The organism is Ruminococcus flavefaciens, from assembly GCF_900119075.1.
Taxonomy (GTDB): Bacteria; Bacillota; Clostridia; order Oscillospirales; family Ruminococcaceae; genus Ruminococcus; species Ruminococcus flavefaciens_Q.
The window spans coordinates 309,309-366,979 of record NZ_FPIP01000004.1; the positions used below are offsets into that span (position 1 = coordinate 309,309).

The 57,671-nt window shown below is 46.3% G+C and carries 41 protein-coding genes and 1 riboswitch (1 of these 42 only partly in view); of the genes, 32 read left to right on the forward strand and 9 right to left on the reverse strand.

Translation table 11 applies throughout. The features are described from left to right. Window positions 1-2,289 (forward strand): glycoside hydrolase family 3 protein (locus BT105_RS08320; protein WP_207646762.1); only part of this gene is annotated, 2,289 nt, incomplete at its 5' end. 159 nt (window positions 2,290-2,448) lie between these two features. On the opposite strand, the gene BT105_RS08325 is transcribed toward BT105_RS08320, so the two are convergent. From BT105_RS08325 to BT105_RS08345, 5 genes are read right to left on the reverse strand one after another with little or no spacing between them, the layout of a single operon-like run. Then, window positions 2,449-4,371 carry a serine hydrolase domain-containing protein gene (locus BT105_RS08325; RefSeq protein ID WP_072300287.1) on the reverse strand — a complete coding sequence of 641 codons (1,923 nt, stop codon included), beginning with the start codon at window positions 4,369-4,371 and terminating at the stop codon, window positions 2,449-2,451. Between the two features lie 14 nt (window positions 4,372-4,385). Then, a complete protein-coding gene (locus BT105_RS08330) occupies window positions 4,386-5,165 on the reverse strand; it encodes a hypothetical protein (RefSeq protein WP_072300288.1) in 780 nt (259 codons plus the stop codon). Between the two features lie 11 nt (window positions 5,166-5,176). Further along, window positions 5,177-5,890, reverse strand: coding sequence for a hypothetical protein (locus BT105_RS08335; RefSeq protein ID WP_072300289.1), 714 nt, complete (start codon window positions 5,888-5,890; stop codon window positions 5,177-5,179). After that, window positions 5,859-6,743, reverse strand: a complete 885-nt coding sequence (locus BT105_RS08340; RefSeq protein WP_072300290.1) for an ABC transporter ATP-binding protein — start codon at window positions 6,741-6,743, stop codon at window positions 5,859-5,861. The genes BT105_RS08335 and BT105_RS08340 overlap by 32 nt, the downstream gene beginning before the upstream one ends. Window positions 6,744-6,746: 3 nt before the next feature. Continuing rightward, on the reverse strand, window positions 6,747-7,118 hold the full coding sequence (locus BT105_RS08345; protein ID WP_072300291.1) for a GntR family transcriptional regulator: 372 nt from the start codon (window positions 7,116-7,118) through the stop codon (window positions 6,747-6,749). Between the two features lie 382 nt (window positions 7,119-7,500). Here BT105_RS08345 and BT105_RS08350 point away from each other — a divergent pair, with 382 nt between their 5' ends. Then, window positions 7,501-10,470, forward strand: a complete 2,970-nt coding sequence (locus tag BT105_RS08350; RefSeq protein ID WP_072300292.1) for a glycoside hydrolase family 9 protein — start codon at window positions 7,501-7,503, stop codon at window positions 10,468-10,470. A 92-nt stretch (window positions 10,471-10,562) separates the two neighbouring features. On the opposite strand, the gene BT105_RS08355 is transcribed toward BT105_RS08350, so the two are convergent. Beyond that, entirely contained in the window at window positions 10,563-14,198 is a 3,636-nt protein-coding gene (locus BT105_RS08355; RefSeq protein WP_072300293.1) for a family 43 glycosylhydrolase, read from the reverse strand. A 343-nt stretch (window positions 14,199-14,541) separates the two neighbouring features. Here BT105_RS08355 and BT105_RS08360 point away from each other — a divergent pair, with 343 nt between their 5' ends. The 23 genes from BT105_RS08360 to BT105_RS08485 all read left to right on the forward strand — a co-directional run bounded on the left by BT105_RS08360 (window position 14,542) and on the right by BT105_RS08485 (window position 40,598). Continuing rightward, on the forward strand, window positions 14,542-15,288 hold the full coding sequence (locus tag BT105_RS08360; RefSeq protein WP_072300294.1) for an alpha/beta hydrolase: 747 nt from the start codon (window positions 14,542-14,544) through the stop codon (window positions 15,286-15,288). Window positions 15,289-15,625: 337 nt separating this feature from the next. Continuing rightward, on the forward strand, window positions 15,626-17,488 hold the full coding sequence (locus BT105_RS08365; protein ID WP_072300295.1) for a carbohydrate binding domain-containing protein: 1,863 nt from the start codon (window positions 15,626-15,628) through the stop codon (window positions 17,486-17,488). Window positions 17,489-17,787: 299 nt separating this feature from the next. After that, window positions 17,788-20,889, forward strand: coding sequence for a family 43 glycosylhydrolase (locus BT105_RS14690; protein WP_242940104.1), 3,102 nt, complete (start codon window positions 17,788-17,790; stop codon window positions 20,887-20,889). A 174-nt stretch (window positions 20,890-21,063) separates the two neighbouring features. Further along, the gene (cbiD, locus tag BT105_RS08390; protein WP_072300296.1) at window positions 21,064-22,191 is read left to right on the forward strand and encodes a cobalt-precorrin-5B (C(1))-methyltransferase CbiD; all 1,128 of its coding nucleotides are present in this window, start codon (window positions 21,064-21,066) and stop codon (window positions 22,189-22,191) included. Between the two features lies 1 nt (window position 22,192). Then, window positions 22,193-22,948, forward strand: a complete 756-nt coding sequence (cobM, locus tag BT105_RS08395) for a precorrin-4 C(11)-methyltransferase (protein WP_072300297.1) — start codon at window positions 22,193-22,195, stop codon at window positions 22,946-22,948. Further along, complete coding sequence (locus BT105_RS08400; protein WP_242940105.1) at window positions 22,945-23,979, forward strand: cobalt-precorrin 5A hydrolase; 1,035 nt, start codon at window positions 22,945-22,947, stop codon at window positions 23,977-23,979. Before cobM ends, BT105_RS08400 begins: the two co-directional genes overlap by 4 nt. Further along, window positions 23,979-24,701 carry a precorrin-3B C(17)-methyltransferase gene (gene cobJ / locus BT105_RS08405; RefSeq protein ID WP_072300299.1) on the forward strand — a complete coding sequence of 241 codons (723 nt, stop codon included), beginning with the start codon at window positions 23,979-23,981 and terminating at the stop codon, window positions 24,699-24,701. The genes BT105_RS08400 and cobJ overlap by 1 nt, the downstream gene beginning before the upstream one ends. Beyond that, on the forward strand, window positions 24,694-25,437 hold the full coding sequence (gene cobK, locus BT105_RS08410) for a precorrin-6A reductase (RefSeq protein WP_072300300.1): 744 nt from the start codon (window positions 24,694-24,696) through the stop codon (window positions 25,435-25,437). The genes cobJ and cobK overlap by 8 nt, the downstream gene beginning before the upstream one ends. Further along, entirely contained in the window at window positions 25,434-26,624 is a 1,191-nt protein-coding gene (locus BT105_RS08415; protein WP_072300301.1) for a bifunctional cobalt-precorrin-7 (C(5))-methyltransferase/cobalt-precorrin-6B (C(15))-methyltransferase, read from the forward strand. The genes cobK and BT105_RS08415 overlap by 4 nt, the downstream gene beginning before the upstream one ends. Next, window positions 26,621-27,973, forward strand: a complete 1,353-nt coding sequence (locus BT105_RS08420; protein ID WP_072300302.1) for a cobyrinic acid a,c-diamide synthase CobB — start codon at window positions 26,621-26,623, stop codon at window positions 27,971-27,973. The genes BT105_RS08415 and BT105_RS08420 overlap by 4 nt, the downstream gene beginning before the upstream one ends. Continuing rightward, window positions 27,942-28,991, forward strand: a complete 1,050-nt coding sequence (gene cobT / locus BT105_RS08425; RefSeq protein ID WP_072300303.1) for a nicotinate-nucleotide--dimethylbenzimidazole phosphoribosyltransferase — start codon at window positions 27,942-27,944, stop codon at window positions 28,989-28,991. Before BT105_RS08420 ends, cobT begins: the two co-directional genes overlap by 32 nt. After that, complete coding sequence (locus BT105_RS08430) at window positions 28,988-29,509, forward strand: bifunctional adenosylcobinamide kinase/adenosylcobinamide-phosphate guanylyltransferase (protein ID WP_072300304.1); 522 nt, start codon at window positions 28,988-28,990, stop codon at window positions 29,507-29,509. The genes cobT and BT105_RS08430 overlap by 4 nt, the downstream gene beginning before the upstream one ends. Further along, window positions 29,503-30,267: an adenosylcobinamide-GDP ribazoletransferase gene (gene cobS, locus BT105_RS08435; protein ID WP_072300305.1), complete on the forward strand. Its 765-nt coding sequence runs from the start codon at window positions 29,503-29,505 to the stop codon at window positions 30,265-30,267. Before BT105_RS08430 ends, cobS begins: the two co-directional genes overlap by 7 nt. After that, window positions 30,264-30,824 carry a histidine phosphatase family protein gene (locus BT105_RS08440; RefSeq protein WP_072300306.1) on the forward strand — a complete coding sequence of 187 codons (561 nt, stop codon included), beginning with the start codon at window positions 30,264-30,266 and terminating at the stop codon, window positions 30,822-30,824. Before cobS ends, BT105_RS08440 begins: the two co-directional genes overlap by 4 nt. Next, a complete protein-coding gene (cbiB, locus tag BT105_RS08445) occupies window positions 30,821-31,786 on the forward strand; it encodes an adenosylcobinamide-phosphate synthase CbiB (protein ID WP_072300307.1) in 966 nt (321 codons plus the stop codon). The genes BT105_RS08440 and cbiB overlap by 4 nt, the downstream gene beginning before the upstream one ends. Then, window positions 31,783-32,817, forward strand: coding sequence for a pyridoxal phosphate-dependent aminotransferase (locus tag BT105_RS08450; RefSeq protein WP_072300308.1), 1,035 nt, complete (start codon window positions 31,783-31,785; stop codon window positions 32,815-32,817). Before cbiB ends, BT105_RS08450 begins: the two co-directional genes overlap by 4 nt. Continuing rightward, window positions 32,810-34,279 carry a cobyric acid synthase gene (locus BT105_RS08455; RefSeq protein WP_072300309.1) on the forward strand — a complete coding sequence of 490 codons (1,470 nt, stop codon included), beginning with the start codon at window positions 32,810-32,812 and terminating at the stop codon, window positions 34,277-34,279. The genes BT105_RS08450 and BT105_RS08455 overlap by 8 nt, the downstream gene beginning before the upstream one ends. Then, window positions 34,276-34,917, forward strand: a complete 642-nt coding sequence (locus BT105_RS08460; RefSeq protein WP_072300310.1) for a precorrin-8X methylmutase — start codon at window positions 34,276-34,278, stop codon at window positions 34,915-34,917. The genes BT105_RS08455 and BT105_RS08460 overlap by 4 nt, the downstream gene beginning before the upstream one ends. 79 nt (window positions 34,918-34,996) lie before the next feature. After that, window positions 34,997-35,190, forward strand: a riboswitch (cobalamin riboswitch). Window positions 35,191-35,322: 132 nt separating this feature from the next. Continuing rightward, window positions 35,323-36,363 (forward strand): sirohydrochlorin cobaltochelatase, encoded by a 1,041-nt coding sequence (locus BT105_RS08465; RefSeq protein WP_072300311.1) that lies wholly within the window; start codon window positions 35,323-35,325, stop codon window positions 36,361-36,363. A 55-nt stretch (window positions 36,364-36,418) separates the two neighbouring features. Further along, window positions 36,419-37,339: a hypothetical protein gene (locus BT105_RS08470; RefSeq protein ID WP_072300312.1), complete on the forward strand. Its 921-nt coding sequence runs from the start codon at window positions 36,419-36,421 to the stop codon at window positions 37,337-37,339. Further along, on the forward strand, window positions 37,336-38,460 hold the full coding sequence (locus BT105_RS08475) for an ABC transporter substrate-binding protein (RefSeq protein WP_072300313.1): 1,125 nt from the start codon (window positions 37,336-37,338) through the stop codon (window positions 38,458-38,460). Before BT105_RS08470 ends, BT105_RS08475 begins: the two co-directional genes overlap by 4 nt. A gap of 9 nt (window positions 38,461-38,469) precedes the next feature. Next, window positions 38,470-39,492: a FecCD family ABC transporter permease gene (locus BT105_RS08480; protein WP_072300314.1), complete on the forward strand. Its 1,023-nt coding sequence runs from the start codon at window positions 38,470-38,472 to the stop codon at window positions 39,490-39,492. After that, window positions 39,489-40,598, forward strand: a complete 1,110-nt coding sequence (locus BT105_RS08485; RefSeq protein WP_072300315.1) for an ABC transporter ATP-binding protein — start codon at window positions 39,489-39,491, stop codon at window positions 40,596-40,598. Before BT105_RS08480 ends, BT105_RS08485 begins: the two co-directional genes overlap by 4 nt. Before the next feature lie 415 nt (window positions 40,599-41,013). Here BT105_RS08485 and BT105_RS08490 read toward each other — a convergent pair whose 3' ends face one another. The 3 genes from BT105_RS08490 to BT105_RS08500 form a co-directional block, all read right to left on the reverse strand. Further along, window positions 41,014-42,291: an MFS transporter gene (locus BT105_RS08490; protein WP_072300316.1), complete on the reverse strand. Its 1,278-nt coding sequence runs from the start codon at window positions 42,289-42,291 to the stop codon at window positions 41,014-41,016. A gap of 249 nt (window positions 42,292-42,540) precedes the next feature. Continuing rightward, a complete protein-coding gene (locus tag BT105_RS08495; protein ID WP_072300317.1) occupies window positions 42,541-44,457 on the reverse strand; it encodes a dockerin type I domain-containing protein in 1,917 nt (638 codons plus the stop codon). Between the two features lie 2 nt (window positions 44,458-44,459). Further along, window positions 44,460-46,361, reverse strand: a complete 1,902-nt coding sequence (locus tag BT105_RS08500; RefSeq protein ID WP_072300318.1) for a class I adenylate-forming enzyme family protein — start codon at window positions 46,359-46,361, stop codon at window positions 44,460-44,462. 673 nt (window positions 46,362-47,034) lie between these two features. Here BT105_RS08500 and BT105_RS08505 point away from each other — a divergent pair. From BT105_RS08505 to BT105_RS08535, 7 genes are all read left to right on the forward strand, one after another. Further along, window positions 47,035-47,796, forward strand: a complete 762-nt coding sequence (locus tag BT105_RS08505; protein ID WP_072300319.1) for an ABC transporter ATP-binding protein — start codon at window positions 47,035-47,037, stop codon at window positions 47,794-47,796. A gap of 5 nt (window positions 47,797-47,801) precedes the next feature. Beyond that, entirely contained in the window at window positions 47,802-50,318 is a 2,517-nt protein-coding gene (locus BT105_RS08510) for an ABC transporter permease (protein ID WP_072300320.1), read from the forward strand. A gap of 11 nt (window positions 50,319-50,329) precedes the next feature. Next, window positions 50,330-52,255, forward strand: a complete 1,926-nt coding sequence (locus tag BT105_RS08515; RefSeq protein ID WP_072300321.1) for a serine hydrolase domain-containing protein — start codon at window positions 50,330-50,332, stop codon at window positions 52,253-52,255. A 15-nt stretch (window positions 52,256-52,270) separates the two neighbouring features. Then, a complete protein-coding gene (locus BT105_RS08520; RefSeq protein WP_072300322.1) occupies window positions 52,271-53,008 on the forward strand; it encodes a response regulator transcription factor in 738 nt (245 codons plus the stop codon). 7 nt (window positions 53,009-53,015) lie between these two features. Further along, window positions 53,016-54,290 carry a sensor histidine kinase gene (locus BT105_RS08525; RefSeq protein ID WP_072300323.1) on the forward strand — a complete coding sequence of 425 codons (1,275 nt, stop codon included), beginning with the start codon at window positions 53,016-53,018 and terminating at the stop codon, window positions 54,288-54,290. A gap of 127 nt (window positions 54,291-54,417) precedes the next feature. Further along, complete coding sequence (locus BT105_RS08530) at window positions 54,418-56,955, forward strand: dockerin type I repeat-containing protein (protein ID WP_072300324.1); 2,538 nt, start codon at window positions 54,418-54,420, stop codon at window positions 56,953-56,955. A gap of 482 nt (window positions 56,956-57,437) precedes the next feature. Continuing rightward, window positions 57,438-57,671: the 5' portion of a GntR family transcriptional regulator gene (locus BT105_RS08535; protein WP_072300325.1), read on the forward strand. It continues 135 nt past the right edge of the window; the window shows 234 of its 369 coding nt (coding positions 1-234); its start codon is at window positions 57,438-57,440; its stop codon lies off the right edge, out of view.

The window sequence follows — 57,671 nt, forward strand, 5'->3', positions numbered from 1 at the left end:
GTAGGTGAGCTTACTCTCGAACAGAAAGCAAACCAAATGGTTCAGCCTGCGGTCTACAACATCACTACTGATGACATGAAAGCCAACGACTACGGCAGTATCCTGTCCACTGTCGGCTGTATAGATTCCGATGCATGGTGCGAGACCGTTGACGGCTTCCAGAATGCCGCTATTGAATCAGAGGCAGGTATTCCATATATCTATGGTCAGGACGATGTTCACGGCGTCAATTATTGCAGAGATGCAGTATACTTCCCCCATAATATCGGACAAGGAGCAGCAAATGATGAAGAGCTTGCATATCAGGTAGGTCTTATCACAGCCGACGAAGCAAAGCTCTGTCATATGATGTGGAACTTCTCACCATGCGTGGCACAGTCCGTTGATCCGCGCTGGGGACGTACCTATGAGTCCTACGGCTCCGACCTTGACACCATTACAAAACTCAGCACAGCCTATACTAAGGGACTTCAGGACGGCGGACTTGTTGCCTGCGCAAAACACTTCTTTGCTGACGGTAACGTAGTATACGGCACAGGCGAGGAGGGCACTCCCCTCAAGCGTATAGACCGCGGCGACGCACAGCTCACCAACGCAGAGATAGAAGAACTTCTAAAGGTATATCAGGCTCAGATAGACGCAGGCGTACAGACCATAATGATAAGCCACTCGTCACTCAACGGCGTGAAAATGCACGAAAACAAAGAATACATCATGAAGCTCAAAGATGAAATGGGATTTGAAGGCTTCATCGTCAGCGACTGGGGCTCCATTGAGCACACCTCGGGAGCCACATATAAGGAACAGGTCATCAACGGCGTAAACGCAGGAATTGATATGCTCATGGAGACCGATAAATATGACGAGGCAAAGCAGATAATCGTTGACGCTGTGAGCAGCGGCGAGATAACCGAGGAGCGTGTAAACGACGCTGTTACAAGAATAATCAAGGTCAAGAAAGAGGCAGGCATATTCGATGATCCGCTCTGCGAGAACCTGCAAACAAAGCAGAAGGAAACTGGCTCTCTTGAATACCGAAAGATAGCCGAAAAGCTTGTTGAGGAGAGCCTTGTGCTACTCAAAAACGACAATAAAGTACTTCCTATCAAGGAGGGCACAAAGGTCTATATCACTGGTCCTGCGGCAAACAATGGTCAGGTACAGTGCGGCGGTTGGACTATGGACTGGAACGGTGCAAGCACAAAGGACGTCCCGGGTGTAACTACTATCAGGGAAGCATTTGAAAGATACGCTGAGAGTTACGGAATAGAGGTCATAACTGATAAGGAAGAAGCGGAGAAAGCCGATGTTGTGCTGCTTTGCTTAGGCGAGCAGGCATATGCCGAGTGGAACGGCGATACCGAGGATATGAGCCTTTTCGGTACTCTTGGACTTGACGGCAATTCAAAGGCACGACAGGAAGCCAAGGAACTTGGCAAGCCCACTGTTGCTTGTATCGTTGCAGGCAGACAGGTCCTCATAAATCCCAGAATATACGATCAGTGGGACAGCGTTGTAATGTGCTATCTCCCTGGCTCTGAGGGCAAGGGCATTTCCGATGTGCTCTGCGGCTGTGCCGATTTCAAGGGCAAACTGCCCGCACCGTGGTATGGCTCATTAGACCAGATAGGTACTGACAAGTGCTGGCTGGAAAGAGGCTACGGACTAAGCTACGGCGACGGCTTCAAGGCACAGCCCGAGCCTGAGACTATACTTGATCCGCCGACTGTAGCTGTACTTGATCCTGCATTGGAAGGTACTAATTATAAAGCAGGATTGTTTAAGGACGGCGTATACGTCAATGAATATGCAAATATCAAACTCAATGTTCCCGGAGAACTAAATTATTTCCCTAATGATACTGATCCCGAGGAAAAAGAAGCTTACATTGCAGAGCTTACTGATGAAGAAGAGATCAGGCGCGAAAGGTCGCAAATACTTGAAACAAGTTTTGGCAATGCTAAAGAATCCGTAATGGTATTCTTTGTAAACACAAAGATAGGATTCCCTGATTCTGCTGACGCTACCGCAGAAGACGTTATGGATTATTGCAAGGAATGGATAGATGGCCAGATAACTAATGATGGCGATAATGCTGACTGGAAAGAACGTAAAAAGGTAAAGCTTGGCAGCGAAGAATTTTTGAGAGATGTAGTTTATTATTGGGACGGCAAGGCATTCGATTGTTTCTATATGAGAAAGCTTGATGATGACCTTGTTTGCTGGATATATGTGACAACAAGTGAACAAGGTAGAACTCCCGAATATTATGAGGCTTTGTTTAAATAAATCAGCAGAGTTTTAAATAAAGTAAAAGCCTCCCTCGGGAGGCTTTTACTTTATCAATTGTATTAAAAGATACTGAATAAGATCATTTTCTTTTGAAACTGTTACTTTATAATAAGGATCTGATGCGATAAATGTTAACACAGCTATGATTTTTAAAAATCAGCAGCACCAGAAGTTGTACATCTCAAAGAATATCATTGCGGATACGGTTATAAGGTTGCCTGCAAAGCAGGACAGACTGCGTATTCTTCCGTAGGGGAGCTTCTTTTTTGACATGAATGAGTAAGCAGCGGCAAGAAGCGCAAGTCCGCATAATGCCAGACAAATAATCTGTATAACTCCGATGACCGTGCCCTCGGTCTTGGTGAGACCGTTGTTGTCTCCGTTTACGCGAATTGCAACAATGGATATCATTGCAGCAAGTGATATTATCTTTGCAAACTGTCCTGCGGTGATGATGTGTGCAAAGGAAAGGGGAGCGGCTTTATGTGCCTTATTGAGCTTTCGCTTTGCAAGGAGTATGAACAGCGAGGCAACTCCGCAGAGCATGAAGCCTGCAAGTAGACAGAGCTTAGGAATATAATTCTTTATTTCGAGATATTCCGAGCAGCTGTTTACAATGCCATGTCTGCCGTCAGAATGTTCAACTATGCTGTAAATAGTATCATCGTAATATTCTTCGGAATGATATTCAATAAATACACCGTCAGCAACCTTCGCAGCGTTTATATTATCAATTGAGAATGCGTCCATGTAAAGTATAAATCTTCCCATTCCTGCCGCATGGGTACGTGTGTCCGAATAGTATCCGCTGTATGGTGTCAGATCAAATTTTTCATAGTTTTCACCGATATATTTTTTTGTCTTCAAGCTGCCGAAAACATATGAGCATAAATAGTTCGGGAAATCATCACCACAGTTTGAAAGACCTACGATTCCGAACTTTGATACGGGATCGAATTCCATATTAGCAACACAGCCAAATGTAGCTCCTGTATGTCCGAAGGTGCGGACGTTGTTGTATTCATGGACGTCAAAGCCAAAGCTGAAGCTGGGTATATCAGTGTTTCCGTAGAATGAGGAGCCTGACAGGAGCTTCTCCTGAGTTTCGGCATTTTTGAACAATGGGTGGGCGTCGTTGACCAAAGCCTGTGCGTAGGTAGCAAGGTCGCCGAGAGTACCCGTTATTGCGCCGCAGGGATAAAGCTGATCGTTGAACATACAGGTGCCCTTGGACTTGTATTCTTCTCTCACCCCGTCCTCTATTGTTCCGTCTTCATTTTCTTTATAGCTTTGATGCAGGGATAATTCATAGCACATCGTTTTCATGCGCTGCTCTCTTACCCACGGATTATCGGTAAAGTCGGGACCTGCTGAGGTGTGCTCCATGCCGAGGGGCTCAAAGATATTCTTGTGGACATAGTCAACATAGTCCATACCGCTTACCCGCTGAACGATAAGTCCTGCAAGAGAAGCTGCCCAATTTGAGTAGGAAGCCACTTCACCGGGACGGTAGGTCTGAGCAGGCTCCACATTTTTGAGAGCTTCTTCAAGTGACGGCATTTCAGCCATATCCTCTGATGTGGAGTCGTAAAACTTCTCACACCAGCCGCCCTTGTGGTTCATGATGTCCATAAGTGTAATGGGATCATCGTATTTAAGGTGGCTGAAGAAATCATCGGGGAGGTATGTGCGGATATCTGCTTCAAGGTCGATCTTTCCCTGTTCCCAGAGCTGCATGATGCTTACCCATGTAAAGGTCTTGGAAATGCTGCCCCATTCAAACACGCTGTTCTCGTCAGCGAGAGTGTGCTCCTCAATATTGGTGCAGCCGTAGTAGCGTGTGTACAGTATTTCGTCACCGTGGAAAACAAGCTCCACACGAGCGCTGTCAGTCTTGCTGTTTTTGATATTGGTGGGATGTGCGTCTATTTTTTCCTGACCGCTTATAAGTTTACTGACGGTTATTCCCGACGGACATTTTAGTTCGTCATCTTCTGCAAAAGCACTGAATGGCTGAGTATAGACTGTAAGCACAGCCGCAGCAATGAGAGCGGCAGTTCTGCGAAGTATTCTTTTCATGTATATCCACCTCCTCAAAGCTCACGGGCTTCATAGTCCACTACCGAGCATATAAGCTGATAGAGGGTGAAGCCGAAGCCGATAAAAATCAGTATAATGCTGAGCACCAGACCGTTCATGGGAGCTGCCAGTGCCATGAGCATATTTACAAGCACGATAAGTGCAGGCTTCAGTATATCTATATTGAATATCAGAATAATGGCAGCTGTTACAGCATAGACCAGTGCAATTCCGCCTAAGAATTTAAGAAAGCTCCTCAGTATGGAGTTGTTCTTGCTTGAAATTCCCTTTTTGAAATATTTCCTGTGCTGACCTGCCATGACCATGAGCGTAACAGCGAAAATAAACCAGAATATTGAGTTCTCCATAGCCTTCATCTGTATACCTGTACCGAAACCGCTTGATACTTCGTATAAGTTACTTATGTCCTTAGAAATCATAGAGGTGTGGAAATCACTGAATTTTTCCATTATAAGGTACAGGATAAAAATAATTATTGAAAAGACGGTATATATTCCCGTAGTCAGTGCAAAACGGGAAATTACTATGCTTTTTCGGTCAGCGGGGATAACAGTGAATATTTTTCCTGCATTATGAGTCTTTTCTGCCATTGTAATAAAAGGTACGAGCATAACTCCCAGCACAATTATGCTGAATACCATGAATAAGGCTTCTGTGATAATTCCAATGACTACAAATGCAGCAGTCAGCAGGAAAATAAGGAAGAATATACCCTTGTTCCTGCCCTTTGCCGATATGAGATCGACTCGGATGAGATCAATTATCTTTTTCATATTTTCCCTCCTTAAAGCTCTTTGTCTGAAGCCTTTTTGACTGTAACCGCGCAGAACAGGTATGCTGCGGCTAAGGTGACTGCATTGAGTATAGCGATGGACAGCCATTTGCCTGCCGAAGTCTGCGGCAGCAGTATATTCTTTAATGCTTCAAGCTTCTCATTGTATATCATAACAGATATGAATGTGGCTACTGCAGCAAATACAGCCACTATTATTATAAACTCACGTATGGCGGTCTCCATATTTTTGACCTCCGAGCGCATCTGCACAAAGCAGAGAACTATAGTTATGAAGGCGAATATCGCAGCTGCAAGCAGATAAAGTTTTTCATATCTGCTGTACGGGATTCCAGAGAATCTTCCTGCTATATACGAAAGCTTTTCGGGGAGTATCTTGTAAAGCGAGGAGATCCTGCATATGAACAAACACAGAAAAGAGAGCAGTTCGCCTATGAACATAGTAACGAACATTTCAGTAAAAAGCGCCTTTATTACAGAGCTTCTGCGGACAGGCAGCATACCGTAGAGCCTTTTGCAGCTTGAATTGTTGATTCCCTGTATTGGCGCTATGATCATTACAAAGTTCAATCCACAAAGGATACCAAAGGTGAGACCGAACAGTGAGGCTATAATGCTTACTACGACAAATATGGCTACATAAGGCACAGTGAGACTGCTGACTGAGATAAGGTCAAACCTTATCATTTTCATCATGTCGTTCATGTCTGTCCTCCTTTGCAACATAGACCAGTATCTCGTCGATATTAGCCTTTTCGGTCTCAAGCTCGTCTGATACCTCGTCGAGAAATTCTGTGCTGAGAAGTGCGTCGAAGCCGTTTCTGTAGCCGTGGAAGCCTATGCATTTTTCACGCAGTGCAGAGGAGATGTCCTCCTCAGAGCCTCTGAGAATAACGTATTTTTCGTTGAGTTCATCTTTAGTTCCCGTGAACCAAACTCTGCCGTTGTGGAGTATTGTAACGTAGTCGGCGATACGCTCCACATCAGATGTGATATGTGTGGAGAAGAGGACGCTTCTGTTTTCGTTCTCGATGTACTCGGCAAGAATATCGAGAAGCTCGTCACGGGCAACGGGATCAAGACCGCTTGTGGGCTCGTCGAGTATCATAAAGTCAGCCTTGTGAGACAGTGCAATGGCTATCATAAGCTTCATTTTCATGCCCTTTGAGAATTCGCCAACACGCTTGTTGTCAGGAAGTCCGAAGGACTTGAGACGGCCAGCGAACTCCTTGCTGTCCCAGTCCTTGTAGAAGGGCTTCAGCTGTTTTTCTATCTGTTTTGCAGTGAGGTGGTCTGCAAGGTAAAGGCTGTCAAAAACTACGCCCAGCTTTTCCTTTATGGCGATAGTGTCAGTAACGCTGTCAAGACCGAAAACGCTTATCTTGCCGCTGTCTATGTTAGCCATATTGAGTATGGAACGGATAGTAGTAGTCTTGCCCGAGCCGTTTTCACCTACAAATCCCATGATATAACCCTTTGGCAGTGTAAAGCTGACATCCTTAAGTGCAAAGCTGTCGTAAGCCTTGTTGAGCCCTTTTATCTCCAGAATGTTCTCCATAAATCATTCCTCCATGAATTTTTTTAGCGTGGCGACGATCTCGTCATCGGAAAGTCCCGCATTTCTGCCGTTCAGGACGGCTTTCTCGAAGCCTTCCTCCATTTCGCAGAGCATACGCTCGCGGAGGAGCTCGTTGTTGCTTGGCGCAACGAAATATCCCTTGCCTGTAACAGAGATAATAAAGCCCTCCTCAGCAAGGTCATTGTATACTCTTGTGGTTGTGATAACGCTTATTTTCAGATCTCTTGCAAGCTGGCGGATAGACGGCAGCTGCTCGTCTTCCGCGATCTTGCCCTCAAGTATCTGAGCCTTTATCTGCTGCTCTATCTGTTCATAGATAGGCAGTTCAGATTTATTTTTTATAACTATCTTCATAGTGCACTCCTGTGTTATACTGTATATATCATCGTATATACAGTATAACACATATTGATCTGTTTGTCAATACACCCGAATAAAAAAATTTATGTACGTACCGCAAATAACTGTATATAGCCTGTTTATGAAAAGAAAGCACATTCAGAAACTGTTTTATAAGGTTTTTTCACCAAGCCTGTTTAACGTGGAGGGCGTTTAAGTATTGCATTAACAGATGTTGACTGCGGTTTCTTTATATGTTATAATTCTGATAAAGGAATAGAAGAATGTATTATTTTTCAACTCGATTTAGAGGGACGATAAGTATGTTTGCCTTTTATCCTTTATAACTGACACTTATAAATACATATGTTATATTAAAAAAAAGGGAGGGTTTCATATGTATAAAAAAACAAGCAAGCTTATTGCAGGCGTTATGGCATTAGCTATGGCGGCTGTACCGACAATCTCTGCGGCTCCTGCCGAGCAGAGCAGAACGGTCATGGTCATCGGAGAAAGCACATTCGAGAAAAAATCTCTGCCGTGGCACATCAGTTCTGCGCTTCCTGCAAAGCAGTCGTTTGAGCTTGAGGACGGTACGTTCCACATCAGTATACGCTGTCCTGAGGGAGCTGACCGCGAAAAGTGGGATCTGCAGTTCAGACACAGAAATCTCAATTTCAGAGCAGGTCATGAGTACAAGGTAAGCTTCAAGGCAAAGAGCAAAAGGGAAGGCTTTGAACTTTGCTCGCAGATATGTGATGTCAGAAACGACCAGAACTATTTCGTGCTGGACGGTATGACAAATGATATGCACATGGGACCTGATATGGGAGGGCAGTGGCCTGCATCAGCAGTAAAGCTTTCGACCGAATGGCAGACATTCGAGGGAGTATTCAAGCCCACAGAGGATATTGAGTCTGCGGAGTGGTCTTTCCACTATGCAAAAGGAGTTAAGTATCAGGGCAATGCTCGTGAGGGAGACGAGATATGGTTTGATGATATGGTCATAGAATGCCTTACCTGCGAGGAGTCGGGTGATTCTATGTGCGGCTGGCATAGCACGGGGGATTTTGGCTATGTGATACCGAGAAGCGATGTTCGTCTCAATCAGGCAGGCTATTATCCCGATTCAAAGAAAGTGGCTACATATGTGACTGCGGACGACAGAGAAGCAATGGACTTCAGAGTCCTCGACGAAAATGGCAAAGAAGTCTTAAAGGGCAGAACTGTTCCTGTCGGTCCTGATCCCGAAGCAGGCGGCGGATTTTTCCACAAGCTTGACTTTTCTGAAGTTAAAAAGCCGGGCAGGTACACGATAGAGGTCGATGACGAGAAAAACGTATATACAAATCCTTACAGCGGAGAGACTTATAAACGTTATATCAGCCACGAATTTACGGTAGGGGACAGTATCTACGGTGATATATACAGAGATGCAATGAATTACTTCTATTTGCAGCGCTCTGATACTGATCTTGAGGCGGAAAAGATAGTTTCCTCGCCTTCCGATGAGAACAGGGCTAAGCTCGCACATAAAGCCTACCATGCAAAGGACGAAGCATATTTCAGGGAATACTGGCACTCGTCCAATGAAAAGAACATGAAAAAGGACTTTTCGGGCGGCTGGTACACTGATGATAATTGCGGAAAAAATATTATTGCAGGAGCAAATACGGTATGGCTTTTGCAGAATATGTATGAGCTTTCGGAGAAAAACGGAGATAAAAGCTTGAACGACGCTCTTGACGAAGCGAGATATGAGCTTGAATTCATGCTTGATATGGTGGTTGATCCGGAAAAAGACAGTATGTGGGGCGAGGATTATGCCGACATGGTATATCACGGCGTAAGATATTACAACAGCTATGATCCTGTCATTCATAATCTTGATATGAAACATGATTATCTTGTCAGATTAGTTAATCCTCCGACATATGCTGCTACTTTTGACTTTATAGCCTGTGCGGCACAGGCAGCTCGCCTCTGGGAAGGCTCTGATCCCGATTTTGCCGCGAAGTGCCTGAAACAGGCAAAGGCTTCGTGGGAAGCAGTCAAGAAGCATGAAGATGAGTGGAAAAACGTTTCCATACATGATGAACATTTTGCTCCTAACAAGGGTTCTACTGCATATGATATCAACGATATGGACTTCGGCGACATCAATATAAATGATGAGGCTTATTGGGCTGCCTGCGAGCTTTTTGCGACTACAGGCGATATGGAGTATTATGACTGTCTTACTTCCTGCAATCCTGAGCTGAAGCTTACTCAATGCGAACCTGATTATTATAAAATCATTCATTGGCCGCAGCCTGATGACAGATTCAGGGCATTCGGTGAGACTGATACCCTTGACTTCGGTACAATATCGTTGTATCTCAGCGATAAGATATCAGATGATGACAGAAAGCTGATAACTGTAAATATCGGCAAGGCTGCTGATAATTTAGTAGATGCAGCCACAAGAAATATTGAAAATAAAAAATACGCCAACGCTATGGATATCCCATACAGACAGGTTGAATGCGGATTCGGAATAGATCCTTACTCAGCATATGCCGACAGCTGGAAGACCTATGAATACGGTTCCAACTCTTCCATAGTCAATAACGCGGTCATTCTGGCATATGCCTGTGACGCAACAGGCGATAAGACTTACAGGGATCATGCAGGCTATGCTCTTGACTATATTTTCGGAAGAAACGGTCTTGGCATATCCTACGTAACGGGTTATGGTTCGTATCATACTAATAATCCCAGCAGCAATTACTGGCTGAACGAAGTAGACAAGAGCTTCCCGTCTGCTCCGAACGGTGTAATGGTAGGAGGTCCCACGGGGTTAGCTGGAAGTCCTGACGGTATAGGCGACAGTTTTGTTAAGGGTATCGGTCTCAAGATAGGCGAGACGCCAGACCAGCAGCTCTATGCGGACTCTGTTCAGGCGTGGACCTGCAATTCTGTCACACCTCAGTGGCAGGCTGCTTTTGCATGGGTGCTTTCATACTTTGAGAGCAATATGGGAAATGATGAAGCGCCTGTAACGACTTCCTCCACAACTTCAACAACAACTACTACAGCTGTTACAACCATAACATCTACGGCTTCAACGACTTCTGAGCTCAAAGTGAAAACGGCAGGCGATTCAAACTGTGATGACAAAATAGATATGTCAGATATAGTTCTTATAATGCAGGCTCTTGCAAATCCGAACAAGTTCGGTGTGACGGGTTCAGACAAGCATCACATTACAAAGCAGGGAGCTATAAACGCTGATGTTATCGGTAATAACGGAATGACCAATGAAGATGCGGTAACTATCCAGAAATATCTTCTCAAGCTTATTCCTTCATTGTCCATTGAGCAATAATATAATAGAGGCAGTTGTCTTCTGAAACGCCAAGGCAAGTCTGAAAAGACAATAAAATACGCCTGCGGTAATTAATGCCGCAGGCGTGATTTTTATTTATTGAGCTTCCAGCTGTCAATTGAAGCTGAGTTATTGAATATGAAACAGAGATCCTGCTCTCCGCTGAGATCCTGAACGGGAACAGTTATTTCCTGCATAGAGTTTCCTGCGGGTATCTCTGCGTATGAAACAGCATTACCTGACGGGCTGCCCTTGCATACCTTAACGATACAGCCGTTCTTGGAAGAAGCCTTTATTGTAAGACTTGCCGCACCGCTTCCGCAGTCTGCCTTTGATACGCGGTACCAGCTGCCTTTTTCTGCATTGACAGTCGAATTGCCGCTGCCGCTGATAGTGATACCGCCCTGATGTGAGAATGTAGCAGCACGGGAGGTAGTATACGGATCAAAGGCCTTGATCTGTGATACGCCTGTTTTTGTACCCTTGACCTGCTGCATCGTGCCGTCGGAATTCATGGTGATCTTGTCGATGTGGGTGCTTCTGTAGCCCATATCCTTAAGATTCATTACATCCTGGAGGTACTGTGCATGATAGAAGAGGTACCACTGTCCCTTGAACTCCATGATGGTGTGGTGGTTGTTGCCTGTTGTGCCGAAGAAGTTGCCGATGTTCTTGAACACCTCGCCTTTATGGGTGAATGGTCCGAGAGGGTTGTCGCTGACCATGTAGTCGATAGCGGCAGTCGTAAGACCGTAGGAGTTGCCGCCTGTGCTCCAGTTGGTGCAGTAGCTGTAGTAATATTTGCCGTTGTACTTGTGGATACCGCTGTCCTCAAACATGTAAGGTGCATCAATGACAGCTGGTGTGCCGACGATAGAGGTCATGTTATCGCTGAGAGCGACACAGCGGGCAGATTTCGGATGATCCTTCGGCAGATTGTCTGTACCGCCGCCGAAGTAGAGATAGCCCTTGCCGTCATCGTCAACGAGTACCGCAGGATCGAATACCCACGGAACATTTGTGACGCCGTTGGTCTTGCGGTCGATCATTGCACGGCCGTTAGGATCTGACCATGGACCGGTAGGACTGTCTGAAGTAAGTACACCGATGCCATTTGCGTTGTTTGCAAAGTAGAGGAAGAACTTCTCCTTGCCGTTGATCTTCTTGTGGCAGGCTGTCGGAGCCCATGAGTTGCCTGCCCATTTTGCAATACCGTTCTGACCTGCAACATTGATAAGACCGTGGTCTGTCCAGTTTACGAGGTCATCTGAGGAGATGCAGCGCAGGCAATTGATAGTGCTGTAGGTCTCCTTTGTTACCTGACCGTTGTTATAGAGCAGGTGGTCATCTGTCATGTAGATATAAACTCTGCCGTCATACTCCATAACTCCCGGATCAGCGCCGAAATACTGGGATATCAGCGGATTGTGCTCGTTATCCTTTTTGTATGACTTTGCAGGATTTACGCTGCCGAATTTCTGTGCCATTGCAGAAAAATCGATCTGCTGGACAGGTTTTGCAGTTGTAGTTGTGGTAGTAGTTGTTGTTGCCTGAGTTGTTGGCTGTGTAACTGGCTCAGCTTTGAGGTTGTTTGACCAGCTTTCGGGGAGCTTTGTTACTGTGCCTAAAAGGAACTTCTGGATAGAAAGCGCGTCGTTTGAAGTAATGCCGCCGCCTGCCTCGTAAACGTCTGCATTGTAAAGCCCTGGCGCCTTTAGAGCAAATTTGTTGGGGTTAGCGAGGGACTGCATGATAAGAACTACGTCACCCATATCTACTGTGTTGTCGCCGTTTGCGTCGCCCCACAAGGAAACCTTGGCTTCGTATGCAGCCTTAGGATCCTGCTCAACAGGTGGCGCAGTTGTAACGGGTACTGTTGTAGTAGTTGTAACCACAGGACCGTCAACCTTTACACCAGCTTTAGCAACGACAACTTCGTCAATGCTGAAATCACTTGTTCCTTCCTCTGTTTCAACATAGAGGATATATCCCGAGCCCTCAGGGAGCTTATAGTTGGTATTTGAAAGCTGTACGTATTCGCCGTTTGAAACGCCGTCTGCGATGTGAGCATAAGCTGTTGTGCCCGTCGAATCCTTGTATTCAAGTGAGAGCATCATATTGCCTGAGCCCTTTGCAACAGCACTGAAGCTGTACTCCTGTCCAGCCTTGAAAGTAAGGGAGTCGAGAGTTTTTGCTGCGCCGTGCCATGCGCTGCCTCTGTCGGAAACTGTCAGAGCCTTATTTCCCTTGTAAGCTGTGCCGCCAGTGTTTACAGAAGCTCCGCCTCTGCTCTCCCAGCTGCCGTTATCGTTCTCGAATGTATCGTGGTAATAGTAACCGTTTGCGTCTGGCTCTATCGGCTCTGGAGGAACAGGATCCTTTCCGCCCTCGAAGCCCTTGCCGTCGCTGACGAGGCTTACTACGAATGTGGAAACGCTGTTTGCGGGAAGCTGAGCACTGAATGATGAGCCGCTGAAATCAGGGTTGGAAGTCTTTGTGATGTTCTCGTTTGCAGAAGTTCTGTAACGGGTCACATCTGTGATAGTTCTGCCGCTGAAGCTGAACTGCTGAACAGGAGCATTGCTGCCCTTATTGATAGCAACTACTGTTGCCTGTGTGTCGCTGTGCTTGTAAGCAGAAACGAGTATATTTGAATCGGGCTGTTCCGTAGCATCGATACGGACGTCACCGGGGCGTACCCACTTGGAGAACTGAGCCATAGCGTAACCGCGCTTTGAGATCTTGCCGGTGTCCCACATCGGGCTGTACTGACGGCGTATGTACCACCATACATAGGCGTTCATGTTGCCGACAACCATAGCGTTGTGGATATTTTCTGCAACCTTAACGCCCTCAGGCCAACGGTCTGCGGAGTTGTTGTCGCTGTTCGGAACGTAAACCTCTGTCATCCAAATCTCCTTGCCGCAGTTTTCAAGGGCAGGGAAGTCCATCTGGCTGCGCTGTGTTCCATAGAAGTGAGTGCCGAACATATCGCAGTTCTGCATAGCCTTGGAGTTATTCAGAATTGCGTTGTAGAAGCTCTTGTTATAGCTGAAACTCTCAGGAGACATCAGCTTTGTGGTTGTGCCTGCTGTTACGGATTTACCGTAGTTTGCGATAAAGTTTGCCGCACGGTCTGGTGTCCATGCTGTCCACTCGCCTGACCAGTCAGGCTCATTCTGTACTGATATGGAGTTGAGCTGAACGCCCTGGCTGTTACAGTACTTGATGAAGTCGTTGAGGTGCTGTGCGTACTGTCCCTCAGCGCCGTTTTTGAGAACGTACTTACCGCCTGAAGGACCGCCCGAGCCATTCTGTCTCATTGATGCAGGCGGGTTCCAAGGTGTAGCAAATACAGTTGCGCCAAGCTTCTGAGCTCTCTGAGCTGTTGGGATAGCGTTCTTCCAAGCATTCTTGTCGTCACTGACAAAAATACGAAGAATAGTAAGACCAAGCTCGTTATCGCCGTTTCCGAAAGCTGTCTGGACCTGAGCTGCCGTCATGTCTCCGGGAGCTCCGTTCTGAGCGTTATAGCTCTGCCACTCAGGGTGATTCATACCGCCGAAGCCGCGGATAGTCTGATATTCCTTGTTTGTGTTGATGTTGCACGCGCTGGCAGCGTCAGCTACCATAGGCGCTGGCGACGGGAAAGAGGACGCTGTGCCTATCAGCATTGCTCCCGCCATGACTGCCGAAACAGCAGTCTTGAGTTTTCTTTGAATACTCATTAAGTAATTCCTCCAAATCTGTTTATTCATTCCATAAATAATATCCCCGTAATTTATGGAACTGTAAATATTGTAATATTTTTTGTACGTAATGTCAACTAAAAAAAGTGATACATAGGTGGAAAAAACGATATATTTAATTCAATCAATCGGCAATAAATGACTTGATTTTTGCCTTTCGGTTTTGTATAATAATGGCATAAAATAGCATCTCAGGGAGGGATAATATGAGAAAAACACTGACAGAATTTCTGTCAGCATTTACAGCGGATATATGACTTTTATGGTGCGTCAGTCTTTAGTTTAAACTGAACTTCACAAAATTTGAAGGAGGACAGAAGAAATGAAGGAATTCTATATAAACTGCGACGGTACAAGGCTCCATGCCAAGCTTGATCGTCCTGATGATACGGTAAAAGGACCGCTTTGCATACTGATTCACGGTTTTACGGGACATATGGAAGAGGAGCATATCATTGCGGCTCAGAAAGCAATGAATGAAGCGGGAGTTTCGGTGCTTCGCGCTGAAATGTACGGACACGGAAAAAGCGATGGCAGGTTTATTGACCATACGCTCTATAAGTGGGTGACGAATGCTCTTGCTGTGATCGCATATGCAAGAGGGCTGGACTTTGTGACTGAGCTTTATGTATGCGGTCACTCTCAGGGAGGACTGCTTACCATGCTCATGGGAGGTATGTGTGCTGATGTTCTTAAGGGAATACTGCCTTTATCACCTGCATGGATGATCCCTGAAAATGCAAGGGCAGGCATTGTTCTGGGCAATTCATTCGATCCCGAGCATATCCCCGAAAAGTTAGCCAGTGAGAGCTGGGAGATATCAGGTGACTATATTCGTGTTGCACAGACTATCCATGTTGAAGATGCGATATCAAGATTCAAAGGAAAGGTGCTCATAGTTCATGGTGACGAGGATCCTGTAGTTCCGTATTCCTATGCAGAAAAAGCCGCAGAGCTGTATAAAGATGCAAAGGTCATTCCTATACACGGTGCAGATCACTGTTTTGTCGGTCATCTTGAAGAACTGGCTGATTCAATAAAGGTTTTTTTCAACACTGTCTCTGAATAAATAACAAAACGCAGCAAATGATGAATAATACAAAAAGAGCCCTCTGCCGAAAGTTCAGGCTATCAGCAGAGGGGACTTTTTTTGACATTTTGTAATATAAAGACATAATATCACAGTATTATGGTAAAATGAAGCACACTAAAAATTGAACAATACATACTATTTGTGGTATTACATTTTACAATATGATGTGTATAATGCTGTAAAATATGCATTTTGTCCACCTTATATGCACGTTTTGAGTTGATAATCAATATAAGATATGATATCATATTATTATAGGCTGAACAGCCTGAAAGATATAAACAGGGGAATATTATAATTAGGAGGAATACTTATGAAAAAAACAAACAAATTCAAACGCGCGTTGACGGGTTTGATGACCTGCTCAATGCTTTGGACCTCATTGGCAAATCTGCCTGTGAAGCAGACTGCCGATGCAGCAGGCGCAAATGTTACACTGTGGGGCGACACCAACTGCGATCAGCAGGTCGACTTTTCAGATGTAGTGCTTATCATGCAGTGCCTTGCAAATCCTGACAAGTATGGCGTCGGCAAGGACGGCGGCATTACAGAGCAGGGCATGGCTAACGGCGACGTAAGCAACAGCGGTGACGGTATCACAAACATGGACGCTCTTGCTATACAGAAGTATCTGCTGGGACTTATCAAGAAACTTCCAGAGAGCGTTGCTGAAGGAAATACGGATACCGAAACAACTACTGCAACAACTCCGACGACCACGACTACAACCACCACTGAATCTACAACGACTACTACTGAAACAACAACTACCACATCTACAACTTCCACCACCACAACAACCACAACAACCACAACAACTACTGCGACCACAACGACAACTACTACTGCTCCTTCAATTGATACCAAAAAGGAGTCATTTGAATCAGGCGAAAACGGCTGGGAAGGAAGAGGCGGCGCTTCTGTAGCTTCTGAGAGCGACCACTTCTACTCAGGCAGCAAGTCCGTCAAGGTTTCAGGCAGATCGGCTGCATGGAACGGTATCAACTACGTACTTGGAAGTGAGTTCAAGCCCGGCGGTACATACAGCTTCTCGGCAGCAGTAATGCAGCCTACGGACTCGGCTCAGGAGATGAAACTCCAGCTCCAGTACAAGGACTCTTCCGATGAGGCAGTTTATGTCAACATAGCTAAGGCTGATGCTGAGGGCAAAAAGTGGACAAAGCTTGAGAATACATCATTTACTATACCTGAGGACGCAAATGAGCCTGTATTCTATATCGAGTCAACTGAAGGAACATTCAATTTCTATGTTGATGACGTTCAGTTCGCAGCAGAGGGCGTAAAATCTGAAGTTACAACAGGCGGCGGAAAAGTCGGCGAAATAAAGGTAAGCAACTTCAAATACAATGCAAATCCTCAGTATAAGGCTGCACCTGACAGATACTTCAAGCAGCCTGCAAAACACGGTACTGTTGTCAAGGAAAACTACAACGGTATCAACGGCAACAAGAATATGTACGTATATCTTCCTTACGGCTATGACAAGTCCAAGAAGTACAACGTATTCTACCTCATGCACGGCGGCGGAGAGAGCGAGGAGACCTGCTTCAACGACAATAACATCAATATCGACATCATGCTTGATAACATGATCGCAAACGGCGATATAGAGCCGATGATCGTTGTAACTCCAACATTCAACAAGGCTCCAAGTGCTGACGGCGTTTGGGAGGAAATGCGCAAGTCTATAATTCCTTACGTTGAAAACAAGTACTCCACATATGCAAACGGAAATACATCTATTGAAGGCCTTAAAGCATCAAGATACCACCGTGCATACGGCGGATTCTCAATGGGCGGCGGCTCAACATGGGCAAACTTCAATAATAACCTCGATATTATTGCATACTTCATGCCTCTGTCAGGTCACTGCTGGGACGGCGCAGGCAAGGTCCTCAATTCAGCAAGAAAATCAGGCTTCAAGAAGAATGAGTACTTTGTATTTGCTGCAACAGGTACCAAAGACATCGCATACGGCAATATGGTGCCGATGATAAACGAGCTGAAGAAGAATACAGATGTGTTCACATACACAGCCGATTTCTCAAAGGGTAACCTTTACTTCCTCGAAGCAAATGGCAATGTACACTGGTGGCCGCAGGTACGTCATTACATCTATGACGCTCTGCCTTACTTCTTCCATGAGAATCAGTAATTAAAATTCTTAAAAATATTCCGAAAACTCCCTGAGCTATTCAGGGAGTTTTCTTTTATATGTTTCGTATTGACGTAATATTATTTATATATTTTAGTGTCTAAATGATTAACAAGTGAAAAAGTTTATAAATTCCTGCATTTTGTCCACTTAATATGCGAAAATGTGGATTGAAATTGTCAGATAATTGTGCTATTATAATACTAAATATAAATAAATTGTAAACTGACTGCTGAAAGAGGTCGCAGTCAGACTCAAAAGGTTAAAACGGGATATTAAAATTAAGAAGGAGAATTATTATGAAAAAGTATTTTTCGGCTATCGCCATGGCAGCAATATCAGCTGTCTCATTATGCGCGGCAGTTCCTGCTGTTACGCATGCAGAAAACCCAATAGTACAGACATCATTCACACCTGATCCTGCTCCGGTAGTATTCGGTGACGAACTCTATGTATTCACAGGCTGTGACCGTGAAGGCAACAACGACTTCTACTACATGACAGGCTGGCAGTGCTTCTCAACGAAGGACATGAAGAACTGGACAGACCACGGCAGGATCCTCGAGGATACCAGCTTCAGCTGGTGCAACAAGAACGATGCATGGGCTTCACAGTGTATCGAGCGCAACGGCAAGTACTACTTCTACTTTACCACCACAAACAAGGGCGGCGGCGGAAGAGCTATCGGTGTTGCAGTTGCAGATTCGCCTGAGGGCCCGTACCACGATCCCAACGGCAAGGCGCTTTGCGGTCCGAACTGGGATTACATCGATCCTACTGTTTTCATTGACGACGACGGTCAGGCGTGGCTCATGTTTGGAAATCCGAAATGCTACTATGTCAAGCTGAAAGAAGATATGGTAACTCTGGACGGACAGATCAAGAACTTTGATATGAATAAAAATGCGTTCGGTTCAGGCAAAAACGGATCAGCCTATGGTGAAGGTCCGTGGATAACAAAGCATGGCGATAAGTACTATCTTGTATATGCGGGATTCCATGGCTCTGACGGCGGCGAAAGCATCTGTTACTCATATGGTCCGACTGTAACAGGTCCGTGGACTTTTGGCGGAAAGATCACAGATCAGAGTAATTGTTTTACCACGCATGGCGGTACTATTGATTACAAGGATCACTCATATCTTTTCTATCATATGAACGGACTTAAAGGCGGCGGTACTTTTAACCGCAGTGCTGCTGTAGAAGAGTTTACATATAATCCTGACGGAACCATTCCTGTGGTAAAATCAACTAAAAACGGTCCCGAACAGATAGAGCCTCTCAACCCGTTTGAGCGCGTCGAGGCGGAGACTATCTGTTGGAGCGAGGGCATCAAGACCGAGAAGGACGAAAACAATTCTGTATGCATAGGAAGCATCAAAAAGGGAAGCTATATCAAGGTCGCAGGCGTTGATTTCGGCGACGGTGCCGATAAATTCACAGCCTGTGCAGCTTCTGCCGAGAGCGGCGGAAATATCGAGCTCCACCTTGACAGCAAGACAGGACCTATCGTTGGCAACCTTAAAGTCGGCGGAACAGGCGGCTGGCATAACTGGGAAGAGGTTTCATGCGATGTAGCAGGCGCAAGCGGTGAGCATGACCTTTATCTGGTATTCAACGGCGGCGACGGATTCCTTATGAACGTTGACTGGTGGAAGTTCGAGGGAGCAGGTTCAAGCTCTTCTGATACAGACCAGACATACATATTTAAGAGCACATTCGAGGGCAAGCTTGACGGCTGCTCAGACAGAGGCGGCGCGACTGTTGCTGTAAGCACTGACGAGGCATATGAGGGCGACAGCTCGGTATACTGCTCGGATCGTTCAGCTTCATGGAAGGGCGTCGGCAGAAGCCTTAACTATAAGTTCAAAGCAGGCGAGAAATACAGCTTCTCAACTATAGTAAAGTATAACGAGGGTGCTGATTCTACAAAGTTCCACCTGACGCTCCAGTATGACGGCGCAGACGGCGAGGCTCACTATGATAAGATAGACACTAAGGACGTTGTTAAGGGTCAGTGGACACAGCTTGCAAATACAAGCTTCCAGATACCAACAGGCGCCAAGAATCTTCTTGTATATGTTGAAACAGAGGGCGACTCTGACGATTCAACTCCTGCTACCAATTTCTACGTTGACAATTTCTATGCAGCAGTAGACGGCACTGTTATAGACGGTCCAAAGGGTGAGGAGATACCTCCAACTACCGTAACACCTCCTACTACACAGGATCTGAAGGATATACTTGATTCAAAGGTATCAAAGTGGGGCGACGCCAACGGCGATAAAGAAGTTGATATGAGCGACGTTGTTCTTATAATGCAGTCACTTGCAAACCCTGACAAGTATAAGCTCAGCGATACAGGACTCTTCAATGCAGACGTATGTGAAGCAGGCGGCGGTATCACTTCAAACGACGCCCTTGAGATACAGAAGTTCCTCTTAGGAATAAACACAAAGCTTCCCGTAAGCTATTCTGAAAACATCAAGACAGTTACAGCACCTGTAACGACCACATCGACAACTACTACAAAAGCGACAACTGTTGCAACAACAACTACTACGACTACAACTACTGCGGCAAGTGCACATCTTTCCATGAAGGACTTTACTGCAAAGGTTGCGTCAAGTATAGCTGAAAAAGAGCCGAATTCCGCAAATCAGTCGCAAAATGGCGTGGCTTACGGTCAGATACAGAAAAAGAGCTACTATTCAACTACCTGCAACAGACAGAAGGACGTTAACATTCTTCTGCCTCCGAACTACGATCCCAACAAGAAGTATCCTGTAATGTACATCATGCACGGCTACTATGAGGGTATTGACAGAATGCTTACAAAGGGAAATGCTGATATGCATACCCGTGAGATGATAGGAAATGCTATTGCCGAGGGCGCAGCAAAGGAAATGATCTGCGTATTCCCCGATGTATTCTCAAGTCCTACTCTCAAGGCATGCACAGGTATGAACGAAACAAACAATCAGGCTTATGATAACTTCATAAATGACCTTACAAAGGATCTTATGCCGTATATGGAGAAGAATTACAGCATCAAGACAGGTAAGGAGAATACCGCTATCACAGGCTTCTCAATGGGTGGACGTGAGGCTCTCCTCATCGGTATGAAAAAGCCCGACATGTTCGGCTATATCGGCGCTATCTGTCCGGCTCCCGGAGTTTCCGGATCCTTCAAGTGGGACAGCGGCAACGAGCCATATTTCCTGATGATAACAGGCGGAAGCAACGACACAGTTGTTTACGATAATCCAAAGAATTATCACACTAACTTTGAGAAAAACGGCGTTCCTCATGTATGGCACTATGTAAACGGCGGCTATCACGGTGATAACTGTATCAGAGCTCATCTCTACAACTTCTTCCGTATAGCATTCCAGAACTGACGTTTATTATAAAAGCTCCGACCGAATGGTCGGAGCTTTTGCTTTGTATAGCCAAGCTGTGATACAAACAAGCCTGCAAGCTGTTTTTATAATAGTTTTGTAAGGGATTATGATTGACTTAATCTATATAATATGCTAAAATATAAACATAATTATTTCGACGGGAGGTGCGGCATGGAAGAAAGATTCATATACTGCGGTACTAAGAAAATGCGCTGCGGATATACTACAGGCTCCTGTGCCGCGGCTGCTGCAAGGGCTGCTGCTGAGGCACTTCTCACAGGGCAGGAAGTGAAGTCAGCGGAGATACTCCTCCCCAAAGGCGAGCGTTTGAGCCTTGATATTTCCAAATGTATCATAAATGACGGAACTGCCGCTTGCACCGTCATAAAGGACAGCGGCGACGATCCCGATATCACCAACGGTATAGAAATAACCGCGGAAGTATCACTTGCTGACAGCGCTGTGAAGATAATCGGCGGAAAGGGCGTAGGTACTGTCACCAAGGCAGGTCTTGACCAGCCTGTGGGAGAGGCGGCTATAAACTCCGTTCCGCGCAAGATGATATCACAGGCGGTCAGTGAAGCTGCGGAAATGCACGAATACTGCGGCGGCTTCAGAGTAGTTATATCAGTGCCGCAGGGCGAAGAACTTGCGGAAAAGACCTTCAACCCACGTATCGGCATAGTGGGGGGAATATCAATAATCGGAACTACAGGCATAGTTGAGCCGATGAGCAGTTCCGCACTGATAGAAACTATACGCACAGAGGCGAATATCCGCCGAAAAGAGGGCAGAAATGTCCTTGTTCTGACGGTGGGCAACTACAGCGAGAGGTTCATCTCACAGAATCTGCCGCAGCTCAGCGGGCAGTGCGTCATGTGCAGCAATTTTATAGGCGACGCTATCGACATCGGAATAACACTTGGGTTTAAGAATATCCTGATATACGGTCATATCGGCAAAATGGTGAAGCTTGGCTCGGGTATCATGAACACCCATTCTTCTTATGCTGACGGCAGAATGGAGACTCTGATTGCCTGCGGAGCGCTGGCAGGTCTGGACAACAGTCTGCTTTGCAGGCTTAATGACTGCGCAACTGCTGACGCGGCTCTGGATATACTGTATGAAAGCGGTCAGGCGCAGAAGCTTCTCGATGTGCTTACGGAGCGGATACACGGCTATTTACAGGCACGAACCAAGGGAGAAGCTAAAACAGGTGCGGTGATATTCTCCTATCAGCACGATATGCTGCTGAAAACGCAATATGCAGACGAGATACTTGATTTGGCGGTGAAATGATATGGTACACTTTGTCGGAGCAGGCAGCGGTGCGGCTGACCTTATAACCCTGCGCGGAAAGAAGCTCCTTGAAGAAGCTGACGTTGTGATATATGCAGGCTCTCTTGTAAATCCCGAATTATTAGACTATACAAAGAGCGGCTGTGAGATATATAACAGTGCGGTCATGACTCTTGATGAGGTCATTGACGTTATGGAAAAAGCCGAAAACGTCGGCAAAACCACAGTAAGACTTCATACGGGCGATCCCTGTGTGTATGGAGCTGTCCGTGAGCAGATGGACAGGCTTGACAAGCTGGGGATAGACTATGATGTGTGTCCGGGGGTAAGCTCATTCTGCGGAGCAGCGGCGGCTCTGAAAGTCGAATATACTCTCCCTGACGTGTCACAGACCGTTATCCTTACGCGAATGGCAGGAAGGACACCAGTTCCCGAAAAAGAGAGCATAGAGAGCCTTGCCGCTCACCATGCCACTATGGTGATATTTCTCAGCACGGGTATGCTGGAAGAGCTGTCCGAACGGCTTATAAACGGTGGATACTCGACTGAAACTCCTGCGGCTATAGTTTATAAGGCAACATGGGCTGACGAAAAGGTCTGCCGATGTACGGTAGGCAGTCTCGCGGAGACTGCTGCGAAAAACGGAATAACAAAAACAGCACTCATAACAGTTGGTGACTTTCTCGGCGACGTCCGCTCATTATCGAAGCTGTATTCAGCAGACTTCGAAACCAAATTCAGAAAGGCAAGCAAATGATGAAAGCTGCTGTTATTTCCATTTCGGAAAAGGGCAGGGAGCTCTCTCTGTGTATCAAAAAAAGCGCCGATTTTATTGGCGTTGAGCGCTTTTGCCTGCGCAGTTATTCGGACTTCGGCTCGCGGTGTTTTGAGAATATCGGCGGGCTTGTTACGGATATATGGGACAGATACGACGCCCTTGTTTTTATCTGCGCCAGCGGTATTGCGGTGAGGGCTATAGCTCCACATATCAGCTCCAAGACCACCGATCCTGCGGTGGTAGTTATTGATGAGGACGGTCGTTTTGTTATTCCAGTACTTTCGGGACATATTGGCGGAGCAAATGCCATTGCGGTGCGGCTTTCGGAGCTTATCGGCGCACAGGCGGCAGTTACCACGGCAACTGATATCGGCGGACATTTTTCCCCTGACAGCTTCGCCGCTGCAAACGGACTTATCATTACTGACATGGAAGCTGCAAAGCTGGTAGCTTCGGCAGTTCTCAACGGCGAAAGGATAGGAATTGTAAGCGATTACGGATTTATAAATCTGCCCGAGGATATAACTGAGGATACCAGCTGCAAATTCGGGTTGTATATCGGGGCTGAGGACAAGAAGCCCTTTTCCGTTACGCTTAGACTTGTGCCGAAAAATGTAGTTCTTGGTATTGGCTGCAAGCGCGGCACAGACTTCAAAACTATCGATGTTTTAGTCCGTATGGCGCTGCATAATGCGAAGATAACTATGGAGCGTGTTGAGAAGATCGCAACCATTGATATAAAAAAGGACGAGCAGGGACTGCTTCAATTCTGCGAAAAATACGGCTTGGAGCTCCTTACATATACTGCGCAGGAGCTTATGGAGACCGAGGGGAATTTCAGTTCATCGCTGTTCGTGAAAAAAGTCACGGGAGTTGACAACGTCTGCGAGAGGAGCGCTGTGAAATGCAGCGGCGGCAGGCTGATATTGCGGAAAAAAGCGGCAAACGGAGTAACTGTAGCTGCCGCAGATAGACCGCTGATACTTGATTTTGAAAGGAAGATCCTGTAATGCTTTACGTTGTAGGAATAGGTGCAGGCAGCCGCGACGGCATGACCATTGCTGCGGAAAAGGCTATACTTAGCAGTGAACTGATAGTTGGCTACACTAAATACGTGGAGCTTCTCGGCAGGCATTTCCCCGAAAAGAATTATGTCTCAACAGGCATGACGCAGGAGCGTGAGCGTGTGGAGTTTGCGCTTAAAGAAGCCGCAGACAAGATAGTTTCCCTCGTTTGCAGCGGCGATCCTCAGCTTTACGGCATGGCAGGGCTTGCCTATGAACTCAGCGTGAGCTATCCCGATGTTGAAATTGAAGTGGTTTCGGGAGTAACGGCGGCGTTCAGCGGCGGAGCAGTTCTTGGCTCGCCTTTAACTCATGATTTCGCAGTGATAAGCCTTTCAGACCTGCTAACTCCAATGGAAAAGATACAAAAACGCCTTGAATGTGCGGCGGAATGCGATCTGACGATCGTGCTCTATAATCCCTCGTCAAAAAGCCGCGCAGACTACCTGCAAAAAGCCTGCGATATCGTGATGAAGCACCGCTCGGGAGACACGGTCTGCGGCTATGTCCGAAATATCAGCAGGGACGGTGAGGAGAGCCGTATACTGACTCTTGCGGAGCTTCGCGAAACGGCTGTGGATATGTTCACGACGGTGTATATCGGCAGTTCGGAGACTAAGGTCATAGGCGGAAAAATGGTGACTCCGAGGGGATACAGAAATGTGTGAGCTTCTGATATTCGGCGGAACTACTGAGGGACGTCTGCTCGCCGAGCACTGTGCAAAAAGCGGTATAGCCGCAGATGTTTCGGTGGCAACGGAGTACGGTGCGGAGCTTCTCCCCGAGGGCGTGAACGTACTTTGCGGCAGACTTGACACCAGCCAGATGACAGCACTCATGCTGAAAAATCGCTGCGCAATGGTTATCGACGCCACACACCCTTATGCTATTGAAGCGACGAAAAATATTAAAGCAGCCTGCGAAGCTGCTGATGTTATATATTACAGACTGCTGCGTAAAAGCTTGGCTTACTGCGGAAAGACTGTAAATAATATGAATGAGCTTATAGAGCTTCTCAACGAAACAGATGATACTGTACTCAGTACCCTTGGCAGTAAGGCGCTTACTGAGCTGACTAAGGTCAGGGACTACCGAAAACGCCTGTGGATAAGAGTTCTGCCCTCGGATAAAATCTTTGAGCAGTGCCGTGAGCTTGGCTTTGACACGGAAAAGGTGATACAGGAAAAAGGTCCGTTCACCGCGGCACAGAACGCTGCGCACCTGAAAAAAAGCAGAGCGCGGATACTGGTCACAAAGGAAAGCGGCGAAACGGGCGGATACTCCGAAAAGGCAGAAGCAGCGCGTATCTGCGGTGCAGAGATGATAACGCTGGCACGTCCTGCCGAGTCGGGGCACAGCCTTGAGGAAATAATAAACATCATCGAAAAGGAGCTGAAAAAATGAAAGTTTACATAATCGGAACAGGCGTAAACGTCGGTGATACGCTGACAAAAGAGGCTGAGGCTGCAATAGCCGAAGCCGAGCTGCTCATTGGCGCGGAGCGTATGCTCAGTCCGTTCAGTCACCTTGAAAAAGAACAGTTTTGCAGCTATGTACCGCAGGATATCACCGCAAAGCTCCGCGCCTGTGACTGCGGCTGTGCCGCAGTGCTGATGTCGGGAGACTGCGGATTTTTCAGCGGGGCGAAAAAGCTGCTACCGTTGCTTGAAGAGCACGATGTAAGGATAGTTTCAGGTATCTCTTCGGCGGCGTATTTTTGCGGTAAAACAGGACTTTCATATGAGAAGATGAAGTTCGTAAGCCTTCACGGTCATAGCTCTAATATTGCGGTAAATGTCAAGCTGAATCAGCTTTGCTTTTTTCTCTTGGGCGGTGATATTACGGCAGCCGAGCTATGCCGTCGGCTGTGCAGGTACGGCATGGGCGATGTAACTGTACACGTCGGTGCAGACCTTGGCTACCCCACAGAGCGCATAATATCGGGCAGAGCTGAGAATCTCACCGACTGCGATATCTGTGGTCTTGCGGTGGCGATAACCGAAAATGTGGACGCTCTGAGACATATCCCAACTGCTGTAAATGATGATGAATTTCTGCGTGAAAAAGTTCCGATGACTAAGTCTGAGGTTCGCGGTATTGCAGTTTCAAAGCTGAATATCGAGTCTGATTCAGTTGTATGGGACGTTGGCTGCGGTACGGGCTCAGTGTCTGTTGAAGCCGCCTATCACTGTCCCGACGGACGTGTTCTTGCCTTTGACAGGAAAAGGGAAGCGGCGCAGCTGACTGAAAAAAACGCCCTTGTTTTCGGCTGCGATAATATAAATATTACCGAGGGAAGCTGTCCCGAATGCCTTGAAGCTGCTGAGTCTCCCGACAAGGTATTTATCGGCGGAAGTTCTGGAAATATGGACGGTATTTTTAAAGCTGTCCACGGAAAGAACCCAAAGGCTGACATGGTTGTTGCCGCTGTTTCTCTGGAGACACTGAATGAAGCTGTGAATTGCTTTGAAAAGTACGGAACAGCACCTAAAATTGTTCAGATATCAGTTATACGCACTGAAAAGATAGGCTCACATACAATGCTGAAAGCGCAGAATCCCGTGTTTATCATCAGCGGAGGTCTTACATGAAGCGTTTCATTATCGGCGGTACTAACAGCGGCTGCGGCAAGACAACCGTGACCTGCGCAGTGCTTGCAGCGCTGAAAAAGCGCGGTCTTAATGTTGCCGCTTTTAAGTGTGGTCCTGATTATATCGATCCCATGTTTCACCGCAAGGTCATAGGTGTGGAATCTCATAATCTGGACAGCTTTTTCTGCGGCAGGGATACTCTTCTGCATCTTCTGGACGAGTACGGCGGACGAAGTGATATTGCCGTTATTGAGGGAGTTATGGGTTTCTATGACGGAACGGTCGGCAGTGCGCATTCAGTCTCGGAGCTTACGGAAACTCCTGCGGTCATAGTTATAGACTGTAAGGGAATGAGCGACTCCATAGGCGCGGTGATGAAAGGCTTTCTCAGGTACCGTTCCAATAGGATAGCGGGTTTTATCTTCAACCGTTTATCAGAGAAGCTTATGCCTCTTGCTGAGCGGCTCTGCGCAGAGCTCGGCACGGAGTATTTTGGCCGTCTGCCAAAGAGTGATATCACCATTGAGAGCCGTCATCTGGGACTTGTTACAGCAGACGAAATTGCCGATATACAGGTAAAACTCAGCCGACTTGGTGAGCTGGCGGAGCAATACATCTGCATCGACAAACTGGTGAATATCGGTGATTCACCGATTCCCGAATTTGAAGCTCCCGAGATACCGCATTTTTCTGAAGCTCCGACTATTGCCGTTGCACAGGACAGGGCTTTTTGCTTTATTTACCGTGAAAATATTCAGCTTCTTGAAAAAATGGGTTGTAAGATCGTTTATTTCTCGCCGATTTCGGATAAAGCAGTGCCAAAGGCTGACGGATTGCTCCTTTACGGCGGTTATCCTGAGCTTTATGCCGCAGAGCTGTCGGCAAACAGCTCCATGCTTGACAGCATAAACAGCTCCATAAACCTCGGTATGCCGACTATTGCCGAGTGCGGAGGCTTTATGTATCTTCACAAAAATCTTACCGACAGGAACGGCAGGACATACCCAATGGCTGGAGTTTTGGACGGGGAGGTATTCCCGACAGCGCGGCTTCAGCGTTTTGGCTACATTACCATGAAAGCCAATTCTGACATTCTGCTTTGCCGCTGCGGAGATACTATCCGTGCTCACGAGTTCCACTACTGGGACAGTACGGACTGCGGCAGCGGATTTACTGCTGAAAAGACCGACGGAAGAACGTGGGAATGCTGTCATGTCAGTTCCAGTCTTTACGCAGGATTTCCACATTTCAATTTCTATTCGGATACAAGGCTTGCGGAGCGCTTCGTGAGGGCTTGTATCGCATACGGTGATAAAAATGGACAGGATAAAACAAATCGTCCCTTCTGATAAAGCTGCCTATAGTGCGGCAAAGTCGCAGTGGGACAGCATTGCCAAGCCACTGGGCAGCTTCGGTCTGCTTGAAGAGATGATACAGAGTATCGCAGCGGTTCAGGGAACTGCCGACGTTGATATTTCGGTCAGAAAGGCAATAGTCATGTGCGGCGACCACGGCGTTGTCAGTGAGGGCGTTACCCAGTGCGGACAGGAGGTCACGGCGGAGTGCGCCAAGGCTATCGCTGAGGGACGCTCAAATATCAACGCGGTTGCGGCAGCATTCAATACCGAGGTCATCGCCGCAGATGTCGGTATTGCTGCCGATGTGGACTGCGGCAGGCTCATAAGGAGCAAGGCTGTTTACGGAACGAAAAATATTGCCGTTGGAGCGGCAATGACTGCCGAGGAATGTGAGGCAGCCATAGTGACAGGAATGGACATGATCAAAGAATTGTCACTGCGTGGAACAAAAATAATTGTTACAGGCGAAATGGGAATCGGCAATACGACTTCCACAGCCGCAATAGCTTCGGTGCTTCTCGGACTTCCGCCTGAGCAGGTCACAGGAAGGGGAGCAGGTCTTTCTGCCGAGGGCTTACAGAGAAAAAACAATGTCGTAAAAAGAGCAATTGAAGTCAACAAGCCCGACAAAAACAAGCCCTTTGAGCTTCTTTCTAAGCTTGGCGGAGCCGAAATTGCCGCAATGACAGGGCTTTTCCTCGGCGGAGCATATTATCATGTCCCTGTCATCATAGACGGTGTAATTTCAGCAGCTGCGGCGGCAATTGCCTGCGGAATGAATCCGCTGTGCCGCGAGTATATGCTGGCGAGTCACTGTTCGGGTGAGCCTGCTGCCGAGGGGCTTCTTGCATACTGCGGACTGAAAGCTCCCATAAATGCAGGTCTGCGCCTTGGCGAGGGAACAGGCGGAGTACTGCTCCTGCCGCTTCTTGACGGAGCGCTGGCACTGTACAGGAACTCTCATAGATTTGACGAAACTAATATAGAAAGGTACGCTGAGCTTACATGACAACACTGGTTACAGGTGGTTCAAAGTGTGGAAAATCCAGCCTTGCCGAAAAGCTGCTTGACGGCTTCTGCGGAAAAAAAGTCTATATCGCCACCATGCAGCCCTTCGGCGAGGAGGCTCTTGAAGCTATTTCCCGACACAGAAAAATGCGTGAGCAAAAGGGTTTCGGGACTATTGAAAGATATGCGGATATACAGGAGATCTCCCTTGATGAGGGAAGCGCAGTGCTTCTTGAATGCGTGGGGAATCTCTGCGCCAATGAGATGTTTTCGGGAGACGGTATGTGCTATCCTGACAATAAGATAATCAGCGGCATAAAAAGGCTTTCGGACTTCGCCGCTGAGCTTGTCATCGTCACTAATCAGGTGGGCAGCGACGGTATCGATTACGCTGAGGGAACTGCCGAATATATCCGTCTGCTTGGCGAGGTAAACAGGCGTATAGCTGAATTTGCCGACAATGTTATCGAGTGTGTTTACGGCGTACCCATAGTGCTGAAAGGGGAGATACCATGCTGAGGTCACTGTGTTCGGCATTCCTTATGTATTCGAGGATACCCGTGCCAAAGGTGGAGTGGAAAGAGGAAAATCGACGCTATGCTCTTGGCTTCTTTCCTCTTGTCGGAGCAGTCATCGGCGGACTGCTCATACTGTGGCGGATAGTCTGCGACTGGCTTGATATCGGGCAGTTTCTCTTTGCAGCAGGCGCAGTCTTTCTGCCGATACTTGTGACAGGCGGCATACACCTTGACGGCTTCTGCGACGTCTGCGACGCACGGGCTTCGTATGCCGACAGGGCAAAACGACTTGAGATAATGTCGGATCCCCACATTGGCTCATTTGCGGTCATCAGGCTTTGCCTTTATCTTATTTTACAGACTGCTCTCTTTACTCAGGTCACAGACGCTGAAATGACAGCGGTGATAGCCTGCGGATATGTGCTTTCGAGAGCTCTTAGCGGGCTGACCGCAGTTACCTTTAAATCGGCAAAAAAAGAAGGCACACTACAGAGCTTTGTGCGTCCGTCACATAAAAAGATAACTCTTGCAATGGTTGGAGCTTTTATCGCTGCAAGTGCAGCTTATGCGTTTTTTATCCTACCTGTGCAGGGCTTATCAGCGGCTGCTGCGGCTGTGTTTGTACTTGCGTGGCACAGGTACTCAGCTTATAGGGATTTCGGCGGAGTCACAGGCGACCTCTGTGGCTGGTTCCTGCAAATGTGCGAGATAGCTATACTTGCAGCGGCGGTTTTCTCGGAAAGGCTGTGTGCACTGTGAAGATACTGCTAATACGCCACGGACTTACCGCAGGCAACCTCGAAAAGCGCTATATCGGCAGGACTGACGAGCCGCTGTGTTCAGAGGGTATAGCGCAGCTGAAAACACTTAAGCTGCAAAGCTGTGAAAAGGTTGTGTGCAGCCCCATGAAACGCTGTATACAGACTGCTGAGATACTTTTTCCAAACATGGAATATCAATTTATCAAAGACCTGAGGGAGTGTGACTTCGGCGACTTTGAGGGTAAAAACTACAAGAAATTATCCTATGACGTAAACTATCAGAGGTGGATAGACAGTGGTGGAACTTTGCCATTCCCAAACGGTGAAGCTCCTGATGACTTCCGCAGACGATGTGTTAAAGCATTTGAAGCCGCTGTAGAAAAATGCGACAAATCGGCTTCTGTGGCTTTTGTTGTTCACGGAGGCGCTATAATGTCAATACTTGAAAAATATGCCGTCCCACACAGGGATTACTATGACTTCCAGTGTAAAAACGGTCACGGATATGTCTGTGACTGGGACGGAAATTCACTTATCATTACGGAGAAAATATGAAGTTCTTTTTACCTGCACTGCCAGTAATACTGGGCTTTCTGCTGGACTGCGCCGTGGGTGATCCATACAATATACCTCACCCCATAAAGCTCATAGGCAGGCTTATCGCTGCGCTGGAAAAGCTTGTCCGCAGCCGCTTGAATAATCTCAGACTTGGCGGTACTCTTCTCGGACTGACAGTTATACTGCTGTCAACTGCCGCCCCTCTTGTGTTGCTGCTTGTATGCTATCATTTCAGCCTTATCCTCGGTATTGCTGCCGAGACAGTGCTTTGCTGTTATATGCTGGCGGCGAGGTGCCTTTGCAGGGAGAGCATGAAGGTCTGCCGTTCCGCAGAATCGGGGGATACTGAGGCAGCACGAAAGGCAGTTTCAATGATCGTCGGGCGCGATACGGCAGTTCTTGACCGTGACGGCATTGTCCGAGCCGCAGTTGAGACCGTCGCCGAAAATACCTCAGACGGCGTAACAGCGCCGCTTTTTTACATGGGGCTTGGCGGAGCAGTGGGAGCTTTTCTATATAAGTCCGTTAACACTATGGACTCCATGATAGGCTACAAGGACGAGAAATACGCCGATATCGGGCGGTTTGTAGCTAAGCTTGACGACGTTCTTAACTATATCCCGTCGCGGCTTACAGCGCTTCTTATGGTAATTGCAGCGCCCATAGCAGGACTTGACGGGAGGAATGCTCTGCGTATCTGGAAACGGGACAGGCGCAATCACGCAAGCCCTAACTCTGCACAGACAGAATCAGCCTGCGCAGGAGCGCTCCATGTTAGGCTTGCAGGCGACGCTTGGTACTTCGGCAAGCTCCACAAAAAGCCGTATATCGGCGATGATGACCGTCCCGTGGAGCCTGCGGACATTCGCCGCGCAAACAAGCTTATGTATATTGCCTCGGTGTTCATGCTGAGTATCTCAGCCGCCGTAAGGTGCATTATTTTTGGAGGACTTTTATGATACAGCAGCATGGAGGAAATATCGGACAGCTCAGCAATATTCTCGATTTTTCAGCAAATATCAATCCTCTCGGATCGCCAGAAAGTGTAAAGAAGGCTGTTGCGGAGACTGTATGTGATATTGAGAAATATCCCGATCCGTACTGTACTGAACTTCGTGACAGACTTGGGGAGCACGAAAGAATCAGTGCTGAAAATATCGTCTGCGGAAACGGTGCGGACGACCTTATCTTTCGTATTGTCTACGCTTTCAGACCTGAAAGGGCGCTTATATGTGTTCCCACTTTCAGCGAGTACAGCCGCGCACTTTCTGAGACAGGCTGCGAAATACAGGAGCATATTCTCGACGAGGAGTTGGATTTTGAGCTTGGCGAGAGCATTCTAACGAATCTTGACCGTTCACTTGATATGTGCTTCATCTGTACGCCTAACAATCCGACAGGTCGGCTGATAGCTCCCGAAATTCTGGCGAAAATTAGCGTGAAATGTTTGGAGAACAACATAATTCTTGTCTGTGACGAGTGTTTTATGGGATTTGTTGAGGACAGCGAAAACTACAGCCTCAGGCAGTTTTTGAATGAAAAATGCATAATTCTCAAAGCCTTTACCAAGCTTTTTGCAATGGCTGGGATTAGGCTTGGATACGCTGTCTGTGGAAGTTCGCGCATAGCCGAAAGGATACAGCAAAGCGGTCAGTTCTGGAGCGTTTCGGCTCTTGCTCAGACGGCAGGCATTGCTGCTCTTGATGAAACGGAGTATGTCAACAAAACTGTCAGATACATCACGGAGGAACGCAGATTCCTTGCCGCTGAGCTTGCAAAAATCGGAGTAAAGGTATACGACGGAGCTGCTAATTTTCTGATGTTCCTAAGCCGTATAGAGCTTGCCGAGGAGCTTCTTGCAGAGGGGATACTTATCCGTGACTGCGCTAATTTCAGCGGACTCACCGAGGGCTTTTACCGTGTGGCAGTCCGAACTCATGATGAAAATATCAGGCTTATCAATGCTGTGAGGAGGTGCTTGAATGGCTAAAAACATAATGCTTCAAGGAACAATGTCAAACGTCGGAAAAAGCTTCCTCACTGCGGCATTGTGCAGGATACTGCGTCAGGACGGTTACTCGGTAGCGCCATTCAAATCGCAGAATATGGCGCTGAACTCATTCATTACTCCCGACGGTGCAGAGATAGGCAGAGCTCAGGCGCTACAGGCAGAAGCAGCAGGGATAGAGCCATCGGCGCTGATGAATCCGATTCTGCTGAAGCCCACCACAGACGTAGGTTCGCAGGTCATAGTCAACGGAAAGGTTCGCGGAAATATGCGTGCCGCAGATTACTTTCGCCACAAAAAGGAGTTAATTCCAGACATTATGTCGGCTTATAATGAGCTTGCAAGCCGGTACGACATTATCGTTATTGAGGGTGCAGGAAGTCCCGTGGAGCTAAATCTCAAGGCAGACGACATCGTGAACATGGGACTGGCAGAGCTTGTGAAGTCGCCGGTGCTTCTGGTGGGTGATATAGACCGCGGCGGCGTTTTTGCACAGCTCATAGGCACTCTTGAACTACTTGAAAACAACGAGCGAGACAAGGTAAAGGGACTTGTTGTGAATAAGTTCCGCGGCGATATATCGCTGTTCCGTGACGGTATAGATATACTGGAGCAGCGCTCACGTAAAAAAGTTGCAGGAGTTATCCCGTATATAGACTGCGATATCGAGGACGAAGACAGCCTGTCCGAGAAGCTCAATTCAAGGGCTTCTGAGGGAGTTATCGACATTGCGGTGATACATCTGCCTAAGATATCAAACTTCACCGACTTTGACGTTTTCGGGCAGTACGATGGCGTTTCCGTCAGGTATGTCTCAAAAGCGGCGGAGCTTGGGACTCCCGATATGATAATAATTCCAGGTACAAAAAGCACCATTGCCGATATGGAATGGCTCAGACAAAGCAGGTTTGCCGACAGGATAACGGACTGCTTCAAGGCAGGTATCCCCGTTTTCGGCATATGCGGCGGCTATCAGATAATGGGCAGAACTATCTCCGATACGGTTGGCAGCGAATGCGGCGGAAGTATCAGCGGTCTGGAGCTCCTTGACTGTGCTACAGAGTTTACTGCCGAGAAGTGTCAGACTCAGACAAAAGGCAGATTCTGCCATATCGAGGGCTTTTTCTCGTGCCTTTCGGGAGCGGAGTTCTACGGCTATGAAGTCCATATGGGAGTTACTGATGACTTGGGAAAAGCTCTTACCACACAGGGCGGCAGCTTCTGCGGTAACGCCGCAGGCTGCTATGTACACGGCATATTCGACAGCGCCGAGGTCTCGGGCAGGCTGGTCAGGGCACTGTATCAGCGCAGAGGTCTGACCTACAGCGGCGAAGCTGTTGACAGGCGGAAATACAGGGATATGCAGCTTGACCTGCTTGCCGATAATGTGAGAAAAAATCTCGATATGGAGCTTATTTATCGTATCATTGAGGAGGGCATATGAATTTAGAATATGTGCTGCCGTCGGAAATCGAAAAGCGCAGCTTTGAGATAATCGAGAGCGAGCTTGAAGCTCCCATTCCCGATAACATCAAGCCAATAGTCATACGCGCGATTCATACCACAGCGGATTTTGACTATGCGAAGAACCTGTATTTTTCTGAGAACGCGGTTGATACTGCACTGGAAGTTCTCGGAAATGGCGCGGTCATCGTTACTGATACAAATATGGCAAAGGCAGGCATAAACAAAGCTGCTCTTGCCCGTCACGGCTGCGATTGTATGTGCTTCATGGCTGATGAGGACATCGCCGAGACCGCAAAGCGCGAGGGAACAACACGGGCGGCAGCTTCAGTTGACAAGGCGGCAAAGCTTGGTAAGCCCGTGATATATGCCGTGGGCAATGCTCCGACGGCGCTTGTGCGGCTCTGTGAGCATATAGAAAAAGGAGACTTTGTCCCTGAGCTTATAATCGGTGCTCCTGTTGGCTTCGTCAATGTGGTGCAGTCAAAGGAAATGCTCATATCATCGGGAGTCCCCTGTATAGTTGCAAAAGGCAGGAAAGGCGGAAGCAATGTAGCTGCGGCGATATGCAATGCACTTCTTTATATGCTTGACAACAAAAAAGGTTTCAAAAAGTGAGTTCCGATTGTCGCAAACGTATAAAATACGCGGAATACTTGCATTTTTTGACCTGTTCTGCTATAATTGTTATTGTTCAAAATTTAATAAAGCAAACGGTGCTTTTCTCTGAGCTATCAGATGAAAAGGTAAAAGGGAAACAGGTCAGAATCCTGTGCGATCTCGTCACTGTAATTGCGGAGCGGTATACGAATATAGTCACTGAGCAATCGGGAAGGCTGTATGCCGTGTTGATGTATAAGTCAGGAAACCTGCCGTTTGTTGGTACACGACCGAAAGGTCAGGTCACGAGGTATTGATCGTACTGTTTACAGGCTCTTCACTGAGTCTGTTTGCAATGCCTTCTGATAAATCAGAAGGTTTTTTCGTTATACGGTCATGCCTTTCACAGAAAGGAAGATCTATATGAAAAAATCACTGGCATTCTTAATGGGACTTACTGTTGTCGCTTCTGCACTTACAGGCTGCGGCGGCGCTAAGAGCTCATCTGAGAGCAAGGAGTCAGCAACATCTGCCACAGAAGCAACTACAGCTGCTGATACTACTGAGGCTACAACAGCTGCCGAGACAACTACTGAGGCTGCTGAAGAAGACGAGGAAGAGAACTACGACACAGGCGACGCTTCACTTGACAATCCGAGAAATCAGGATGAGATAGGCGAGAATGAGCTTCTCGTGCTCAGCTTCGGTACAAGCTTCAATGACAGTCGCCGTCTTACAATAGGCGCTATCGAGGACGCTCTTGAAAAGGCATTCCCTGATTACTCAGTACGCCGCGGCTTTACAGCAAACATCATCATCGACCACGTTAAGCGCCGTGACAACGAGGTTATCGACGACGTCAAGGAGGCTCTTGACAGAGCGCAGAAGAACGGCGTAAAGACTCTTGTTGTTCAGCCTACTCACCTTATGGACGGTCTTGAGTACAACGACATCGTCAATGAGATAGCAAGCTATTCCGACGCATTCGACAAGGTAGTCATCGGCAAGCCGCTTCTTACAACAGATGACGACTTCAAGCGCGTTGAGAATGCTATCGTTGACTGGACTAAGGATTACGACGACGGAAAGACCGCTATCTGCTTCATGGGACACGGTACAGAGGCTGAGTCAAACGGCGTTTACGCTAAGATGCAGGATATGCTCACAGCTGACGGTCACACAAATTATTTTGTAGGCACAGTTGAGGCTTCACCCTCTGTTGAGGATGTTCTTAAAAAGGTAAAGGAAGGCGGCTATGAAAAGGTGGTTCTTGAGCCCCTTATGGTAGTTGCAGGCGACCATGCAAACAACGACATGGCAGGCGATGACGAGGATTCATGGAAGTCCATTTTCGAGGCAGAGGGCTACAAGGTAGAGTGTTTGCTGAGAGGACTCGGCGAAAACGAGGATATCAGAAAGCTCTACGTTGAACACGCTCAGGCGGCAGTTGATTCCATAAAGTAAACAGCATAACGGGCGAACATTGTTCGCCCGAAAATTTTATTTACAGGAGAAAAACATGAAAAAAAGAATAATCGCACTTTCACTTATCAGTATGCTTGTGCTTGCTTCATGCGGCACAAAGAAAGACAACTCACAGCAGAGCAGTACATCTGCGACAACAGCTCCGCAGACCACTGCCGCGACAACTGCTGAAACCACAACAGAAGCAACAACCGAGCACGTTACAGCAGCTCAGAACGAAGTAGGCTTCGAGGGCATGACAGAGGTAAATATCAAAGAGCTGAACATGGGCAACTATAATGTGTCTGTGGATTCAAGCTCGTCAATGTTCAAGATAGCAGGCTGTATACTTCACGTCAGCGACCACGATATGATAGCAGATATAATCATCGACAGCAAATCCTACGACGCACTTTACATGGGCACGGAGGACGAGGCTAAGAACGCCGCGGAGTCCGACCGTATAACCTATACTACAAATGAAAAGGGACAGTCGGTTTTCACTGTTCCCGTTGAAGCTCTCGACAAGGAGATACAGTGTGCCGCACTAAGCGCCAAGAAGCAGGAGTGGTACGGTCGTACACTGGTGTTCCGCGCAGATTCACTTCCCGATACTGCATTCAAGGAAGCAAGATACGCAACTGCCGAGTCGCTGAAGCTTGAGGACGGCGAGTACAACATCGACGTAAAGCTTGAGGGCGGTTCAGGCAAGGCTTCCGTGGAGTCTCCTGCAAAGCTGACCGTAAAGGACGGCAAGGCGACAGCTAAAATAGTATGGAGCAGCGACAAATATGATGAAATGGTAGTTAATTACCTTGAATATACTCCCGAGATAGCTGACGGGCACTCTGTTTTTGAGATACCTGTAGGCGGTTTCGACTACAGAATGCACATAGAGGCTGAAACGACCGCAATGAGCGAGCCGCACATGATAGAGTACACGCTGTATTTTGATTCAGCAACAATAAAGAAATGAAACGTATCGTATCAGTCCTGACAGTTACAGCGCTGCTTTTTTTCAATGGCTGTGCTAAAAAAACCGCTCCTGCCGATCTTGATACAGTTGGCGGCATGGAGCTGAAATATGCCGAGCAATTCGCTGTTGACTACTGCGAAAACGGCTGCTCGGTGGTCACTATAGGAGAAGATAAATTCCTTGTAGTCCCCGAGGGAACGGCAGTTCCCGATGATACAACGGGAATGACTGTCATAAAGCAGCCAGTGGAGAATATCTACGTTGCGGCTTCTTCGGCTATGGACTTATTTGATGGCATTGACAAGCTTGACGAGGTAAAAATGACATCCACTGCCGAAAGCGGCTGGAGTCTGCCTGATATCCACGACGCTGTGAAGTCGGGAAAGATAAAATACATCGGCAAGTACAGTTCTCCCGATTACGAGAGCCTTGTTGCCGACAAGTGCGGACTTGCCATTGAGTCCACCATGATATATCATACTCCCGAGGTAAAGGAGCAGCTCGAATCATTTGATATCCCTGTGCTGGTGGAGCGTTCAAGCTATGAAACTCACCCTCTCGGGCGAATGGAATGGATAAAGCTGTACGGGCTTCTTACAGGAGATTATCTCTCCGCGGAACAGCTTTTTACTGAGAAAACAAAGGCTTTCGAGGAGCTTTCAGTATCCGATATCCCCGAAGCTGAACGCAAAACAGCCGCATTTTTCTATATTACCTCCAGCGGATATGTAAGTATTCGCAAGCCGGGGGACTACGTTTCAAAGATGATAGAACTTGCAGGGGGACGGTATATATTTACTGCCGATGACCTGAACATCGACGACAACGCCCTGTCCACCATGAATATCCAGACCGAGACCTTTTATGATATCGCTCACGACGCGGATATCCTTATCTACAACAGCACCATTGACGGCGAGCTCGAAACAGCAGACCAGCTCATCGAAAAGAGCAGTATTCTTGCGGATTTCAAGGCTGTCAGGAACGGCAATGTGTGGTGTACTGGACAGAATATGTTCCAGCAGACAACAGGTGCGGCTGATATGATATGCGACCTCAACAAAGTATTCACAGGCACTCCCACAAATACCGAGCTTACCTACCTTCACAGACTTGAATGAGGTGATACAATGACTAAAAAAAGAGCCCTGCGCTGGACTTCAGGCTTCACAGCACTTCTGATAATGGCGGCTGTTTTCTTTGTTCTGGAGCTTGTCAGCGGAACTACCGAGCTGACAGTTTCCGAAGTTTTTTCAGCTCTTTCAGAGGATAATTCTGCCGCACATACCATAGTTGCGGACATACGTCTGCCGAGGGCAATTGCCGCGGCACTTCTTGGCGGAGCTCTTTCTGTATCGGGCTTTCTGCTTCAGAGCTTTTTCAACAATCCCATTGCAGGTCCTTACGTTCTTGGTATATCATCGGGAGCAAAGCTTACCGTTGCACTTGCAATGATGTTCGCAATGCAGAACGGCATAATGCTTAATTCTGCCGCAATGGTCGGAGCAGCATTTGCAGGCTCATTACTTTCTATGGGAGCTATCCTGCTTCTGTCGGGCAAGGTGAAAAATATGGCTCAGCTCATAGTAGCAGGAGTGATGATAGGTTACATATGTTCCGCAGTTACGGAGCTTGCCGTAACATTTGCCGATGACGCAAATATAGTCAATCTCCACAACTGGTCGCAGGGCAGCTTTTCGGGCATAAACATGGACAACGTAAAGGTCATCGCAGTTATCGTGCTGACGGCTTCTGCGGCGGCATTTCTGCTTTCAAAGCCCATGAGTGCCTATCAGCTCGGTGAGAGCTACGCTAAAAATATGGGCGTTGATTTGAGAATTTTCAGACTTGCACTGATACTCCTTTCAAGTATCCTGTCCGCCTGTGTTACGGCGTTTGCAGGACCTGTGTCCTTTGTGGGTATAGCAGTGCCTCACCTTGTAAAGACAGCTTTCGGCACAGCAAAGCCAATTATAGTTATTCCTGCTTCATTTATCGGCGGAGCAGTTTTCTGCCTGATGTGCGACCTTATCGCACGTATGTTGTTCGCTCCCGTGGAGCTGAGTATCAGCACTATTACGGCAGTTTTCGGCGCTCCTGTTGTTATCGCGGCAATGCTCAGCCGCCGAAGTCAGAAAAGAGGTGCAGTATGAGTGAAATGATACTTACTGCAAAAGCGCTGTCAGCAGGCTATGGCAAAAAGGTAGTTGTTGACGGGCTCAATATCGGGATACGAACAGGGGAGATACTTACTATTATCGGTCCTAACGGAGCAGGCAAATCAACGGTGCTGAAAAGCATTGCGTCACAGCTTCCTCTCCTTGGCGGAGAGGTTTTCATAAATGATACTGATATTACTTCCATGAGCCTGAACGACATTGCAAAGAAGCTGTCTGTCTGCTTCACAGACAGGATAACAGCTGAAAAAATGACCTGCGAGGATATTATCTCAACAGGACGTTATCCCTATACGGGGATGCTTGGAATACTTTCCTCTGACGACAAAAAAATAGTTCGTGAGGCTATGGAGCTGACTGGTGTTGCTCACCTTGCCGATACTGATATACGCTGTATAAGCGACGGTCAGCGCCAGACGGTAATGCTTGCACGTGCTATTGCTCAGGAGCCGCAGGTGCTGATTCTTGACGAGCCCACATCTTTCCTCGATATCAACAATAAACTCCGACTGCTCACAATACTTAGGGAGCTTGTACACACCCGTAATATTGCCGTTGTTCAGACACTGCACGAGCTTGACCTCGCTCAGCGCTTTTCCGATAAGATACTCTGCATTGCTCATGGAAAAGCCGAAAGAACGGGAACTCCTGAGGAGATTTTCAGCGGCAGCTATATAAGCGAGCTGTACGGTATTAGCTGCGGCACGTTTGATACCCTTTTCGGAACCGCCGAGGCACAGAGGACAGAGGGGGAGCCTCAGGTATTCGTTATTGGTGGTGGCGGCAGCGGTATTCCGATTTATCGCCGTTTACAGCGCCGGAGCATTCCTTTTGCAGCAGGAGTTATCCACGAAAATGATGTTGAATATAACGCTGCGAAAAGCCTTGCGGCTGAGCTTATCGCTGAAAAAGCCTTTGAGCCCATAAGCGATGAAAGCTTTGATAAGGCTCTGTCCGTAATGCAGAAATGCCGCGAGGTCATATGCTGCGTTCAAAGCTTCGGCGCTATGAATGCAGGGAATAAAAATCTGCTTGAAAAAGCGAAAAGTATGGGAATCTTCAATAATTCCGATGAATTTTAAGCACTATTAAAAAACAGGCTCACTTTTTAACCATAATACTAATATAGAAATTTTATGCTTATTATTGAGAGAGCCCCTTTTGAAAAAGGGACCCTCTGACGGAGGACGTCCCCTCTGTCACTGCGTGACATCTCCCCGCACTGCGGGGAGTCACTCTCAAACTCTCTCCCTAAAACTTTCAGTTTTATTTTTTCTCATATAGGGCTCGCTTAAAATAAAAAAAGCCCTGTAATAAAACAGAGCGAGCCCTATATGAGAAAAAATCAGCTAAAAAAGTCTTTAGAAAGGGGTATGGGGGAAAGCCTTTCTTCAGAAAGGGTTCCCCCATAAATAAATATAAGTCTATATATAAGTGTTGCAGTTAAAATGAGCCTGTTTTTCTCGTTATACATTAATTTCAAATGAAAAATTCATATTATTCCTTTTCTTTTGATAAAAGCAGACTGAAAATCACGCATACAGCAACTCCCGAAACGCCAAGTATAGCAAAGAGCATTGCAGCTCCCGAACCCTTTCCGCTGCCAAATAGTGACGTCAATAAAGTATCTGCGGCTTGCTTTGACATGAAAGGCTCAAAGACCTTGTCAATAAGTATGCCACCTGAAAGATACCCCACAGGGATAGTGAAGAATTGCAGCGTATTTCGGCATGAGTAGACTCTGCCCTGCATATTGGGAGGGATTGTGCTTCTGAAAACAACGTCCAGATTTGCTCCCATATAAGGTATGAAAAGCCAACCAAGAACTGCCGCTGCACACCATACCACAGGTGAATCGCTGAATGCCAGCATGAAGTTTTCCGTGCTCATGGAAACGAACAGTGAAAGGCATATCGCCTTTATTCGGTTCTTAGGAGGACGTGTGGACGAGGCGATAAATGTTCCCAGAAATGTTGCAGCTCCGACGCAGAAGTTGACTGTACCAAGAACTCCCTCGCCGCCTGACGGCTTTGAAAGTATCATAGGGGAGAGAGCGGCATTATAAGCCGAAGCTATAAGGTTTATGCCTGACAGGAAGAAGATCAGCTTGAGTATCAGCGGATTTGCCTTCAGCCATGATAGTCCTTCCTTTGCGGAAGAAATAACGGATACATCAGCTTTTTTGGTGTGTTTCGGCTCAGGTATCCTTATAAACAGCAGCAATACCATGAATGCTGATGAAAATGTGATAAGGTCAACAGTCATAACTGCCGATATACCGCCGAATGCAAACAGCATTGTAGCCAGTACAGGCGTCAGTATGGTATTCATGGACTGGGAAAGCGAACGCAGAGCTCCTGTTTTCTGATAGTATTCCTTGGGTATGAGCTGAGTTGCCGCTACTTCGCTTGCAGGCTGCTGCACAGTATTCATAAGACCATTTAGAGCGTTTAATACATATAAGTGCCACGGTGCAAGTGAATCGCTTTTTACAAGCAGAAAGGCTGCTATTGTTGTGAAAGCGGCGAACAGGTCACATACGAGCATGGTTTGTTTTTTGTTCCATTTATCGCTCAGTGCTCCTGCAAAAATGCTCATTGCCACATAGGGCGCATATGAGCATACAGTCAGCAGAGCTGTTTTCAGTGCCGAGCCCGTACTTTTATACAGCCAAAGTCCAAGTGCATAGGCTGTCATGGAGCTTCCCAGCGTAGAAAGAGACTGTGTGCCCCATAGTAATAAATAGCTTTTGAGTTGTTTTATTGAAGTTTTCATTTGACTTTGCTCCTTTTGATATTATTTATCGTCAGAAATGCAAAGTCCGAGGGGATTATTCAGTTATTCTCCATGCAGTTCCCTCAAACCTTGCATGGAGCGTATACAACGCATCTTCTCATGATGTTCACCTCTTTGAGTTTGGTTATGCATAGTATGCAGTTTAATTTCAAAATTATTATATCATAAGTAATTGAAAAAAGCAATGACAGCGAAAAAATCGGGGCTAAAAGCCCCGATAATTCGTTTTTATCTTACTCTGCCGTATGGAGCGTGCATTCTTCCGTAAGGTGAGTGCATTCTGCCGTAAGGTCTTGTCGGATAAAAGTATCCCATAGTGTAAGGATTGTTGTTGTACCAGTTGTATCTTGGATCGTAATCACTTGTGAATAACATAAGTACATAGCTGTCGTACCAATCGACTTCACCGTCTTCGTTGATATCAGCATATCTGAGATCAGCGTCTGAAAGCTGTATATAACCAAGTACATGAGACATTATGAGCATTGCGTCATCTGTATTTACCTCATCATCGCCATTGACATCTCCGAGAACTCTGAAGTTGTAATTTGATACCTCTTCAGCAGGAAGCGTTTCTTCAGGAGCTGGCTCTTCAACAGGCTCCGGAACTACCATTCTTTTATTGATGGTTTCGGACATTGTATTGAACAGGATATCAGCGATCTCCTTGTGACCGTTTGCATTTGGGTGTGGATCGAAGTCGTCCTCGGGAGAGATGCCGTAAACGTCAACATAAGTTGCGCCTGTTTGTGCTGCGACTTCAATGAGCTTCTCATTGAGACGGCGCATCTGAGGATCAACGTTCTTGCCTGCTGCCTGCATAGCCATAGGAGCAGCTATCTCAGCTGCGATAGCTTTTTCAGCTGTTGCCTGACTTTCTGTGCGGTTCTTTGACATAACTTCCATAAGGTCTGTAAGCTCTGAAAGGTCGTCATAGTTATTGATGAGATCAATAACTGACTGGAGCTCGTTGATATCGTCGTATTTGAGAAGAACGTCCATAAGCTCTTCCTTTGCGGGAGCGTTCTTGGAAACAGCTACAAGTTCTGAAAGCTCCTGAACCTCAGTGATATCATCGTACTTTTCAACCATTGACAGAACGTCTTCAAGCTCTGCCGAGTCGTTGTACTTATCCATGATATCTTCTATTTCTGTTATCTTGTCGACCTTATCATTAAGGTTGTTTATGTAATTTGCAGTCTGCTTGCCGCTTGCAGTGAGCTCGTCCTCGCTCTCGGCAGCAGCATTTGCAGCAGCAGCGTAAATTTTTCCAAGTACCTCAAAGATATCCTCTTCCATTGCCTCGGATTCCTCAGCTGTACGGTAAGGATTGAACATACCGACGAGAGCTATATCAGCGTCGCCGTTGATTCCCTTGACTGCCTCAACAACGCCCTTTACGTGGCTTGCTGATTCGTCAACAAGTTCGTCAGCCTTTGCGCTTACATTGTACATGAAGCCTGCGGCTTCGATGAAATCATCAGAGGTTATGCTGTCCTTGCTCTCGTTGATTATCTGGAGACCGCCGCCGAGAGCTATTTCTGTGTCCATACCGAATAGTGTGAGCATGAGTGAAGTACCTGCTGCTCTGAGGACAGGATTTTCGCTGAATACCATCTGAGGAACGATGCTCATGATAATATCGTTTCCGCCGAGCTGAATGCTTACAAGGTCTGCTTCTGAGAGGTACTTGTTGTAGTAATCATGGTAGGGGGTAAGTACGTCGCTTGCGCCCTCGCCGAGATACATTTCAAGTATTGTTGAAGCGAATTCACCCTTATAGCCTTCGTTCTTTATTGTCTTTTCAATATCCTCTGCACGGTAGGCTGTTGAAGCAAGGTTTGTGCCCTTGACATTGTAGCCCTTTTCTTCGCCGAGCTTTTCAAGATATTCTGTGAAAATTGCAGGATATGCGCCCTTTACGGGATCAGCAAGGAGCTTGTCTGTGATGACAAGTGCAGGATCCTCTGTAATATTGCCCCCTGCAAGACCGAAGCCTGCTGCGATACTGTCGCCGAGTGCTACATAGTTGTAATCGCCGTTTGTTGCATTTTTGTCATTGTTTGCTGCAAAAGCAGACATTCCTGCTGTGTTTGTCAATGTTACTGCTGAAACAAGAGCAGCCAGAATTTTTGAAGTTTTCATTATTATTCCTCCTCGCCGTAGCTTTCTGTTATTGGTATTACGAAATTTTTGCCTGTTCTTATTATAACGGTGCTGCCGTTTTCCGAATAATCTATAAGTAAAAGACGACCGTTTCCGCATGGAGCAACATATCCTCTGTAATCGTGAGCAAGGAGGATATAATCTCTCTTGGCGGTTATTTCGCCGATCTCAAATTCCTTGTAGAACTTGACAGCGTCAAGGTGGTATTTATTGCAGATATATTCAACAAGCTCAGCACTTGGCTCTGCTTCGTCGGGATCAAGGATTATCTGACCTACAACGTCGTAGCCGCCGCGCTCGTTCTTGAAAGCGCTTATCTCCCACTCATTGATAGGATCGTTCTCGTCGAGAGTGCTTTCGATCATAAAGAGATATACGCGCTTGCCGTGTTTATCAATATAGGAGTCGGAAGCTCTGCCCATTATGGTATATGAGCCGTCAGCGTGTCTTACAGCGATATCGCCTGTAACTCCCCACTTCATGCCGTTCTCGTCATAGTACCAGCGCTCTGCTGTAGCCTCGGGATTGTTCAGATAACGGTCTGCCGAAGCAGGGCTTGAAGCGTGAAGATTAGCGAGAACTTCGTCCTCGTCCACGATATTTCCGTCATCGTCCACAAGCTTTACGTATACATATGGCTCAAGTGGCTTGCCTGTTTCGTTGGTTTTTGATTCCTCGTCCATGAAGTATGTTACCAGAGTTGCGCCGCCTTCTTCGCTTGCTCCGCCGCCCAGTGAGAATCTCACATTGCAGCCGTTATCACGGAGCCACTTGTCTATCTTGCGGACAGAGTTTACATTTACAGCTTCGCCGCCCGAAGCAGGACGTCTGAGCATCTCAAGTGCGGTAGGGGAGAGAACTCCCTGCCTTACGCTTGTAAGATAGAAGCTTGCAGTTGCCATTACGCAGTTGCAGTTTGTCTCGGAAAGATCTCTTGCAAATGTATATTTATTGTAGATAGGTCTCGGAACCAGTGTGCCGCCTCTTGCAAGGGGCATGATAGCGCAAACGCGCTCGCCTGTCATATGAGTAAGGGGAATGCACTGGAAATTGCGCTCTCCGACGTAATTCTGTGTATCGAGACCTGCGTGCATCTCAACGTATGCGTTCAGCGAGTACTCCTTATAAACAACGCATTTTGGCTTGCTTGTAGTACCGCTCGTATAGAAATAGCTGATATCGCGGTCAAGGTCTGTAGGACCGAGATCAAGCTCGATATCGCTGTGCTCTCCTGCATGTCTCAGATCTTCAAGGCGGATAAATTCAACGCCCTTTATCTTGTCAAGGTTCATCAGGCACTCTGTGATCTGTTCGATGTCGAATACCTCCTGCATTTTCTCAGGCATTTCCGAGGTATCAAGGAACATTCCCTTCTTTTCCTGCGGCAGGAAATCATCAAGGCTCATTAAAATTACCTTTTTGATGCTGCTGTTTGAAAGATGCTCTGTAAAATAAGGAAGAAATGCGTCCAGAGTAATGATTATCTCCGAACCCTTGTCCTTTGTGTAAAGCGGGAAATCATCTTTCAGGAACAGGAAGTTTACGTTGTTGCTTATAGCCTTTATAAGGTTGCAGGCGAAAAGCAGCATAAGGTTTTCAATGCTTACGGGGAGGCAGAGAGTAACAACGTCGCCCTCTTTGACGCCTGCAAGCTTTAAGCCCTTTGCATAGGCTTCACGGAGTGCAGGAAGCTCGCCGTAGGTTATTTTTGTACCGAAGTAATCGATTGCGTCACCGTCCAGATTATCCTGATTGAATGTCATGATATTGTCGAAAATATTCATGTTGTAGATCTCTACCCCATTGATGACGCGATCTACCCTTGCCCATTCAGGGAATTTTCTTACGATTGTACTTGTGTTGACTTGTGTTAGTGTTTTCATAATTATATTTTCCTTTCGTATATTGTAATGGGCGGATATATTTCTGCATTAATAAAATAATACCCCTTTACTATAGCAGAAACTGTCCTCTATAATCCCAAACAGCAGCCGTGAAACTCTGACCGCGAATGCACAGCGTTACTGTTCATTTTAGATTATAACATAGAAATTATTAAATAGTCCTTAAATATATCTTAAATGTTTTTTATATATTCCTTAAAAAAACTATTCATTACTGACAATTTGAAATCGATTTTATGTATATTATGTAAACTATATTTTGGCGTTTGCCTATAAACAGGCATTTTTAACATTTGCTTGAACTGGCATTTATTGCAAAAGTATGATTTTGAGGGTTACAAATAGAGAGCAAACTATCAATAAATATTTGTGCAAAAATAGTAATAAAATATTACTTTGTCTACCTTGGTTCTACTTTTTTCAGAGTTCTTTTCATTATAATATCAGAAATTGATTTGAATTCTGATATGTGGTATAATTTTATTTATAGAGCTGCAAGAAACAGTTAAGAATCTGATAAGAAATTGATATTAGTATGATAAAGACTTTTTTTACGCTGTGGTGTATAATGTGGTTACAGACATCGGAGCTGTTTAAATCATCGTCGGTGTACTCAGCCCTAGATAGTGCATCGCATAAAGGAGAGAAAAATATGAGTTCTTCTATACTGCATACCGAAAAGCTGTGCAAGACCTTTTCAAACGGCGGCGTTCAGCAGCACGTGATAAAGAATCTTGACATAGAAATAAGAGAAAAGGACTTCACTGTTATCATGGGCGCGTCAGGTTCCGGAAAATCCACATTGTTATATGCACTCTCGGGAATGGATAAGCCCACATTAGGAAAGGTATTCTTCGGAAATGAGGATATCTCAGGGTATTCCAACGACCAACTTGCAGTTTTCAGACGCAAAAACTGCGGTTTCGTATTCCAGAGCATATACCTTTTAGAGAATATGACCGTCTTTGACAATATCATGACGGGAGCACTTGTTGCTCAGAAGAATTCCACCGAGCTTGTTAAAAAGGTGGGAGACCTTCTTAAAAAGGTAGGCATAAAAGAGGAGATATGGAAAAAATATCCCAATCAGCTATCCGGCGGTGAATGTCAGCGCGTCGGCATAGTCCGTGCTGTCATCAACGATCCTAAGATACTCTTTGCTGACGAGCCTACGGGAAGTCTCAATTCGGCGTCAAGCCGCGATGTGCTTGATATTTTCACCGAGCTTCACAGCAAGGGACAGAGCATTGTAATGATTACTCATGATATCAAAACCGCTCTTCGCGGCAACAGAGTCATATTCCTGTCAGACGGCGCGATAGTCGGCGAGTATGAAATGCCGATATACGGTACAGACGACCTGAAAAAGCGCAGAGACGGCTTGCAGGATTTTCTTGACGGAATGGGCTGGTGATCGTTATGAACAAGATCCTCAGACTTTCATGGGCAAATATAAAAAAGCACAAGCTTGAATCAATAGCTCTTATGATACTGGTAATGCTTTGCATGATGCTCTGTGCTTCGGCGTTTGGAGGCATTATCGGCTTAAAAAACATATTCCCTAATATGATGAAGAACACGGGAAGCTATGAGAACTACGTGCTTATAACCGAAAAGGATTTTGATGATAAATTTATTGATATCCTTAAGGAGGACGACAGAGTAGAGGACTGCGCCCGTTCAGAGGCTCTCTACAGCATGAGCACCAATTATCTCAATGCGCTGGGCAAGGAGCAGTCCATGTATATGTGCTTTATCACACAGGAAAACGAAGCAAAGATACAGCATTCTCCAATGGAGACTAAGCTAAGCGACAGTGAGATAGCCGCTATGGAGCACCCGATCTATATGCCCTATTCGGTACGAGACAGTATGAACTATAAAGAGGGCGACAAATTTGAAATGATATACGGTACAAGGAAGTTCACTTTTACTGTAGCAGGTTTCTATGATACTGCTCTCTTTGATACTCCGAACAGCATACTTAAAATGATAGTTTCAGAGAGCGATTATCATGTTCTTGAAGCTATCCTTGATAAATATGTGGTACTTGGTTTCAATGACTTCAAAGGCAAGGGCGGAACAGAGCTTTTCAATGATATGCTTAAAGAATTCTCGGATTATTCGGGAAAAGATATTTCGGGCTCTGCTCTTGGAATAACCTATGAAGGATTGAAGATGGGAGTTACTTACACTGCGGAGCTTCTCCTGAAATTCCTTATCGTAATGTCTGCTGTTATAATTGTTTGCGTTGCTGTTATGATAAGATTCAGAATTGCAGGAGATATCAGCGAGCAGATAGTTTCTATCGGAGTACTTGAAGGTTTAGGCTATAAATCGACTGATATTACTCTTTCCTACGTCCTTGAGTATATCCTTATCTCGCTTGCAGGCATTATCCTCGGCACAGGACTGTCTTTACTGGTAACACCTGCACTTATCAGCGTTGGTGAGATAGTATCTGGACATCCCAGCGGCAGTTCTGTATCATCAATGCCCATCGCTGTTACAGTGGCTGTAATACTGGCATTTGTAGCTTTTATTTCCTTTATAAGAGCTTTCAAGGTCAGAAATTATCCCCCTGTACGTGCATTTCGCAAGGGACAGGGCGACCACCGCTTCGGCAAGGAGCATTTCCCGCTCAGAAAGACAAAAAAGAGCGTTCATCTCCGTCTTGCAATGAAGGGATTCCTTAAAAACTTCAAGCAGAATCTCGGACTTACTCTTTGTGTCACTATTTCCACGATAACTATCGTTGTTTGCTTTGTAATGTTCAATTTCTTCTCAGGGGATATGAACGCTATAGCGGTCAGCGCAGGCGTAGAGCTCAGTGACCTCCGTGTTGAGCTTATGAATACAAGCGATGCATATGCGTTTGCTGAAGAGCTTGTGGAAATACCTGAGATAAGAAAGGCTGTTCCCACATCAGGTTTTACTACATATCTCACAGCACCTGATTATAACAACGACCTGATGATACCCGTTGCGCTTGATGATTTCAGCGAAGCCGAGAATATATTCCCCTCTGAGGGACGTTTCCCCGAGCATGACAACGAGGTCATGATAACAAATATGTACGCTAAGCTTTGCAAGCTCAAAACAGGCGACAGTATTACTCTTGACAATGTCAATGTCAGAAGAAAATACGTTATCACAGGACTTGTTACGTCTGCAACCAACGGCGGTATGAATCTGTATATCACCATGGACGGTATGAAGCGCATAGTTCCGACCTACAAGCCCGATACCATTGAGATATATCTAAATGAGGGCGTTGATGCTGATGAGATAAGATATTCTCTTACCGAGAAGTACGGCAGAAGCGTTGCAGATGTTGCTCAGGACAGAAGCGACAGCGAATCCTATGAGGAAAGGATAAGAAACGAGGCTGAAAGAAAAATTGCCGAGATAATGGCAAACTATGGCGTTACACACGTTGAATACGCTATACAGTCAGGTGACACTGTCATTAAGGGCAACAGTGACGGATTTATTATCAAGTCCATAATGAATGTAAGAAGCATAATGGAAACACAGCTGGGAGCTATATCTATTGGAATTGCTGTCCTGACGACGCTTTTTATGATAATATCAGTTTTTGTTGTAATGATAATCCTGTTTATACTCATGGAATCCACTATCAGAAAACAGCGCAAGGAATTCGGCATAATGAAAGGCATAGGCTATACCTCACGGGAGCTTATGCTGCAGCTCGCATTCAGGATAATGCCTGCGGCTCTTTTCTCGGTTGCAGCAGGTACTGCTGTGGGAGTTTCACTGCTTAAACTTCTTACAAGCTATATCGGCAAGGTAAGCGTAAATATGCCTGTGGTTATAATACTTGACGTGATACTTCTTGTGTTCTGCTTCGGCTGTGCATATATCGGAGCAAGAAAGATTAAGAAGATATCGGTCTGCGAGCTTATGACGGAATGAGGGGAGAAAGTATGAAAAAAGCAAGAATAGCTTCTCTGCTGGCGGCAGCGCTTATCGCTGCCCCTGCAATGACATTTGCAGCAGCGGAGAGTTCGGATAATACAGCTATAAACAAGACTTACAGCAGCAGTGATACTTTTTCCTGCATAGGCTCGGTCAGCAAGATGTTCGCCACTACAGCTGTTATGCAGCTTGTGGAGCAGGGAAAGGTGGAGCTTGACTCTCCTGTGACGGATTATCTGCCCGATTTCCGCATGGCAGACGAAAGATACAAGGATATAACCGTTCGTATGCTCATGAATCACACATCGGGACTTATGGGCACTACAGCAGGGGATTTCATGCTGTACAACGACAGGGACGCAGCTCCTCATGATACTATGCTGAGTGAGCTGAGCACCCAGAGACTAAAGACTTTCCCTGGGGATTACAGTGCATACTGCAACGACGGCTTTGAGCTTCTTGAACTGATAGTCGAGGAGGTAAGCGGCGAGAGCTTTACCGACTATATCGAGAAGAATATCTGCGTTCCGCTCGGAATGAAGCAGACAGGCACTCCCTGGAACGCATTCAGGACTGACGAAATGGTCAAGACCTTCATAAACGGCAATGTTGAAGTAACTCCCGATTACTGTATGGACCTCGGCTCAGGCGGTATCATGTCCACAGCAGAAGAGCTCTGCAAATTCGGCAGCAGCTTTTTCAAGGGGGACAACACACTGCTGACCGATAAGTCAAAGAAAGAAATGTCCGAGGCCAAGGCGGCCGACAAGTATGAGGACGGCTTCGGACTTGGCTGGGATCAGGTAGATTATGATGACTACAAGGCTGCAGGTGTCAAGGTAGTTAGCAAGGGCGGCGACGTAAGTCATCAGCACGCACAGCTTCTTGTAGCTCCCGATGAAGAGATAAGTGTATCTGTTCTTGCATCGGGCGGCAGCAGTCTTTACAACTCACTCATGGCAGAGGCTCTTATGGATATCGCACTTGCAGACAAGGGCATAAACGTTGAGCATAAGGCTCCCGAAAAGAAAGAGACGCTCGATACTGTTCCCGATAAGTATCTGGCTTATGAGGATATCTATATCTCGGCAGCCGGACTGAATTATGTCAGCTTCCCCGATAAAAAGTATATGGAGATAAAGACATTCACTGACGACAATATTGATATCAAGCAGTTTAAGTACACAACTGAGGACAGCTTTGTGCTTATGGACGGCAAAATAGGCTCAGGCAAGGAAGTTCAGGCTAAAAATCAGAGCATTCTTATTTTCCGCGAAAGAAACGGCAGAGACTATATCTGTTCCGATAATTACATGGACTTTGGCGGCATGGGGAATTTCTCAATGTCGGGATATGAAATGATGAGAGCTGATAAAAATCCCGTAAGTGATGATGTACAGGCGGCATGGGACGCAAGAAACGGCAAAAAATACTATCTTTACAGCGGAAAGTACTCCAATGTGTATTACGCAGAAATGCCGTTTGTGAAAGTGAATACATATCCTGAGGCAAGAGGCTATGTAGGAGGCAGAAAGATCATTGACGCTGACCGTGCACAGGCTGCTCTTGTAATGCCGGGAGGACGTGATTTAGAGGATATTGAGGTAAGAACGGAAAACGGGAATGAGATTATAGATATAACAAACTGCGCTCTTGAGTTTATCTCCGAGGAGGCTATCCCTGAGCTTAAAAGCGACGTTACGGAAATAAAGCTCAGCACTAAAAAAGCAGTATGGTATAAGCTCGGAAAAGGCGACAGCAAAACCATTATCCTTGATATACCCGAGAATGCCGCAGTATATGTTTATGATAAGTATGACCGCATGACTTACTCAAGCTATATGAAGGACTACGGAAATAGTGTTCCGCTGCCGTCAGAGGGTAAGATAGTATTTATCGGCGAGGACGGCGGAAAGATAGGTATCACACAGTAAAGGGAGGACTTGCGTATGAAGTATCAGTGTCTTATGGTAGATGATGATATAACTATTGCAGAAACTACAGCAGAATACTTCAATATCTTTGATATTAAGACTGCTTATGTTACGGGATATGACGAGACCTTGAAGTTCCTTGACGAAAACGAAGTGTCTCTTATCCTGCTGGATATAAACTTAGGAGAGCGTTCGGGCTTTGAGCTTTGCAAACAGATAAGAACGGCATACGATATGCCTATACTGTTCATAAGCGCAAGGACAAGCGATGATGATATCCTGACAGCGCTCAACATAGGCGGGGACGACTACATAAAAAAGCCCTATACACTGAATATACTTCTCGCAAAGGTAAAGGCGATACTAAACCGATATGAAAAAGCAGCGGAGGCAGCAAATGCTGTCTCCGCCAAAGCTGTTTCTGTAAGTATTGAAGCCGAGACGTCAGAGCGCAGGATAACCAAGGATATCCTGCTTGATACGGGGACTCGAAAGCTCTATAAAAACGGGAAAGAGGTCACAATGAAACAAATGGAGTATAAAATGCTCCTGTATCTCCTCAATAACCGCGGCAGAGTTGTCACAAAGGACGAATTCCTCAGAAATGTCTGGGAGGACGAGTACATAGGCGAGGGAACCATACCTGTGCATATACGTCATCTCCGTGAAAAGATAGAAAAGGACCCGAACGCTCCCGATATAATCAAGACCATATGGGGAGTAGGCTACATCATCGAGAAAACGGAGGAATAGGGGCAGAATGAAGAGTTACAGCAGGATATTGCTGCTTCTGGCGGCAGTAATGCTCGCAGGTCTGGCAGTTTTTGCAGGGATAACCAATTCATACCGCAGCCATGAAACAGATCCGCTTTTGATAAATGATATCATTCAGACCGTTAAGGAGAACATAGACCATATAGATTCCCTTGAAGATGAAAATTTAGGCACACAGCTTAAAGTCTTTGACAGCAGCGGATTTATGATATATTCCACAGGCGGCAATGAAATTGAAGATGTGAACTCAGTGGAGCAGTCCATATACAAGGGATATATCTGTCTTGCGATAAATGACGGCGGTCGTTTTCTCGGAACGGTGGTCATACCAGATCCCGATAAAAGCGAGTACGACATGGCAAGAAAAAAGCTCCTGTTTGCAGCGGCAGTTTTTATATCGGTATTGATGCTTGCAGTAGCTCTTTACGGCATCTATGTCAGCAGGACGATTATAAAGCCGTTCAGGAAAATGGAGGTATTTGCGGAAAAAGTGGCTCAAGGTGAACTTGATTCTCCTGTATTTCTTGAAAAGACCAATATGTTCGGCTCCTTTACCGAGAGCTTCGATATTATGCGCGAGGAGCTTAAGGCAGCACGTGACAGAGAGGACGCTCTTAAAATAAAGGAAAAGGAAATGGTGGCTTCACTCAGCCACGACCTGAAAACACCTATCACAGGCATAAAGCTCATATGCGAGCTTCTCAGCGTCAAGGTCACGGACAGCTACGTTACAGATAAGATAAGCAATATCCATCAGAAGGCAGAGCAGATAAATGTTCTTGTGAGCGACCTTCTGTCATCAGCTCTTGACGAGCTTGGCGAGATGAATGTGGAGTGCCGTGACGAGGTATCGTCCATGCTCCACGAGCTTGTGGCAGAGCATGATATCCGTTCCCTTGCAAGAGAGGGGGATATCCCCGAGTGTATCCTCAATACCGACAGGATACGTCTTTCGCAGGTCATCGGTAATATCATAAGCAACTCCTACAAGTACGCGGATACGCCAATAGATATAAGCTATACTATCAAGGACAGATGCCTTGCTATGTCACTTAGGGACTACGGAAACGGAGTCCCCGAGGAGGAGATAGGTCTTATCACAGGCAAATTCTACAGGGGAAAGAGCAATTCCTCAGGCAAGGACGGCAACGGGCTTGGACTTTATATCTCCAATGAGCTTATGAACAAGATGAACGGCGAGCTGATATGCTCCTGCATGGAAAATGGATTGACCGTAACACTTATGATACCGCTGTCGTAAAAATACAGATTATGCACAAAAACGCAATAAATGAGTTGAAATTAGTATATGCTGATGCTATAATATAGTAAACAAAGCCATGAATCAATACATAAATAACAAAAATATGATATAAGGAGGAATAAGAATGAACTTAAAGAGGATGATTTCAGCAATTTCAGCAGCAGTCATGACCGTAACCTGTGCGTGTATCCCGACGGTAAATGCGCTCAGTGCAGTTTATGCCGAAGAAGAGGAAGAGGACATAATTTACATACCTGATTTTCCTAAGGAAGTCCTTGAAGAATTCGATATCGACTGGACAGGACTTAGCAGCAACAGATTTGTTGAAAACACTGAATACGACGCCGACAAGAACCACAACAAGCTTCAGTATGACGGCGGCTACGCTATGTTCTCATATCAGGCTTACGTAACGTACTTCTGCTATGGCGCGAACTGGCATGACTGCGACAATTTCACCATGTATCAGTCCAAGGATTTTTCGATGCCCGAATATGCCGATAAGCTTGACCTGAAAATGGATATTTACCTTAACTGCAATATAAAGAAAGAGGGCGAGCTGAAGTTCGGACCTCTTCTTGAGCTCAACAGCGGTAAGGATGAGCTTTTTATCGTTGAAAAGCGCACTGAGTCAACGGATTTTTCTGCTTGCGAAAAGATAGGCTCATATGTATCCGATGATATGGTCTATGAGCTTTACAAGGAAGCAAAAGCGGACGAAGAAGCTCCTGTTCGCTATTATGCAGTAAATGTAAAAGGTATCGTAATAGAAGGTACAGAGGAGCAGTTCCATGGAGACCTGATATCAAATATCTCAGATCACCTTGCAAAGTTCCACGAGCTGACAGGCGCGGGAACGAGGCTCGACAAGTACGGTATGCTTAACGAGGGCAAGAAAGGCAGAGGCTATTCCTTTACTAACTCATGCCTGACAGGCTCATATCTTACACTGCCCGAGGAAGAACTGACCTTGGACGAGAACAACGAGCCGATAACCTACGACCACAGCTTCGTCAAAAATATCGACGGTTGGAGATATTCATTCCAGAACTTTAATGCCTGCTGGCCCATTGACCAGCTTGAAGACGGAAGATATGTGAATCCTGCTCACGAAAACAATTCAAAGATGACTCCGCTGGGAGATGGAAAGTTCCATGCAGAGGTATCCGAGTGGATAACCTCCTGCGCTTCTGTAGGAAAGGAATTTGACGGTAAGACGTCTGTTCTTGATAAGAATTACAATTTAAGCTGCAAGTATAAGTCGACAAAAAGCATTTCTCCTGCCGCGTCAGTATATATGCTTGATCCCTATGTGCGTGTGGAATTTCAGGAGAAATCATGCGCGTCAGAACTTGAGATGTTTGAATATCAGGGCAATATCGAGCTTGGCGGCGAAGAATACGAGGTCTATCGTCATAGTCATCCCGACTATGATATACAGCCGCTTTTGGAAGAAGGATCTAAGTCGTACTATATTGTCCATGTTGACGATGATACCGATAAGGAAGAAAGCGAAACAAAGGAATTTTCATATCCGATATGCGCACTTATCGACGCAGCAAAGTCCTATGGCTTAGAGGCAGGAAATCTTGCCCGTGTAAGCGTTGTCTGCAATTCATTCTCAGGCGATTATAGCGTGGATATCCTCGAAATAAGCCTTACAGAGGCTGAGCCGACGGAAAAGGGAAGTATCTACACAGATGTAAAAAAGCATCGTGACGTATGTATAGCACCGTACTATTTCAACGCCATTACTCAGGGTTATATGCACGGTTATGAAAACGGACTTTTCAAAGCCGTTTCAAAGGATACCTATTATTCGGAATTCTCAGCAGGCAAGCGTGTTCCTGACAGAGAGAAGTTCGTTCTTAATTCCTGTAATAACATAAAGGCCGAGTACAAGGTGGAAAACACCTTTGAGGATAAGTACGAGATAGGATATTCCGTCAGTGCCACAACAGTCTGGAAGAACGTGGGTATTCGTATTATCGAAAAATGCAAGAATTTCCCCATAGATTATAATTACAGCAAGAGTGAGTTTGACAATAACTGGTTGGGATTTGCATCGTCAACAAGCGGATATGGCTCGGGTGAGTATATAACGACAGAAACAACAGACGGACATAAACGTGAATTGTATGAGTATGTAACTACATATTCAGCAGGCGGTCATGAATATGACCTTTACAGCTACAAGCACGAATACCATGGCTGCTTTGGTATAAACTACTTCGAGGAGTATATCAGCATAAGAAAGGATCAGGACGACGGCGATATTCTTGAGGGCAGCATTGATCTGAATGAACATATCAGCAATATAAATGCAGGGTTCTCAGGCAGACTTTCGCTCCTCAGAGTCAATCTTATCGCAGAATCACTTTTTGTGAACGGTTCTGTAAAGGCTCTTAAAAACGACATAAACTTTGAGAAAATTGAAGTTCCTGATGTTATCGTTGGTGATTTCAATAAGGATTCAAGCGTAAATTCACTGGACGTTGTTACAGCGAGAAAGCTTCTTGTAAGTCAGCTCACACTTGAGGATACTTCTGATTTTGAAAGAATGGACGTAAATCAGAACGGTGCGTTTGATATTGCGGACGTTGTGCTTCTGCAATCCTTCGTCGTAGGAAAGATCAAGGCATTTCCACAGGCTGAACAGTGATAATTATATTTCAACTCCCACTGGATAACCATGATACTCATATAGAAGTTTTATAATTATTATTGAGAGAACCCCTTTTGAAAAAGGGGCTTCTCTCAAACTCTCTCCCTAAAACTTTAGTTTTGTTTTTTCACAGATAGGGCGCACCTGCATTTTGGCAGGTCTTTTTTTATTTAAGAAGCGCCCTATCTGCGAAAAAACCAGATAAAAGTCTTTGGAAAGGGGTATGGGGGTGACTCCCCGCAGTGCGGGGAGATGTCACGCAGTGACAGAGGGGCGCGCCTCCGTCAGAGGAACCTTTCCTCAGAAAGGTTTCCCCCATAATTAACTGTAAGCTTCTATATAAGTGTTGCGGTTAATACAGTGGGAGTTTTTTTATAAATTCAGAAAAGCTCTTGACAAACGGGATGATATGTGTTATTATTTAAGTGTAATAGCTGTACTATACATCATAGTACACTCCCTACAGAAAGGAGCTGCCTATGTTTTCTATTGACCTGACCAGCAGGATACCCATTTATGAGCAGATATATCAGAAGATAGTCAATCTGATCATAAACGGCACTCTTGCAGAGAATGATCAGCTTCCAAGCGTAAGAAGTCTTGCGAAGTCCACGGGCGTTAATCCAAATACTGTGTCCAAGGCCTATCAGGAGCTTGAGCGCAACGGAGTAATTTACTCTGTCCCTGGGCGGGGGAGCTTTGTATCGGCTCAG

Bases quoted from the DNA above. Each gene is read 5' to 3' on its own strand.
- BT105_RS08465 (WP_072300311.1), top strand. From the start codon at position 35,323: ATGAAAAAATCACTGGCATTCTTAATGGGACTTACTGTTGTCGCTTCT.
- BT105_RS08520 (WP_072300322.1), top strand. From the start codon at position 52,271: ATGAAGTATCAGTGTCTTATGGTAGATGATGATATAACTATTGCAGAA.
- cbiB (WP_072300307.1), top strand. From the start codon at position 30,821: ATGAAGTTCTTTTTACCTGCACTGCCAGTAATACTGGGCTTTCTGCTG.
- BT105_RS08340 (WP_072300290.1), bottom strand. From the start codon at position 6,743: ATGGAGAACATTCTGGAGATAAAAGGGCTCAACAAGGCTTACGACAGC.
- BT105_RS08360 (WP_072300294.1), top strand. From the start codon at position 14,542: ATGAAGGAATTCTATATAAACTGCGACGGTACAAGGCTCCATGCCAAG.
- BT105_RS08355 (WP_072300293.1), bottom strand. From the start codon at position 14,198: ATGAGTATTCAAAGAAAACTCAAGACTGCTGTTTCGGCAGTCATGGCG.
- BT105_RS08350 (WP_072300292.1), top strand. From the start codon at position 7,501: ATGTATAAAAAAACAAGCAAGCTTATTGCAGGCGTTATGGCATTAGCT.
- cobT (WP_072300303.1), top strand. From the start codon at position 27,942: ATGGACAGGATAAAACAAATCGTCCCTTCTGATAAAGCTGCCTATAGT.
- BT105_RS08515 (WP_072300321.1), top strand. From the start codon at position 50,330: ATGAAAAAAGCAAGAATAGCTTCTCTGCTGGCGGCAGCGCTTATCGCT.
- BT105_RS08500 (WP_072300318.1), bottom strand. From the start codon at position 46,361: ATGAAAACACTAACACAAGTCAACACAAGTACAATCGTAAGAAAATTC.
- cobS (WP_072300305.1), top strand. From the start codon at position 29,503: ATGCTGAGGTCACTGTGTTCGGCATTCCTTATGTATTCGAGGATACCC.
- cobJ (WP_072300299.1), top strand. From the start codon at position 23,979: ATGCTTTACGTTGTAGGAATAGGTGCAGGCAGCCGCGACGGCATGACC.
- BT105_RS08455 (WP_072300309.1), top strand. From the start codon at position 32,810: ATGGCTAAAAACATAATGCTTCAAGGAACAATGTCAAACGTCGGAAAA.
- BT105_RS14690 (WP_242940104.1), top strand. From the start codon at position 17,788: ATGAAAAAGTATTTTTCGGCTATCGCCATGGCAGCAATATCAGCTGTC.
- BT105_RS08335 (WP_072300289.1), bottom strand. From the start codon at position 5,890: ATGAACGACATGATGAAAATGATAAGGTTTGACCTTATCTCAGTCAGC.
- BT105_RS08460 (WP_072300310.1), top strand. From the start codon at position 34,276: ATGAATTTAGAATATGTGCTGCCGTCGGAAATCGAAAAGCGCAGCTTT.
- cobK (WP_072300300.1), top strand. From the start codon at position 24,694: ATGTGTGAGCTTCTGATATTCGGCGGAACTACTGAGGGACGTCTGCTC.
- BT105_RS08495 (WP_072300317.1), bottom strand. From the start codon at position 44,457: ATGAAAACTTCAAAAATTCTGGCTGCTCTTGTTTCAGCAGTAACATTG.
- BT105_RS08400 (WP_242940105.1), top strand. From the start codon at position 22,945: ATGATGAAAGCTGCTGTTATTTCCATTTCGGAAAAGGGCAGGGAGCTC.
- cobM (WP_072300297.1), top strand. From the start codon at position 22,193: ATGGTACACTTTGTCGGAGCAGGCAGCGGTGCGGCTGACCTTATAACC.
- BT105_RS08490 (WP_072300316.1), bottom strand. From the start codon at position 42,291: ATGAAAACTTCAATAAAACAACTCAAAAGCTATTTATTACTATGGGGC.
- BT105_RS08475 (WP_072300313.1), top strand. From the start codon at position 37,336: ATGAAACGTATCGTATCAGTCCTGACAGTTACAGCGCTGCTTTTTTTC.
- BT105_RS08470 (WP_072300312.1), top strand. From the start codon at position 36,419: ATGAAAAAAAGAATAATCGCACTTTCACTTATCAGTATGCTTGTGCTT.
- BT105_RS08505 (WP_072300319.1), top strand. From the start codon at position 47,035: ATGAGTTCTTCTATACTGCATACCGAAAAGCTGTGCAAGACCTTTTCA.
- BT105_RS08530 (WP_072300324.1), top strand. From the start codon at position 54,418: ATGAACTTAAAGAGGATGATTTCAGCAATTTCAGCAGCAGTCATGACC.
- BT105_RS08510 (WP_072300320.1), top strand. From the start codon at position 47,802: ATGAACAAGATCCTCAGACTTTCATGGGCAAATATAAAAAAGCACAAG.
- BT105_RS08330 (WP_072300288.1), bottom strand. From the start codon at position 5,165: ATGAAAAAGATAATTGATCTCATCCGAGTCGATCTCATATCGGCAAAG.
- cbiD (WP_072300296.1), top strand. From the start codon at position 21,064: ATGGAAGAAAGATTCATATACTGCGGTACTAAGAAAATGCGCTGCGGA.
- BT105_RS08365 (WP_072300295.1), top strand. From the start codon at position 15,626: ATGAAAAAAACAAACAAATTCAAACGCGCGTTGACGGGTTTGATGACC.
- BT105_RS08430 (WP_072300304.1), top strand. From the start codon at position 28,988: ATGACAACACTGGTTACAGGTGGTTCAAAGTGTGGAAAATCCAGCCTT.
- BT105_RS08345 (WP_072300291.1), bottom strand. From the start codon at position 7,118: ATGAAGATAGTTATAAAAAATAAATCTGAACTGCCTATCTATGAACAG.
- BT105_RS08420 (WP_072300302.1), top strand. From the start codon at position 26,621: ATGAAGCGTTTCATTATCGGCGGTACTAACAGCGGCTGCGGCAAGACA.
- BT105_RS08450 (WP_072300308.1), top strand. From the start codon at position 31,783: ATGATACAGCAGCATGGAGGAAATATCGGACAGCTCAGCAATATTCTC.
- BT105_RS08325 (WP_072300287.1), bottom strand. From the start codon at position 4,371: ATGAAAAGAATACTTCGCAGAACTGCCGCTCTCATTGCTGCGGCTGTG.
- BT105_RS08485 (WP_072300315.1), top strand. From the start codon at position 39,489: ATGAGTGAAATGATACTTACTGCAAAAGCGCTGTCAGCAGGCTATGGC.
- BT105_RS08525 (WP_072300323.1), top strand. From the start codon at position 53,016: ATGAAGAGTTACAGCAGGATATTGCTGCTTCTGGCGGCAGTAATGCTC.
- BT105_RS08415 (WP_072300301.1), top strand. From the start codon at position 25,434: ATGAAAGTTTACATAATCGGAACAGGCGTAAACGTCGGTGATACGCTG.
- BT105_RS08480 (WP_072300314.1), top strand. From the start codon at position 38,470: ATGACTAAAAAAAGAGCCCTGCGCTGGACTTCAGGCTTCACAGCACTT.